A 57,089-nucleotide genomic window follows, 5' to 3' on the forward strand; every position below is an offset into this window, starting at 1 on the left:
CAGGCCCGCCGCGCAGCCGCTACGCCCGCCCTCCGCCAATCGCCCGGCGGCGGCCGTGGCCCCAGCGCCAGCCGAGTCGGCGCCGGTCCAGTCCGAGCGACCGCAACGTCCGGCCAGCGCCGACGAGCGCGCGAAGGACAGCGCGACCGGCCGCGCCGGCGACAACCTGCCACAGCGCGCGCGGGCGGACGACGGTCCGAGCGACAGCGCTCGCGGCAACTCGCAGCGCACGCAACGCCACGACGCGGTGCCGCCATGGGAAATGGCCGGCGGCAGCGACGTGCCGCCGTGGGAAGAGATGCCGGCCGACCTGCCGCTCATCGGGCCGTACGACAGCGACCCCGGCTATGACGCCAGCATGATGTTCGACGCGCAAGACCCCGCGCCGTCCGCCGCACCATCCAGCCGCGCGCCGCAGCCGCGTGGCGCGCAAGCCCGGCCCCAGCAGGCGGGCATCGGCACGCAAGGCCGGGGTCCTCACTCTGGCGGTGGATCGCAGGACGCCGCACCGGCACGCCCGGCCGCGCCGTCGCAACCGCAGGCACCGGCCGTGCGCCCAGCCCCGGTCCCGCCCGCTGCCGACGCCGACGGCACGCCGCCCGTGTTCACGGGCACCGCCGCCGACTGGCCCGCGCTGGCCGCCAGCCTGCCGTTACGCGGCCTGGCGCAGCAGCTGGCCTACCAAAGCGAACTGGCCCGCGTGGTGGGCCGTACCGTCTATCTGCGCGTGCCCGTGGCCGCCATCGCCGAGAACGGCGTGGCCGACCGCATGCAGCAGGTCCTGAGCGAACACTTCGGGGCCGACGTGCGCGTGCAATGCGAAATCGGCCCGGTGTTCGAAACCGCCGCGGCCGCCGATGCGCAGGCACGCGCCGAGCGCCAGCGCGAGGCCGAAGCGAACATCGAAGGCGACCCGTTCGTGCAGGGGCTGCTGCGCGAATTCGGCGGGCAGATCGTGCCGGGCTCGATCCAGCCGCGCGCCGCCTGACACCCCATACAACAGGGCAGCCGCAAGACACGCAGACGGCGGCCCATCGACACTCACACGATCTCACACGACTACAGGAGCAGCACCATGATGAAAGGTCAACTGGCCGGGCTGATGAAGCAAGCCCAGCAGATGCAGGAAAACATGAAGAAGATGCAGGACCAGCTCGCGCTGATCGAGGTCGAGGGCCAGTCCGGCGCCGGTCTCGTGAAGGTGGTGATGACCTGCAAGAACGACGTCAAGCGCGTGACGATCGATCCGAGCCTGCTGGCCGACGACAAGGACCTGCTGGAGGACCTCGTCGCCGCCGCGTTCAATGACGCCGTGCGCAAGGCCGAAGCCACCACGCAGGAAAAGATGGGTTCGATGACGGCCGGCATGCCGGGTCTGCCGCCCGGCTTCAAGCTTCCGTTCTAAGCATGAGGGCAGCGCCCCCGACCTCGCTGCAGGCGCTGATCGAGGCGCTCAAGGTATTGCCCGGCGTCGGGCCGAAATCGGCCCAGCGCATGGCGTACCACCTGCTCCAGCACGACCGCGACGGCGCGCGCAAGCTCGGCGACGCGCTGCGCGGCGCCGCGGATGGCATCCGCCATTGCCAGCGTTGCAACACGTTCACGGAGCAGGACCTCTGCGAGACCTGCCGCGACGAACACCGCGACGCGTCGCTGCTGTGCGTCGTGGAAACGCCCGCCGATCAGATCATGATCGAGCAGACGCTGACCTTCCGCGGCCAGTATTTCGTACTGATGGGACGGCTCTCTCCACTCGACGGCGTGGGGCCGAAGGAGATCCATCTGGATCGCCTGCTGGCGCGGGCCACCGAGCCCGAACTGGGCGGTCCGGTATCGGAGGTGATCGTCGCCACCAACTTCACGACGGAGGGCGAGGCCACCGCGCACTACATCGGCGAAATGCTGAAGTCGCGCGGGCTCAAGGTGTCGCGCCTCGCGCGCGGCGTGCCGGTGGGCGGCGAACTCGAGTACGTCGATGCGGGAACCATCGCGCGCGCCGTGATGGATCGCCGCAGCCTGTAGGCAGCGCCACTTTCCGTCCGCGATGAATCTCGCCCGCTTCGACCTCGTCACCCTCGGACTGTTCGTGGCCGTCGTGCGCCATGGCAGCATCTCTGCCGGAGCGCGCCAGTCGCATCTGGCCGTGGCCGCGGCCAGCAAGCGCATCTCGGACCTCGAGACTGCGGTCGGCGCGCCGCTGTTCTTCCGCCATGCGGCGGGCGTGCAGCTGACCGAAGCGGGACAGGCGTGCTACCACCATGCGCTGACCATCCTGCAGGACGTCGAACGCATGGCGGGCGTGATGTCGGACTATGCGTCGGGCGTGCGCGGGCAGGTGCGCGTATGCGCGAACACCTCGGCCATCACGCAGTTTCTCCCCGACGATCTGGCCGAATTCATGCGCCAGCATCCGACCATCCGCATCGAACTCGAGGAACAGAACAGCGCCGATATCGTCGCCGCGCTCGTCGAGAATCGCGCCGACGTGGGCATCTTCGCGGACCGCACGCCGTGCGCGGGTCTCGTGACGGTGGAGTACCGGCAGGATGAACTCGTCATCATCACGCCGCCCGGGCATCCGCTCTCCCAACGCGGACCCGTGCGTTATGCCGATACGCTGGACTACGACTTCGTGAGCCTGCCGCAGGTGACGTCGCTGGCCGCGCGGCTGCTGGAGGAGAGCAGCCGGCTCGAGCGGCCATTCCGCCTGCGCATCCAGGTGCGCAGCTTCGATGCGATGTGCCGCATGGTCATGGCGGGCCTCGGCGTCGGCGTGCTGCCGCGCATCGCGGCCGAACCGCACGTGAAGTCGATGGGCTTGTCGCTGGTTTCGCTGCAGGACCCATGGGCGCGCCGCTCGCTGCTGATCGGCATGCGCGATCCCGCCGCGCTTACCGTGTCCGCGCGGTTGCTGATCACCCACCTCTGCGGCGACCGCGCGCCGTTCTGAGCGCGCGCCGTACCGGCCACCTCCGCGTTTTCCCTAACCTTCGCGTTCCGTGAAAGCCCGCTTTCCGGATTGCCGATTCCGCCGCCCGTCCCCGCTGGGGCACACTCGCTCCCACATCAACGGAGACAACCGACATGGCGCGACAGATTCTCGAAGGCATCCGGGTCCTGGAACTGGGGCAACTGATCGCCGGCCCGTTCGCGGCCAAGACCCTTGCCGACTTCGGCGCGCAGATCATCAAGGTGGAGCCGCCGGGCCAGGGCGATCCGCTGCGCAAATGGCGCATGCTCCACGAAGACACCTCGGTGTGGTGGGAGGCGCAATCGCGCAACAAGCAGTCGATCTGCATCGACCTGCGCCAGAAGGAGGGCCAGGCCCTCGTGCGCAAGCTCGCCGCCGAGGCGGACATCCTGATCGAGAACTTCCGCCCGGGGACGATGGAAAAATGGGGCCTGGGCTGGGACGTGCTCCATGCCGACAACCCGAAGCTGATCATGGTCCGCGTGTCGGGCTATGGTCAGACCGGCCCTCGCAAGGACGAGCCCGGCTTCGCGGCCGTGGCCGAGGCGATGGGCGGCCTGCGTTACCTCACGGGCGAACCGGGCCGCGCCCCCGTGCGTGCCGGCCTCTCCCTCGGTGACACGATCGCGGGCCTGCATGGCGCGCTCGGCGTATTGCTCGCGCTATACGAACGCGATGCGCGCGGCGGGGAAGGGCAGGTCATCGACGTTGCACTGTATGAATCGCTGTTCAACCTCAGCGAAAGCCTGCTGCCCGAGTACTCGGCGTTCGGCGCCGTGCGTCAGCCCGCGGGGGGCGCGCTGCCCGGCATCGCGCCATCGAACGCGTATCCGTGCGGTTGCGGGGAATATGTGCTGATCGCCGCCAACGGCGATGCAATCTTCCGCCGGCTGATGCAGGCGATGGGACGTCCCGACCTCGGCGAAGATCCGTCGCTCGCGCAGAACGATGGCCGCGTGAAGCGCGTCGAGGAAATCGATGCAGCGATCGCCGCCTGGACGCGCACGCAGACCGTCGCTTCCGCGCTCGACATCCTGCGCGAGGCGCAGGTGCCATCGGGCCGCATCTATACGGTCAAGGACATCGCCGAGGATCCGCACTATCGCGCGCGTGGCGTGATCGAATCGGTGACCTCCGCCAAGGGCCTCACGGTCGAAGTCCCCGGCGTGATGCCGAAGCTGTCGGGCAATCCGGGCGCCATCCACGACCGCGCGCCGACGCTCGGCGAACATACCGATACGGTGCTGGAACAAGCCGGCTTCGACGCCGGGGCCATCGCCGACCTGCGTGCACGGGGAGTGATCGCATGAGTGCCAATTTCTCTCACAATCCCTACAAGCTCGCGGGGCCCGCCCGCGTCGAAATCAACGATGTCGCCCCGCGCGACGGCCTGCAGATCGAACCCGTGGTCGTGCCGACCCATGGCAAGGTCGCCTTCGTGAACGCACTGTCGCACTGCGGCTTCGCGCGTATCGAAGCCACGTCGTTCACGTCGGCCAAGGCGATTCCCGCGCTGGCCGACGCGGAAGCGGTCATGCATCAGATCGAACGCGTACCCGGCGTGCGGTACACAGTGCTGGTGCCGAACCTGCGCGGCCTCGAGCGCGCGCTGTCGTGCCATCCCGACGAGGTCAACCTCGTCATGTCGACGAGCGAGACGCACAACCGCGCCAACCTGCGCATGACGCGCGAGCAGTCGCGCGCCCAGCTGCTGGCGATGATCGCCGAAGCGGGCCGCGCGGGCGTGCCCGTCAACGTGTCGTTGTCCACGGTATTCGGCTGCCCGTTCGAGGGCGAGGTGAGCGTCGAGGACGTGATGGGCTTCGCGCAGACCTTCGCCGATGCCGGCGCGGCGGGCATCACGCTGTGCGACACCACGGGCATGGCCTATCCAAACCAGGTCGCCGCGCTGTGCGAGGACTTCCAGAAACGGCTGCCGGACACCGGGCTGACGATCCATCTGCACAACACGCGCGGCATGGGTCTCGCCAATGCGATGGCCGCATGGCAGACGGGCGTCACGCGCTTCGACGCGGCGGCAGGCGGTCTCGGCGGTTGCCCCTATGCGCCGGGCGCGAGCGGCAACGTCAGCACCGAAGAGCTCGTGCATATGTTTGCGTCGATGGGCGTGGAAACCGGCGTGGACCTTGGCGCGTTGCTCGACGTGGTGGCCAGCCTGCCCGCATTGGTCGAGCGCGACATTTCCAGTCAGTTGCTGCGCGCGGGGCCGCGTCTGCGCACGCATCAGCCGCCGGCCTGGATGGCCGAACATTTTCAGGGTCAGTAGTTCTTCCTCACAAACTTCGAACAAGACATACGGAGACAACATGCAACGCAATCTCACTCTCGTGGCGGCCTCGCTGCTCCTCGCGGCCGGTGCGGCCCACGCGCAGGATGGCGCCTATCCGAATCGCCCGATCACGCTGGTCGTCTCGGCCGCGGCGGGCGGCACGACCGACATCGCCGCGCGCATGATTTCCGAGCCGCTGTCGAAGGCGCTCGGCCAGCCCGTGGTCGTGGACAACCGTCCCGGCGGCAACGGTGGCATCGCCGCATCGGTGGTGCAGCGCTCGAAGGCCGACGGTTACACGCTGCTGCTGCAGTATTCGGGCTTCCACGTGATTACGCCGCTGCTGACCAAGACCTCGTGGGACCCCGTCAAGGACTTCATGCCCGTGGCCAACGTGCTGTCGGCGCCGCAGGTGCTCGTCGTGCGTCCGTCGCTGCCGGTGAAGTCGCTCAAGGAACTGGTGGCATATGCCAAGGCCAATCCGAACAAGCTGAATTACGCGTCGTCGGGTAACGGTTCGCTGCAGCACGTATCCACCGAGTTGCTGAACCAGATGGCGGGCATCCAGATCACGCACGTGCCGTACAAGGGCACGGGCCCGGCGATGACCGATCTGCTCGGCGGGTCGGTCGACCTCACGATCACCACGCCGCCGCCGCTGATGGGCCATATCGCCGCCGGCAAGCTGCGCCCGCTCGTGGTCACGAGCAAGGAGCGCCTGCCCAGCCTGAAGGACGTGCCGTCCGCGGCCGAAGCGGGCTATCCCGACCTCGATGTCTCGTCGTGGTTCGCGATGTACGCGCCGGCCGGCACGCCCAAGCCCGTCATCGACAAGCTGACCGGCGAGATCGACAAGATCATGAAGACCGAGGCGTTCCGCAAGAAGGCCGAGGAACTTGGCGCGGAGGCCAAATACATGAATCCGCAACAGCTCGACCAGTACCAGAAGGCGGAGCTGGCGCGCTGGGGCAAGGTCATCAAGTCGGCCGACATCCGCGCGGAGTGAGGATACGCAATAAGGTTACGTACTAAGCAAGCGCTTAAGTATTGATCCCGATGCGGAGAGGGCGCCACTCGCGTAGCATGCGAGGGCGCCCCTTTGCTTTCTGGCGACGTCTGGAGACATGACATGTACAACAAAAAATTCTGGAAGCAGCTGCTGATCGCCTTCGCGCTGTTCCTCGCCGGCTGGTTCACGTTTGGCTACGCACTGGCCCAGGGCAAGCCGGAAAAGCCCAAAGTCACGGTGGCGGTGGGCGGCAAGAACCTGTTCTATTACCTTCCGCTGACGATCGCCGAACGCCTCGGCTACTTCAAGGAAGAGGGCCTCGATGTCGAGATCGTCGACTTCGCGGGCGGCGCCAAGGCACTGCAGGCCGTCGTGGGCGGCAGCGCCGACGTCGTATCGGGTGCGTACGAGCACACGATCAACCTGCAGGCCAAGGGCCAGCAGTATCAGGAGTTCGTGCTGCAGGGCCGCGCGCCGCAGATCGTGCTCGTGGTCTCCAACAAGACCATGCCGAATTACAAGTCGATCGCCGACCTCAAGGGCAAGAAGATCGGCGTGACGGCGCCGGGCTCCTCGACGAACATGATGGCCAACTTCGTGCTGGCCAAGTCGGGGCTCAAGCCTTCGGACGTGTCGTTCATCGGCGTGGGCGCGAGCGCCGGTGCCGTGGCGGCGATGCGCTCGGGCCAGATCGACGCGATGGCGAACCTCGACCCCGTGATCTCGATGCTGACGCAGAAGAACGAGGTGAAGATCGCTTCCGACACGCGCACGCTCAAGGAAACCGAGGCGGTATTCGGCGGCAATATGCCGTCTGGCTGCCTGTATGCGTCCACCGCGTTCATCCAACAGAATCCGAACACCGTGCAGGCGATGACCAACGCGATGGTGCGGGCGCTCAAGTGGCTGCAGAAGGCGGGGCCGTCGGACATCGTCAAGACGGTGCCCGAGAGCTATCTGCTCGGCGATCGCGCGCTGTACCTCGCCGCATGGGAGAAAGTGCGCGAAGCGATCTCGCCGGACGGCGTGATGCCCGCCGATGGCCCGCGCACCGCGCTGAACACGCTGCAGCAGTTCGACCCCGAGCTCAAGGGCAAGCCGATCAAGCTCGAGAACACGTTCACGAACGCGTTCGTGCAGAAGGCCAACGCGAAGTACAAGTAAGCTCTCTCTCACGCGTCGCCCCATGACCACGCCAGCCTTGTCCCTCGATAACGTGACCTGCACGTTTGTCTCCCGCGAAGACCGCGGCCAGCGCTACACCGCCGTCCGCGATACGACGCTGACCATCGCGCCCGGGGAGTTCGTCTCCGTGGTCGGCCCCACGGGCTGCGGCAAGTCGACGCTGCTGAACGTCAGCGCCGGCCTGCTGTCGCCATCGAGCGGCACGGTCCGCGTGTTCGGCGAGCCGCTGGAAGGCATCAACGCGCGCGCGGGATACATGTTCCAGGCCGAGGCGCTGATGCCGTGGCGCAATGCGCTCGACAACGTCATCGCCGGCCTCGAGTTCCGTGGCGTGCCGCGCACGGACGCGGTGGCGCAGGGCGAGGAATGGCTGCGCCGTGTCGGTCTTGGCGGGTTTGGCGACCGCTATCCGCATCAGTTGTCCGGCGGCATGCGCAAGCGCGTGAGCCTCGCGCAGACGCTGGTGCTCGACCCCGACATCATCCTGATGGACGAACCGTTCTCCGCGCTCGACGTCCAGACGCGCCAGCTCATGGAGAACGAGGTGCTCGACCTGTGGGCCGCCCGGCGCAAGGCGGTGCTATTCATCACGCACGACCTCGACGAGGCCATCGCGATGAGCGACCGCGTCGTGGTGCTGTCGGCGGGGCCCGGCACGCATCCGATCGGCGAGTTCGCGATCGACCTGCCGCGTCCGCGCGACGTTGCCGAGGTCCGCAATCATCCACGCTTCGTGGAATTGCACGCGGCCATCTGGGATGTGCTGCGCGAGGAAGTCCTGAAGGGCTATGCGCAACAACGCAAGGTAGCCTGATCATGGCGATGCGACCCAACTCTCCCGCCATGCTGCGGGTCTGGCAACTGCTGGTCCTCGTCGTGATCCTGCTGGCGTGGCACCTCGCCACGCGCTCGCAGCAGGTGGCGTTCTTCTTTGGCGAACCCCTGATGGTGGCCCAGCGCATCTGGAGCTGGTTCATCACTGAAGGCGATATCTACAGGCACCTCGGCGTGACGCTGATCGAGACCGTGCTCGCGTTCGGCATCGGTACCGTGGCGGGTCTCGGCGTGGGACTGTGGCTCGCCCTGAGCCCGATGACGGCAGCCGTGCTGGATCCCTACGTCAAGGCGATGAACTCGATGCCGCGCGTGATCCTGGCGCCGATCTTCGCGGTCTGGTTCGGCCTCGGTATCTGGTCGAAGGTCGCGCTGGCCGTCACGCTGGTGTTCTTCATCGTGTTCTTCAACGTCTACCAGGGGGTCAAGGAAGTGAGCCCCGTGGTATTGGCCAACGCGCGCATGCTCGGCGCCAATCGCCAGCAACTGCTGCGCCACGTCTATCTGCCGAGCGCGACGAGCTGGGTATTCTCGTCGCTGCATACGTCGGTGGGCCTCGCGTTCGTGGGCGCGGTGGTCGGCGAGTATCTGGGTTCGGCCAGCGGCGTCGGCTATCTGATCCTGCAGGCGGAGGGGACGTTCGACATCAACACCGTGTTCGCGGGCATCGTCGTGCTGACCGCGTTCGCGCTGGTGCTGGACGGGATCGTCAGCCTGTTCGAGAAGCGGCTCATGAAGTGGCAGCCGCGGAGCGGGGAGACCGAAAAGCTCTGACCGGTCCCCTCGTCCTCCGTCACTGCGTTATTGCGTCGTTGGATAGATGCGTATTTATGACGGGATGATGACGATCTTGCCCGTCACCTTGCGCGCCTCCATGTCCTTGAGCGCCTGCGGGGCCTGCTCGAGCGGGTAGCGCGCCGAAATATGCGGGCGGATCTTGCCTTCCTTCATCCAGCCCAGCATCTGCGCCATATTGGCCTGATTGTGCTTCGGCTCGCGGCGCGCGAAGTCGCCCCAGAACACGCCCACGAGCGATGCGCCCTTGAGTAGCGCGAGATTCAGCGGCATCTTCGGAATCTCGCCATTGGCGAAGCCGACCACGAGGTAGCGGCCGCGCCAGGCGATGGACCGGAAGGCAGGCTCCGCGTAGACGCCGCCCACCGGATCGTAGATGACGTCCGGACCCTTGCCGTCGGTCAGCGCCTTGATGCGCTCGCGCAGATCTTCGGTCGTGTAGTTGATGACCGCATCGGCGCCATGTTCCTTGCAGACTGCGAGCTTCTCGTCCGTGGACGCCGCGGCGATCACGCGCGCGCCGATCGCCTTGCCGATCTCGATGGCCGCCAGTCCCACGCCGCCCGCCGCGCCAAGCACGAGCATCGTTTCGCCGGCCTTGAGTTCGCCGCGATCGACCACCGCGTGGTGCGACGTGCCGTACGTCAGCGTGAACGCGGCCGCGGTTTCGAAGTCGATGCCCGGCGGCATCGGCACCACGGACGCCGCCTTGGCGCGCGCCTGGGAGGCGAACGCGCCATTGCCGAGGTAAGCGATGACCGCATCGCCGGGCTTCACGTGCGTGACACCGGCGCCCACCGCATTGACCACGCCGGCGAGCTCGGAGCCCGGGGAGAAGGGCAGCTCGGGCTTGGCCTGGTACTTGTTCTGGATGATCAGCACGTCGGGGAAGTTCACGCCGGCCGCCTTCACGTCGATGATGACCTCGCCGTCGCCGGGCACGAAGTCCGGCAGCGTTTCGAGGACGAGCGAATCGGGCGGGCCCCAGGCCTTGCACAGTACGGCTTTCATGTTGTCTCCGGAGTGGTGGTGAGTCGTGTGCCGGTGCGGCGTGCGGGAAAGTGTAACGCAAAAAAGCACGGTCGTTCTGTTTGCCGATATGCCGCATTTTTGGGCCGCTTTGGGGCATGCCGCGCCGCTTCGCTCGGGTACAATCGCGGCCATGCATATCCTTCTCGCCAACGACGACGGTTACCTCGCGCCCGGCCTGGCGGCGCTGCACGCCGCATTGACGCCGCTCGCGCGCGTCACGGTCATCGCACCGGAACAGAACCACAGCGGCGCCTCGAATTCGCTGACCCTGCAGCGTCCACTGTCGGTGTTCGAGGCGCGCGAGGGCGTGCAAAAGGGCTTCCGTTTTCTCAATGGCACGCCGACGGACTGCGTACACGTCGCGCTCACTGGCCTGTTGGAAGACCGGCCGGACCTCGTGGTGTCGGGCATCAACCAGGGCCAGAACATGGGCGAGGACGTGCTGTACTCCGGCACGGTCGCCGCCGCCATCGAAGGGTATCTGTTCGGCATTCCGTCGATCGCGTTCTCGCAGGTCGACAAGGGCTGGGAACACCTCGATGCCGCCGCGCGTATCGCACGGGACGTCGTGGAGCATGTCATCTCTTCGCCGCCATCGTTTGCCGCGCCTGCGGGGGGATCGGCCTCGCCGTTCCTGTTGAACGTGAACATTCCGAATCTGCCGTACGAGCACCTGCGCGGCCTGCGCGCGACGCGCCTGGGCAAGCGGCATCCGTCGCAGCCCGTGATCACGCAAGTGAATCCGCGCGGCGATACGAACTATTGGATCGGTCCGGCCGGCGATGCGCTCGACGCCAGCGAGGGGACCGACTTCCACGCGGTCGCCGAGGGGTTCGTCTCCATCACGCCGCTGCAGCTCGATCTCACGCATCGCGCCCAGCTCGCGCAGCTCGGACAATGGCTGGAGCGCAATTGAGCCGCGCGCCTGTCCGGAGCGCGGTCGCATGACGACGCCGCGGCGAACCCGCTTTCCTCTTCCGCTCGACGCGGTGGTCGAGCGCAAGCCCGCGCCCGAGCGCACCGCGGGCATGCCGGCGATCGATGCCGCGCGCAAGGCCGCGGTGCCCATCGTGCCCGCGGCACAGACGCCGCCGAATGCGCTCAAGCCGCTCAGTTCCGCCATCACCGCCTCGGCGATGCAGCGCGGACGCAAGCCCGCGTTGTCATCCACGCCGCAGCCCGTTGCGCCGGGGAGTGCCGTCGAAGCGCGGACCTCGGCCGCGACGGCGGGCGGCGGGGGCATGGCCTCCGATCGCGCGCGCGGGGCGCTCACCGCGCGGCTGCGTGCCTCGGGTATCCGCGACGAGCGCGTGCTGCGCGCCATCGGCACCGTGCCGCGCCATCTGTTCATGGAGCCCGGTCTCGCCTCGCAGGCCTATGAGGATGCGGCGCTGCCGATCGGGCATCAGCAGACCATTTCCAAGCCTTCCGTGGTGGCCCGCATGATCGAGCTGCTGCGCGAAGGACTCCCGCCGGACCAGCCGCTCGCGCGCGTGCTGGAGATCGGCACCGGTTGCGGGTATCAGGCGGCCGTGCTGAGCCTCGCCGCCGAGGAAGTTTTCTCGATCGAACGCATTCGCCCGCTGCACGAGCAGGCCAAGGCGAACCTGCGGCCGCTACGCCTGCCTAACGTGCGGCTGCATTACGGCGACGGCATGCTGGGGTTGCCGCAGGCGGCGCCGTTCTCGTCGATCATTCTCGCGGCCGCGGGCATGGAGGTGCCCGAAGCCCTGCTGGAGCAGCTCGCGATCGGCGGCAGGCTGATCGCACCGGTGGCGGTGCCCGCGGGGGCGGGCGGCCAGGGCGGCGCGCAGCAGTTGCTGCTGATCGAGCGCCTCAACCGGCATCGCTTTCATCGAACCGCGCTTGAAGCTGTTTTCTTTGTGCCCTTAAAATCGGGCACCATCTGAGTCGAACTATGCACAACAACGTGAAATCGGAACATTTCGCTCGCGCAGGACAGGTTCTCGTCGTCACCGCCATGGCCGCGCTGCTCGGCGCATGCGCCAACTCGCCCATGCCTGGCCCCGCGCCGGTGGTCGATCGCACATCCACGTCGGGCGCGCCGGCCGCCGCCGCGGCGCTCGAACCGGCGCCGCCGGGGTACTATCGCGTGAAGCGCGGCGATACGCTCTATCGCATCGCGCTGGAGAACGGCCAGTCGTATCGCGATGTCGCGGGCTGGAACAATCTCGGCAACGTGAACCAGATCGAGGTGGGTCAACTGTTGCGCGTGGTGCCGCCGAGCGCGGATCCGAACGCGGCCGCTGGCGTGGCCACCGTGCCGATCAATTCGGGCAGCGTGCAGGCGCAGCCGATCGACGCCTCGCGTCCGGTCGGTACGCCGATGTCCGCGGCGTCGGCTGCGCCCGCGACGCCGGCCGCCGCGGCGGCATCGGCGCCTGCCGCGGCAGCGGCATCGGCGTCGTCAGCGGCGCCTTCATCGGCATCGTCGGCGGTTGCCGACGGATCGATCCGGATGGCATGGCCGGCGACGGGTCAGCTCATCGGAAAGTTCGATGAAAAGGGCAACAAGGGCATCGATATTGCTGGCAAGAAGGGTGATCCCGTACTCGCCGCGGAGGAAGGTAAGGTGATTCACGTAGGCCCCTTGCGCGGCTACGGGAATCTTGTCATCATCAAACACAACGAAACGTATCTCACCGCATACGGGCACAACGACAAGGTGCTGGTGGCAGAGCAATCAACGGTCCGCAAGGGCCAGAAGATTGCCGAAATGGGTAACAGCGATACTGACAGGGTCAAGCTGCACTTCGAGGTTCGAAAGAACGGAAAACCGGTCGATCCAATGCGGTATCTGCCGCCACAGTGAGGTTTCATGCCACGCCAGAAAACTGTTTCATCCGGAGTTGTCAGCAGGACCCGTCGTCCCAAGCAGCCGGACGGAAAGGCTGGCGTGGCGACGCAGGCTGACGACGCCGTCGGCGAAGGCGTAGTCGCCGCGATCGACCCTGAGATGTTCGACGGCGATCCTGCCGCCGAAATGGTGCCCGCGACCGACGAGCCGATTACCGCGGTAGCGCGCGCGGGCCTCCGTGAGGAGCCGGTGGCCGAAGAGGACGACGACGAGGACGAGGAAGACGAGGATGAAGAGGGCGGGGCCGAACCCGCCGCCGAACCCGACGACTTCAAGACGGTCCTGCATACCGAACTCGCCGCCGACACGGTCCAGCACTATCTCAATCGCATCAGCATCAAGCCGCTGCTCTCCGCACCGGAAGAGCTGCATTTCTCGACGCTCGCGAAGGAAGGCGACTTCTCCGCGCGCCAGGTCATGATCGAGCGCAACCTGCGTCTCGTGGTCAGCATCGCGAAGGGCTATCTCAATCGCGGTGTGCCGCTGCTCGACCTGATCGAGGAAGGCAACCTTGGCCTGATGCATGCGATCGAAAAATTCGATCCGTCGCGTGGCTTCCGTTTTTCGACGTATGCCACATGGTGGATCCGTCAGAGCATCGAGCGCGCCATCATGAACCAGGCGCGCACGGTCCGCCTGCCCGTGCACGTGATTCGCGAACTGAATCAGGTCCTGCGCGCCAAGCGCCACCTCGAGAAGGGTGGCACCGATGGCCGCGACGCGAGTCTCGAGGACATCGCGCATCTCCTCGGCAAGACGCCGGACGAGGTGCAGGACGTGCTGGCACTCAACGAACATACCACCTCGCTCGATACGCCGTTCGATCTCGACCCGGGCTCGAGCCTGCTGGACTTCCTCTCCGACGAGCACAATGCCGCGCCGGATCAGGAGGTCGCTCACCGCGAGCTGGAAAACCTGATGAAGCTCTGGCTGGCCCGTCTGTCGGAGAAGCATCGCTATGTGGTGGAGCGCCGTTTCGGCCTCAACCACATCGAGCCGGCCACGCTCGAAGAGCTGGCCGAGGAAATGGGTCTGACGCGCGAACGCGTGCGCCAGATCCAGCAGGAAGCGCTGGTCAAGCTCAAGCGGCATTTCGCCTCGCAAGGTGTACGCAAGGACGCCGTTTTATGACCCCTGTGCTGGTATTCGACATCGAGACCATTCCCGATGTCGCCGGCCTGCGCCGTTTGCATGACCATCCCGCATCGATGAGCGACGCCGAAGTCGCCGAGCATGCGTTTGCCGCCCGCCGGGAGAAGACCGGCGCCGACTTCCTGCCGCATCATTTGCAGCGCGTCGCCGCGATTTCCTGCGTGCTGCGCCGCACGCAGCGTGACGGCTCGGCAAGCTTCCACGTGGGCTCGCTCGGTACGGTCGCGGACACCGAAGCCACGCTGATCCAGAAGTTCTACGAACTCATTGCGCGCTACAGCCCGCAGCTCGTGTCGTGGAACGGTGGCGGTTTCGATCTGCCCGTGCTGCACTATCGCGGCCTCGTCAACGGCGTGGCCGCCCCGCGCTATTGGGAGATGGGCGAAGGCCGCGACGACGATAGCCGCGACTTCAAGTGGAACAACTACATCAGCCGCTATCACATGCGGCATCTGGACCTGATGGATCTGCTGGCGATGTATCAGCCGCGCGCGAGCGCGCCGCTGGACGACCTCGCCAAGCTGTGCGGTTTCCCGGGCAAGCTCGGCATGGACGGCAGCAAGGTGTGGGAGGCCTATCAGGGCGGCCAGCTCGACGCGATTCGCGCGTACTGCGAGACGGACGTCGTCAACACCTACCTCGTGTATTGCCGCTTCCAGCTGATGCGCGGCGGCCTGTCCCCGCGCGAGTTCGACCGCGAAGTCGCCTTCGTGCAGGAGTCGCTCGCGGAGCTGCCGGGCGAGCAGTGGATGGAATACCTCCGCGCGTTCCAGCTGCGTCCGCTGACCGAAGAGGCCGAGGACGAAGATTCGTTCTGACCGTCTATCGCTGGATATCCACGCTCAGGTGAATCGGCTGATGGTCCGAGTTTGGCGTATCGCCATTCACCTCGCAACGCCTCACCGCATCCCGCAGATCTTCTGTCACGAACACGAAGTCGCATGCGAAAGGCGGTTCGTTCCATTGCTCGCGATCGTATAGCGCGCAGGTCGGCGCATGCGGCTGACCCGGATGCGCATGCACCCAGGCATCGACCCAGTTCGTCGCGCCATTGGCGTCGTTGTCGTCCGCATAGGGCTCGAGCATGCGGCGGTAGGCCACATCATCCACCTTGCTGTTGAAGTCTCCGCAGAGAATCGCCCGCGTGGGGCGCGGCTCGGGCATGAACGGCCCCGGTCCTTTCTCGTTGCGGCCGGGCTGCCGCGCATGCGCGCACGCTTCCGCATGCCACCCGCGCAGCGCCTCGGCCTGCGCCGCGCGCTGCAAGGCCGAGTAGTACTCGAGGTGAGTCGTGATGACGCGCACAGGATAGGGCGCGTTCGGCAAGCCCGCCTCGACCGTGACCTCGAGCGCGACGCGCGGCATCGACGGCACGCCTGGGTCCGCGGGCCACGGCAGCGCGTGCCGGAAGACCTCGCGCACGGGCAGTCGCGTGGCGATGACATTGCCGAACTGCCGCGGCGCGCCATCGTTGCCAAAGCGGTCCACGCCCGGCGCGAACAGGATGCGATAGCCGGGCAGCAGCGCGGCGAGTTCCGCCACCTGATCGGGCTGCGGTCCACCGGCCATGTCGGTGAACCCGCGCGTGATTTCCTGCAGGCAGATCACGTCGGCATCGGCCATCTCGCGCAGCGTGGCCACCGTGCGCGCCAGATCGACCCTGCCATCCGCGCCGCGGCCCCATTGCACGTTCCAATTCAGTAGTTCCATCCCGCCATCTCCCTCCAATGCCTCGTCCAGTGTCGTTCGCGCGCCGCGACTGGACTACAATCGCGCTTTCGCAAAACAATACGCCAGGTCCCCGCAGGTGTCCCAATCCGTGTCCGTCCAGCCCGAACAGGTCCAGCCGGCCGACAACGCGCCGTCAGGTGCCGCGTCCGCCGCATCCCCATCCGCAACCCCCGCCGCCAGGGGCAACCAGAACGTTGCCCCACGGAGCGAGCCCGTGGTGGTGATCGACAGCCTCGACATGGAAGCGCGCGGCGTGGGCCGCCTCGTCAACGAGGATGGCACCCCCGGCAAAGTCATCTTTGTCGAAGGCGCGCTGCCCGGCGAAACGGTGAGCTACCGCAGCTTCAAGCGCAAGCCGAGCTACGAGCAGGCCTCGCTCGTCGAGATCAGGCAGCCGTCCGTGATGCGTGTCACGCCGGGCTGCAAGCATTTCGGCGTGTGCGGCGGCTGCTCGATGCAGCATCTGGACTCGCGCGCGCAGATCGCGATCAAGCAGCGGATTCTCGAAGACAACCTGTGGCACCTGTCCAAGGTGCGCGCCGACGTCGTGTTCCGCCCGATTGCTGGCCCCGATTGGGGCTATCGCTATCGCGCGCGCCTGACGGTGCGGTATGTGGCCAAGAAGGGCGGGGTGCTCGTTGGTTTCCATGAGCGCAAGAGCAGCTACGTAGCGGACATGTCGTCCTGCGAAGTATTGCCGCCGCATGTGTCAGCATTGTTGATGCCGCTGCGCGATCTCGTGTCCGCGCTCTCGATTCGCGATCGCATGCCGCAGATCGAACTGGCCGTGGGTCAGGACGTGACCGCGCTCGTGCTGCGGATCCTCGAACCGCTGACCGATGCGGACAAGGACCTGCTGCGCGCCTTCGCGGACCGGCACAACGTGCAGTTCTGGCTTCAGCCGAAGGGCCCGGACACGGTGCATGTGTTTCACCCGACGGACCGCGAGCTCGCCTACACGCTGCCCGAGTTCGGCATCCGTATGCCGTTCAAGCCGACGGACTTCACGCAGGTCAACCATCAGATCAACCGCGTGCTGATCGGCCGCGCGCTGCGCCTGCTCGATGCGCAGCCCTCCGATCGCCTGCTGGATCTGTTCTGCGGCATCGGCAACTTCACGCTGCCGCTGGCCACGCAGGGCACGTCCGTCATGGGCATCGAGGGCAGCGAGGCGCTGACCACGCGCGCGCTGGCCAATGCGGAGTACAACGGACTCGCGCACAAGACGTCGTTCGCGTGCCGGAACCTGTTCGAGGTCACCGCGGAAGATATCGCCCAGCTGGGCCGCTTCGACCGCTGGCTCGTGGATCCCCCGCGCGAAGGGGCGCTGGCGGTGAGCAAGGCGCTGGCCGAACTGCATCAGCAGGGCAGCGACGTGCTGCCGAAGCGCATCGTGTATGTGTCGTGCAATCCGGCCACGCTGGCGCGCGATGCCGGGCTGCTTGTGCACGAGGCGGGCTACACGTTGAGCGGAGCGGGGGTGGTGAACATGTTCCCGCATACCTCGCACGTGGAGTCGATCGCGGTTTTCGATCGCGCATAAAAAAAACCGGCCCGAAGGCCGGTTTTTTTTGACGCCGAAGCGTCGTCAGTCGCGGTTGCCGCCGAAGATGCCCAGCAGGGCCAGCAGGTTCACGAACACGTTGTACACGTCGAGGTAGATCGCGAGCGTGGCCGTCACGTAGTTCGTTTCGCCGCCGTTCACGACGCGCTGGACGTCGATCAGGATGAACGCCGAGAAGATCGCGATCGCGATCAGCGACACGGTGATCATCAGCGCCGGCAGGTGCAGCCAGATGTTCGCGATGGAGGCGAGGATCAGCATGATCACGCCGACCATCAGGAACTTGGTCATGCCCGAAAAATCGCGCTTGCTGGTCGTGGCGATCGTGGCCATCGTCGCGAAGACCGCGGCGGTGCCGCCGAACGCGTACATGATCAGCGCGGGACCGTTCGAGAATCGCAGCGTCACGCCGATCAGGTTGGACAGCCACAGGCCCATCACGAATGTGAAGGCGAGCAGCAGTACCACGCCCATGCCGCTGTTCTTCGTCTTTTCGATGGCGAAGAAGAAGCCGAACATCACGGCGATGAACAGGATGGCGGAGATGCCCGGGCTGCCCGCGATCAGCGTGAAACCGCCCATCGCGACGCCCAGCCAGGCGCCGAGCACTGTCGGTACCATCGACAATGCAAGCAGCCAGTAAGTATTGCGCAGGACCCGGTTGCGCGCGACCGCGGCATTGGCGCCCGAGGCGCTGTTGCCGAAGCTATAAGTATCGAGCCTTTCGTTCATGGTGACTCCTGTCTGAATGGTGTGGCCGGGTGGCCCCGGCGCGGCACAGGTTGAATGTCGCACCGCGTCAGTTGAATTGCAAGGGCCGGCCGCCAAGTATTACGCCAATGTAATGTTCGCGTTCTTCTGGTGTTCTTTTGCGCCCGAATTGTGCTTTTTATATCACACTTTGGGGCGCGGAAAGGATGACACGCGGTCACAGTGCAACCCCGGTTGCCCCCGCTCGAATCCGTCATTGTCTCGTGCTAGAATTGCACGTTTATTCCTTTAGTAACCCCTTCATTTTTCGGAGTTTTTCATGGCGATCGAACGCACCCTGTCGATTATCAAGCCGGATGCCGTGGCCAAGAACGTTATCGGCCAGATCTACGCCCGTTTCGAGGCCGCCGGCCTCAAGATCGTTGCCGCCAAGCTGGTTCAGCTGTCCCGCGCCGAAGCCGAGCAGTTCTACGCTGTGCACAAGGAGCGCCCGTTCTTCAAGGACCTCGTGGACTTCATGGTCTCGGGCCCGGTCATGATCCAGGCACTGGAAGGCGAGAACGCAATCGCCAAGAACCGTGAGCTGATGGGCGCCACGGACCCGAAGAAGGCCGACAAGGGCACGATCCGCGCCGACTTCGCCGACAGCATCGACGCGAACGCCGTGCACGGTTCGGACGGTGCGGAAACCGCAGCCGTCGAAGTGGCATTCTTCTTCGCTGGCCTGAACGTTTACAGCCGCTGATTGTCACTGCTGACATCGCGCTGAACCCACGCTGGAACTGAAGTCATGAACGATCTCGTCAATCTGCTCGATCTGGATGCGGACGCGCTCACCGCTTATTGCGGCGAGCTCGGCGAGAAGCCGTTCCGTGCGCGCCAGTTGCAGCGCTGGATCCACCAGTTCGGTGCCAGCCGCTTCGACACCATGTCGGATCTCGCCAAGTCGCTGCGCGAAAAGCTCGCGACGCGGGCCGAGATCCGGGCGCCCTCCATCATCGCCGACAACGTGTCGACCGACGGTACGCGCAAGTGGCTCGTCGATGTCGGCGCCGGCAACGCGGTGGAAACCGTGTATATCCCCGAGGAAACGCGCGGTACGCTGTGCATCTCCTCGCAGGCGGGCTGCGCGGTGAATTGCCGTTTTTGCTCGACGGGCAAGCAGGGGTTCTCGCGGAACCTCACTACCGGCGAGATCATCGGCCAGCTCTGGATGGCCGAATTCGCGATGCGCGAGCACCTGGGCCGTGGTCCCAAGGATGACCGCGTGATCTCGAATGTCGTGATGATGGGCATGGGCGAACCGCTACTCAATTACGACCAGGTCGTGCCGGCCCTGCGGCTGATGCTCGACGACAACGCGTACGGCCTCTCGCGCCGCCGCGTGACGGTGTCCACGTCCGGCGTCGTGCCGATGATGGACCGGCTGTCGAAGGATCTTCCCGTGGCGCTCGCGGTGTCGCTGCACGCCTCGAACGATCCGCTGCGCGACATGCTCGTGCCGCTGAACAAGAAGTACCCGCTGGCCGAGCTGATGGCGGCATGCCGCCGCTACCTCGAGTTCGCGCCGCGCGATTTCATTACCTTCGAATACTGCATGCTCGATGGCGTCAACGATGGCGTCGAGCATGCGCGGGAACTGCTGAAGCTTGTGGCCGACGTGCCGTGCAAGTTCAACCTGATTCCGTTCAACCCGTTCCCGGAATCGGGGCTGAAGCGCTCGAACAACGAGCAGATCCGCCGCTTCGCCCAGGTGCTGATGGACGCGGGGATCGTCACAACGATCCGCAAGACCCGTGGCGACGACATCGACGCCGCGTGCGGCCAGCTGGCCGGCGAGGTCATGGATCGTACCCGTCTGGCCGAGCGCGGCAAGTTCGGCAAGATCGTGCCATTGGTGCCGGTCACGGCGGCCGGCAAAGCTCGGGAGGCTCGCCCCGCATGATGCGTCTGATTGTCGCGGCCCTGTTCGGGCTGGTGATGTTGTCCGCCTGCACGCTGCCGAAGCAGCCGCCGCAGGGCATCCCGACCGCCTCCGACCAGACCGACGTCAGTCGCCGGGCCATGATCCGCCTGCAACTGGCGATGGGCTACCTCGAGGCCGGGCAATATTCCGTCGCGCTCGACGAAAGCAAGCAGGCGATCTCGATCGATCCGACGATGGTCGACGCGTACCACATGCGCGCGCTGGCCTATCAGGGCATGAACGAGCGCGCGCTGGCCGAGGACAGCTTCCGTACCGCGCTCTCGATGCGTCCGAACGACGCCGACGTGCTGAACAACTACGGCTGGTTCCTGTGCCAGAACAACCGGTCGGGCGAGGGTCTGCCGATCCTGCGCCGCGCGGTCGAGGCCCCGTCGGTGACCGGACCCGTCAAGCCGCTGATCAGCCTCGGTGTGTGCGAACTCCGCACCGGCGACAGCGAGGCCGCCGAGAAGACGCTGCTGCGCGCGCTCGGCTACGACCGCAACAACCAGGCGGCAATCACCAATCTGGCGCTGGTTTATTACCGCCGGGGTGACCTTGTCCAGGCCCAACAATATATCGGGCGTGTCAACAACGGCCGGACGCCGAGCGCGCAATCGCTGTGGCTCGGCTTGCGCATTGCACACCGGCGCGGCGATGCCTCGACGCAGAGCGCGCTCGTGGCGCAATTGCGCAGCCGGTTTCCGGAATCGCGAGAGCTGACCGCCTTCGAACAAGGAGCATGGGATGAGTGAACAGGAGCGTGCCGAGAGCCAGGCTGCTTCGGGCGTGGTGGAGACCGATCGTGACGCGGTGGCGCGCCAGATCGGCGCACAGCTCAAGGAGGGTCGGGAGGCGCAGCGCTTGTCGCTCGAGGACGTGAGCGCGCGGCTCAAGGTGGCGGCGCCGAAGCTCGCGGCGATCGAGTCGGGTAACGTGTCCAGCCTGCCGGACGTGACATTCGCCAAGGGCGTGATGCGCGCGTATGCCCGGACGCTCCATATCGATATCGACCCGCTGCTGGGCCGTTATCACGCCCAGGCGCAGGCCGCGCCCGTGGCGGAGATCACGCGCCGGCACGAGGGCTCGCTGAACCAGACGTTCGACGACCGCAATCGTTTCGGCTCGGGCAGCCGCTTCGGTTCGGGCAGCTCGACGGGGAACGGCGGCCGCTGGATCTGGCTGTTCTTCGTCGTCGCCGTGCTCGGCGCGGGCGGGTGGTTCGGCTTCGATCATTTCAAGGCGTGGATCGAGGCGCGCGCGCAGCACAGCGAGCATGCCGCCGAGACCGCCGCCGCTGACGATGCCGCGCAGCAGACGAGCAGCGACGGCACCGTGACGGCGACGCTGCCGCCCGTGATGACGGGCAACGATTCGCCGGCGCCTTCGGAGGCGCCCGCGGGCACGGCGCCGGCAACGAACGCCGCAACGACCGCATCGAATGCGACGACCGCCAGCGGCATGCCCCTGGCGACCGGCGGCGCGCTCACGCCGGGTGCGACCGAGGCGCCCGCCGCGCCCGCGGCGGCGGTGCCCGGTGCACCGGCAGCAACCGCGGCGAGCGCGGCCGCCGGTGGCGACGTCGAACTGCGTTTCTCTGCCGATACCTGGTACGAGGTCCGCGATCGCAATGGCAAGGTGGTGCTGGGTGGCACCGCCAAGGCTGGCGACGTGGTGACCGGCGGCGGTGCCGCGCCGTACAAGGTCGTGATCGGCAACGTGAAGGGTGTCGAATCGCTGCGCCGTAACGGCGCACCCGTGGATTTCAAGAGCGCGGATCGCAACAACGTGGCGCGGCTGACGTTACCGTAAGCACGGCCACAACAAGCGCGGTCCCTGCAAACCGTCAAGCATGCAAGGTGGTAATGCAATGAATCAAGAGGCTTTCCAGCCCGTCCTGCCGGGCCCGTTGCCGCGCCGGCAGTCGCGTCAGGCGCGCGTCGTGTGGGGCGATAATGTCGTGCTGATCGGCGGCGGCGCACCCGTGCGCATCCAGTCGATGACCAATACCGACACGGTCGACACGATTGGCACGGCCATCCAGATCAAGGAACTCGCGCGCGCGGGTTCCGAGATCGTCCGCATCACGGTGAACACGCCCGAGGCCGCGGCGGCGGTGCCGGCCATCCGCGAGCAGCTCGACCGCATGGGCGTCGACGTGCCGCTGGTCGGGGACTTCCACTACAACGGCCATACGCTGCTGCACGACTATCCCGCGTGCGCGGAGGCGCTGTCCAAGTACCGCATCAACCCCGGCAACGTGGGCAAGGGCGCCAAGCGCGACACGCAGTTCGCGCAGATGATCGAGATGGCGTGCCGCTACAACAAGCCGGTGCGTATCGGCGTGAACTGGGGCAGCCTGGACCAGGACCTGCTCGCGCGCATCATGGACGAGAACGCGCAACGCGCGCAGCCGTGGGCCGCGCAGAGCGTGATGGTGGAAGCGCTGATCACGTCCGCGATCGAGTCCGCGCGCAAGGCCGAGGAAATCGGCCTGCCGGGCAACCAGATCATCCTGTCGTGCAAGGTCTCGCAGGTGCAGGAGCTGATCGCGGTGTACCGCGAACTCGCGCGCCGCTGCGAGTACGCGCTGCATCTGGGCCTGACCGAAGCGGGCATGGGCAGCAAGGGCATCGTGGCCTCGACGGCCGCGCTGTCGGTGCTGCTGCAGGAGGGCATCGGCGACACGATCCGTATCTCGCTGACGCCGGAACCCGGCGCGCCGCGCGAGAAGGAAGTCTACGTGGGGCAGGAAATCCTGCAGACCATGGGCCTCCGTAATTTCACGCCGATGGTGATCGCATGCCCCGGCTGCGGCCGCACGACGAGCACGACGTTCCAGGAACTGGCGGCGAGCATCCAGTCGTATCTGCGCGAGCAGATGCCCGTGTGGAAGACCGAGTTCCCCGGCGTGGAAGAGATGGACGTGGCCGTGATGGGCTGCATCGTCAACGGTCCCGGCGAGAGCAAGCATGCCAATATCGGTATCTCGCTGCCGGGCTCGGGCGAGTCGCCGGCGGCGCCGGTGTTCGTGGACGGCGTCAAGGTGAAGACGCTGCGCGGCGAGCGCATCGCCGAGGAATTCCAGGCGATCGTGGATGAATACGTGCGCACGCATTACGGCCCGAACGCCGTGCGTGCCGCCATTGCATAAAGAAGAAATGACCGAGAAGTCCGAGAAGGTAGAGAAGACCGAGAAGGCCGAGAAGGTGCGGGCGCTGCAGGGCGTCAAGGGCATGAACGACATGTTGCCCGCCGACGCGCCGCTCTGGGAGCTGTTCGAGAATACCGCGCGCTCGATGCTGCGCGCGTATGGCTACGAGCAGATCCGCACGCCGATCGTCGAGCACACGCAGCTGTTCGTGCGCGGCATCGGCGAGGTCACGGACATCGTCGAGAAGGAAATGTATTCGTTCACCGATTCGCTGAACGGTGAGCAACTGACGCTGCGTCCGGAAGGCACGGCGGCGGCGGTGCGCGCGACCATCGAACACAACCTGCTGTACGACGGCCCCAAGCGCCTGTGGTACACGGGCCCGATGTTCCGCCACGAGCGTCCGCAGCGCGGCCGTTATCGGCAGTTCCATCAGCTGGGCGCGGAAGCGCTCGGCTTTGCCGGTCCGGACGTCGACGCCGAGATCATCCTGATGTGCCAGCGCCTGTGGGACGACCTCGGGCTGACGAATGTGCGCCTCGAGCTCAATTCGCTCGGTCAGGCGCACGAGCGTGCCGCGCATCGTCAGGAACTGATCAAGTATCTGGAAGGCTTTCAGGACATCCTCGACGAGGATGGCAAGCGCCGCCTGTACACGAACCCGCTGCGCGTGCTCGACACGAAGAATCCCGCGCTGCAGGAGATGGCATCCAACGCGCCGAAGCTCATCGACTTCCTCGGTGAAGAGTCGCTGGCGCACTTCGACGGCGTGCAGCGCCTGCTGAAGGCGAACAACATTCCGTTCAAGATCAATCCGCGTCTCGTGCGGGGTCTGGATTATTACAATCTGACCGTGTTCGAATGGGTGACGGATAAGCTGGGCGCGCAGGGCACGATCGCCGGCGGCGGCCGCTACGATCCGCTGATCGCGCAGATGGGCGGCAAGTCCGCGCCCGCGTGCGGCTGGGCCATGGGCATCGAGCGGATCATCGAACTGATGCGCGAGGAGAAGCTCGTGCCGGACGTCGAGGGCTGCGACGTGTACGTCGTGCACTCGGGCACGGCGGCAGCCGAGCAGGCGATGATTGCGGCGGAGCGCCTGCGCGATGCGGGCCTCAATGTGGTGCTGCATGCCACGCCCGACGGCAAGAGCGGCAGCTTCAAGTCGCAGATGAAGCGCGCGGACGGCAGTGGCGCATCGTTCGCGGTGATCATTGGCGACGACGAAGTCGCCAATGGCGTGGTGCAGGTGAAGGAACTGCGCGGCGCGGGTGCGGAGGGCACCGGCGGCGCGCAGGAATCCGTGCCGGCAGAGGGTCTCGTGGAATTCGTGATCGATCGGATGGTCAATGCCATCGAGAGCGATGACGAAGATGAAGACGACGAACAGTAACGACAACGCGGGTGATGCCTCGACATGGCTTACGATCTAGAAGAACAGGAACAGCTTGAGAGCCTCAAGGCCTGGTGGAACCAGTACGGCAATATCGTTACGTGGATCCTCATCGCGGGCCTGCTCGCGTTCGCGGCATGGGGCGGCTGGAACTACTGGCAGCGTTCGCAGGCACGCGATGCGGCGTTGCTGTACGAGCAGGTGACCAAGGCCGCCGAGGCGCGCGACGCCGATCGCGTGAAGCGCGCCGCCACGGACCTCGAGTCGAAGTTCGGCCGCACCGCCTATGGCCAGATGAGCGCGATGGTCGCGGCGAAGACGCTGTACGACGCGGGCGATCTGGCGGGCGCGAAGGCGCAGCTGCAATGGGCGATCGATCATGGCGACGGCGACTATGCGCACCTCGCGCGCGTGCGCCTGGCCGGTGTGCTGCTCGACGAGAAGGCCTACGACCAGGGCCTCGCGCTGCTGAAGACGGACCCGCCGGGTCCGTTCGAGGCGTTGTACGCGGACCGCCGCGGCGACCTGTTCGCCGCGCAGGACAAGCGTGACGAGGCGCGTACCGCGTATCGCCGCGCGCTGGACAAGCTGGGCGCCGGCGATGCCGGCATGCGCCAGGTCATCCAGTTCAAGCTTGACGCGCTGGGCACCGCGTAACGCGCTGCCAGCAGACTGAATTCATCCGGGCCAACCGAGCCGCACGGGCCAACCGAGTCAAACAAGGGAAGGGATCGCATTCTCATGATGTCATTGCAACAAGCCGCCGCGCAACGTTCGACCCGCCGTGTGTCCCGCCATGTCGCGCGTGCGCTGACAGCCGGGGCCTGCCTGGGCGTCCTGGCCGGCTGCTCGCTGTTCGGCAAGGAGAACAAGCATCCGCCGACCGAGCTGAAGCCAGTGGCCGCGACGCTGTCCGTCAAGCAGGCGTGGACCGCGGACGTGGGCAAGAGCGGTCCTTACGTGATGTCGCCCGTGGTGTCGGGCAACAACGTCTACGTGTCGTCGCGCAGCGGTAACGTGATGGCGATCGATGGCGCATCCGGCCGCACGGTGTGGAAGGCCAGGACCGATGTCGACCTGACCTCGGGTCCCGGCTCGGACGGCAACGTCACCGCCGTGGCGGGCGAGAAGGGCGTCGTCTACGCGTTCGACGCGAGCGGCAAGCAGGTATGGAAGAAGCAGGTCAACGGCGAGGTCCTGTCCGCGCCGCTGGTCGGCAACGGCCTCGTGATCGTCCGTACCACGGATACGCGCGTGCTCGGCCTCGATGCGCAGACCGGCGAGCGCCGCTGGATCTACCAGCGTTCGCAGACGCCGCTCAACCTGCGCGCCGCCATGGGCATGACCTTTGCCGGCGACGGCGTGGTGATGGGCTTCCCGGGCGGCAAGCTTGGCGTGCTCGCGCCGGGCAACGGCGTGCTGCGCTGGGAATCGGCGGTGTCGTATCCGAAGGGCGTGTCCGAAATCGAACGCCTGAACGACGTGACGGGCCAGCCGGCCGTCAATGGCCGTCAGGTGTGCGCCACCACGTTCCAGGGGCGGATTGCCTGCCTCGAACTGGCGAATGGCCAGCCGCAGTGGGGCAAGGATTTCTCGTCGCCAACCGGGCTGGCCCAGGATGACACGACGCTGTTCGCCAGCGACGAGTCGTCCACGGTGTACGCCTTCGACCGCCAGAACGGCAACGAGCGCTGGAAGAACGACCAGCTGCGCTATCGCACGCTGGGCGCGCCGACCGCGCTGGGCCGCTCCGTCGTCGTGGGCGACTACGACGGTTATGTTCACTTCCTCTCACGCGAGGATGGCCAGATCGTGGCCCGCATGAAGACCGATGGCAGCGCGATCAGCGCCGCGCCGGTGGTGGCCGGGCAGACGCTGGTGGTACAGACGCGCGACGGCGACGTCTACGGCTTCGTCCCGAACTGACATCGAAGCCAACGCCGTAGCCGGGGCCATCCCCGGTCGCGGCCATGGGATCTCGCCCATGCCCGTCCATGCTCCTGTCGCATGGACGGGCTCATTTCCGGTAGCATGATTCCGGTCGTGCCCGCCTTTGCGGTTTGGACCGTGGCGCCCCGCATCGTCTGACCGGGTGCGCCCGACAGGAAACCTGCCTGCCATGCCCAATATCGGCGCATGGCGGGATGTCGGATCAACATGACTCCGGAGTCGGGACGGCGTGTGCCGGCCCATTTTCCGTTTATTGCATGAAACCAGTGATCGCACTCGTCGGCCGCCCGAATGTGGGCAAGTCGACGCTATTCAATCGGATGACGCGCTCGCGCGACGCGCTCGTCGCCGACCTGCCGGGCCTGACACGGGACCGCCATTACGGCGAGGGCCGCGTCGGCGACCGTCCGTTCATCGTCATCGACACCGGCGGCTTCGAGCCCGTGGCCAAGGAAGGCATCGTGGCCGAGATGGCCAAGCAGACGCGGCAGGCCGTGGTCGAGGCGGACGTCGTGATCTTCCTCGTGGACGGCCGGCTCGGCCTCGCGCCGCAGGATCGCGTCATCGCCGACTACCTGCGCAAGACGGGCCGCCGCATCATGCTGGCCGTGAACAAGGCCGAAGGCATGAAGTACACGTCCGTCGCGGCGGACTTCTACGAGCTCGGCATGGGCGACCCGTACGCGATCTCGTCGACACACGGCGATGGCGTGCGCGAGCTCGTCGACGAGGCGCTCGACATCGCGGTACAGGAGCGCCCGGAGCTCGCCGAGCCCGATGACGCCAGCCAGCGCGGCGTGAAGATCGCCATCGTGGGGCGGCCGAACGTGGGCAAGTCCACGCTCGTGAATACGCTGATCGGCGAAGAGCGCGTGATTGCGTTCGACATGCCAGGCACCACGCGCGATGCCATCTACGTGGAATTCGAGCGCGGCGGCAAGCCCTACACGCTGATCGACACCGCGGGCCTGCGCAAGCGCGGCAAGGTGTTCGAGGCGATCGAGAAGTTCTCGGTGGTCAAGACGCTGCAGTCGATCGCCGATGCCAACGTGGTGGTGCTGCTGCTCGACGCGCAGCAGGACATCTCCGAGCAGGACGCGCATATCGCCGGCTTCATCGTCGAGTCCGGCCGCGCGCTGGTCGTGGGCGTGAACAAGTGGGACGGCCTGGACGGGCATGCGCGTGACCGCATCAAGCACGATCTGGAGCGGAAGCTGCAATTCCTGAGCTTCGCCAATTTTCATTTCGTGTCGGCAAAGGAGCGGACGGGGATCGGCGCGCTGCTGCGTTCGGTCGATGATGCTTATGCGGCGGCGATGGTCAAGCTGCCGACGCCGCAACTGACGCGCGTGCTGGAGGAGGCGGTGGAGTTCCAGCAGCCGAAGCGTGTGGGCACTTCACGGCCGAAACTCCGTTACGCGCACCAGGGCGGGTCCAACCCGCCGATCATCGTGGTGCACGGCAATGCGCTGTCGGGCGTTGCCGAAACCTATCGCCGTTACCTTGAAAACCGGTTCCGCGCCGCATTCAAGCTCAAAGGCACCCCGCTTCGAATCGAATTCCGCACGAACAAAAACCCGTACGTCGACTCGAAGGAATGAGCCTCGATGGTGCCTGGGGCTCGGCTTTCTCTGCGTGGGCAAGATTCGTTTGCGTTCGTTTGGAACTGCGGCTAAATTCACGGATAGCAGGGGGTTCGCCCCCTGCGTGTGTTGAGGCCAAGCTGGTACCGTTTTCATCTTTGCTTTGATCTTTTTTTGGCGCGATCTTGTGCCGATGACTTGAACCGGGGGCTTCCGTCCCCATGATCCATCACTAAATCTATAAATTTGGAGTGTGCCATGAGCAACAAAGGGCAATTGCTACAAGACCCGTTCCTGAACGCGCTGCGCAAAGAGCACGTGCCGGTTTCCATCTACCTCGTCAATGGCATCAAGCTGCAAGGCAATATCGAGTCGTTTGACCAGTACGTCGTCCTGCTGCGCAATACGGTGACGCAGATGGTGTACAAGCATGCGATCTCCACCGTGGTTCCGGCCCGTGCGGTCAATTTCCGCGTGGATGACGCTTCCGAGGGTTAATCCCGACGATTCTGTCCGTTGCGGCCGCATTCCGGTGCGGTCGCATGGCCTTGGCCGAAAGCCCGAGCCTTGTCGCAAGCTCGAGCCAGGTGGCAAGCCCGAGCCAGGTCGCACGCTCGACTGTGCCCGAAAGCTTCTGTTCCGCGCTGTCTATCTCCGACTGTCGCCTCCCCGGCGGTCATCTCTCCTCTAGACGCCTCGCGTCCATCCCGTTTGCAACCCAAAGCTACCTCCAATACCGAGCCGTCGCGCGCCATCCTGGTCGGCGTGGATTTCGGCAAGCATGATTTCCAGGAAAGTCTCTCCGAACTCGCGCTGCTGGTGACGACCGCCGGCTCCGTGCCCGTTCACACGCTCACGGGCAAGCGTCCGCGCCCCGATCCGTCGCTGTTCATCGGATCCGGCAAGGCGGAAGAACTGCGCGAGGCCGCGGACGCGCTGGACGCGGACGTGATCGTGTTCAACCACGCGCTGAGCCCCGCGCAGCAGCGGAACCTCGAGCGTTTCCTGAACCGGCACGTGATCGACCGCACGGGCCTGATCCTCGATATCTTCGCGCAGCGCGCGCAGAGCCATGTGGGCAAGGTGCAGGTGGAACTCGCGCAGGTCCAGTACCAGGCCTCGCGCCTGGTCCGCGCGTGGAGCCACCTGGAACGGCAGAAGGGCGGTATCGGGATGCGCGGCGGCCCGGGCGAGCGGCAGCTCGAACTCGACCGCCGGATGCTCGACGACCGCGCCAAGCGGCTCAAGACGGATCTCGCGCGGCTGCGCCGTCAGCACAGTACGCAACGCCGCGCCCGCGCCCGCAACGAGACGCTGAGCATTTCGCTGGTCGGCTATACGAACGCGGGCAAGTCCACGCTGTTCAACGCGCTGACCAAGGCGCGCGCCTATGCGGCCGACCAGTTGTTCGCGACGCTCGATACGACGTCGCGCCGGCTGTTCCTCGAAGGGCTGGGTAATGTGGTGCTGTCCGATACCGTCGGATTCATTCGCGATTTGCCGACACAGCTCGTGGAAGCGTTTCGCGCCACGCTCGACGAAACCGTGCACGCCGATCTGCTGCTCCATGTCGTCGATGCATCGAGCGGCGTGCGGCACGAGCAGATCGAGCAGGTGAACCGCGTGCTCGCGGAAATCGACGCATCGGACATCCCGCAGATCATCGTCATGAACAAGATCGACGCGGCCCCTGAACTGCTCGAGGCCGGCCCGCGCATCGAACGGGACGAGGAGGGCGTGCCCACGCGCGTGTTCCTGTCCGCGCGGGAAGGCATGGGCCTCGACGGCCTGCGGGAAGCCGTGGTCGAGGTGGCCCAGTGGCTCGCTTCGCGCCCGCCGATGCCGCCGGAATACGACCCGCGACTCGACGAACTTTCCGGCGACATCCCTGTCGACGGCGAAGATCATGGCGATATTGCGTAAATGTGATCAAGATGGCTGCTAGAATCCCCCTGTTCACAACTTCCCGGACCCGTGCACTTCATGCCCCAGTTCTCCCGGAATCCTGACTCGCGCTACGCGCCCGGCGCCAGGCAGCCCCACGCGCCGCTGCGCGCGGGCTGGCAACGCTTGCGTGCCATCTTCTCGCTGAACGACCCCCGCTGGGGCCGCAACGGTCAGGACGACGAAGACAAGGACAAGGACAACAATCGCCAGCAGAACCAGCGTCCGCAGGACGGCCCGCCGGATCTCGACGAGCTCTGGCGCGACTTCAACCGCCGCCTGAACGGCCTGCTGGGCCGCAAGGACAATGGCGGCGGCGGCAACCAGAACTTCGGCGGCCCGCGCGCCCCGGGCAAGGGTTCGGGCATCGGCGTGGGCGTGCTGATCGCCGCGATCGCCGGTATCTGGCTGGCGAGCGGGTTCTTCATGGTGCAGGAAGGCCAGACCGCGGTGATCCTGCAGTTCGGCAAGTACAAGTACAGCGCGGGCCCCGGTATCAACTGGCGCTGGCCGTGGCCGATCCAGTCGGCCGAGGTGGTCAACCTGTCGGCCGTGCGTTCGGTCGAGGTCGGCCGCGCGACGTCGATCAAGGACACGAACCTCAAGGACTCGTCGATGCTCACGCAGGACGAGAACATCATCGATGTCCGGTTCACGGTCCAGTACGACATTCAGGACGCGAGCGAATACCTGTTTTTCAACAAGACCGACCGCGGTGGCGATGAAGAGCTGGTGACGCAGGCCGCCGAGACGTCGGTGCGCGAGATCGTGGGCCGCAACCGCATGGATTCGGTGCTGTACGAGAACCGCGAGCAGATCGCGCAGGGTCTCGCCAAGTCGATCCAGGCGATTCTCACCGCGTACAAGACGGGTATCCGCGTGATCTCCGTCAACGTGCAGAGCGTGCAGCCGCCCGAGCAGGTGCAGGCCGCGTTCGATGACGTGAACAAGGCGAGCCAGGATCGCGAGCGCGCGATCAGCGAAGGCCAGGCCTATGCGAACGACATCATCCCGCGCGCCAAAGGTACCGCCGCGCGCCTGAAGGAAGAGGCGGAGGGTTACCGTTCGCGCGTAGTCGCGCAGGCCGAGGGCGATGCCTCGCGCTTCCGCTCCGTGCAGGCCGAATACGCGAAGGCACCGCAGGTGACGCGCGATCGTATCTATCTGGAGACCATGCAGCAGATCTACTCCAACACGAGCAAGGTGCTCGTGGACGTGCGTCAGGGCAGCAACCTGCTGTACCTCCCGCTCGACAAGCTCGTGTCGCAGACGCAGGGCGCCACCGTGCCGTCGTCGCCGGCAGCGGCTTCGGGTTCGGCGGCACCGGCGGTGCCCGATACGTCGTCGGATATCCGGTCGCGCGAAGCGCTGCGCAACCGCGACCGCGATTCGCGTTAAGAAGGAGACGTCATGAACCGACTGATTTCCTTCGCGATTGGTATCTTTATCGTGCTGGCCGTGGCGTCGTCGATGCTGTTCGTCGTCGATCAGCGCCAGTACGCCGTGGTCTTCGCCTTCGGCGAGATCAAGCAGGTCGTGCGCGAGCCGGGCCTGCACTTCAAGCTGCCGCCGCCGCTGCAGAACGTGGTCTTCATGGACCGCCGCCTGCAGACCATCGATGTCGCCGCCAACGAGCGCTTTCTGACCGCCGAGAAGAAGAGCATGGTGGTGGACTGGTTCGTCAAATGGCGCATCGTCGATCCGCGCAAGTTCTTCGTCGCCTTCGGCGGCAACGTGCGCGGCGCGCAGGATCGCATGACGCAGCGGATCGACTCCGTGGCGCGCGAGGAGTTCGGCAAGCGCACCGTCGCCGATGTGGTGGCGGGCGAGCGTGACAAGGTCATGCAGAATATCCGCACCGGCATGGCCGAGTATGCGCAGAGCGTAGGCGTCGAGATTCTCGACGTTCGCCTGAAGCGCGTGGATCTGCTGCCCGCGATCAGCGAATCGGTGTATCGCCGCATGGAGGCCGAGCGCAAGCGCGTGGCCAACGAGCTGCGGTCGACCGGCGCCGCGGAGGGCGAAAAGATCCGCGCCGATGCCGATCGTCAGCGCGAGGTCGTGCTGGCAGAGGCCTATCGCGACGCGCAGGTCATCAAGGGCGATGGCGATGCAAAGTCCTCGCAGATCTATGCCGACGCCTTTGGCCGCGATCCGAACTTCGCGCAGTTCTGGCGCAGCATGGAAGCCTACCGCAGCACGTTCCGCGACAAGCGCGACCTGATCGTGCTGGAACCGAACTCCGACTTCTTCCGCTACATGCGGTCGTCCGGCGGCAGCAGTGCCCCGGCGCCCGCGCCAGCCAAGAAGTAGGGTAGCCGGCAGTTCCCGGCCATCGACTACGAAACCCCGGCTTGCCGGGGTTTTGTACGCTACCGGTGTACCATTCGCCCGGCACCGTCTGATAGTTATGAGAAGCACCATGTCCAACCACTGGCTCCTGCCTGAAAACATCGCCGACGTCCTGCCGTCGGAAGCGCGCAAGATCGAAGAACTGCGCCGCCGCATGCTCGATCTGTTCCGCACCTACGGCTACGAGCTGGTCATGCCTCCGATGCTCGAGTACCTCGAGTCGCTGCTGACCGGGACCGGCCACGATCTGGACCTCCGCACGCTGAAGCTCGTCGACCAGCTTTCCGGCCGCACGCTGGGCCTGCGCGCCGACATCACGCCACAGGTCGCGCGGATCGACGCGCATCTGCTGAATCGTCCGGGCGTCACGCGCCTGTGCTATGCGGGCAACGTGCTGCATGCGCGCCCGGCCGGCTTCCATGCCACGCGCGAGCCGATCCAGCTCGGCGCCGAGATCTATGGGCACGCGGGCCTCGAGGCGGACGTCGAGATTCAGGAGCTGATGCTGGCCGCGCTGCAGGTGGCGGGCCTGACCGACGTGCGTCTGGACCTGTGCCATGCGGGCATTCTCGGCGCCGTGCTGGAAGGGCTGCCGTCGATCCGCAAGATCGAGGACGCGCTGTTCGCGGCGCTGGAAACGAAGGACGTGTCCGCGTTGCGCGCGCTGACCGCGGGCATGCCCGAGACCGAGCGCGACGCGCTGCTGGCCCTGCCGACGCTGTACGGCGGCGTGGACGTGATCGAACGCGCGCGCGCTACGCTGCCGTCGAGCCCGACCATCGGCCGCGCGCTGGATGAACTCGCCGCGCTGGCCGCGCGCGTGAGTGGCGCGAGCGTCAATATCGACCTGGCCGACCTGCGCGGGTATCACTACCACAGCGGTGTGATGTTCACGGCCTATGTCGCGGGCCTGCCGAACTACGTGGCGCGCGGCGGCCGGTATGACAAGGTGGGCGAGGCCTTCGGGCGCGCCCGTCCGGCGACGGGGTTCTCCCTCGACCTGCGCGAAGTAGCGGCCCTGTCGCCGGTGCAGGTGCGGGCGCTTGCCATCTTCGCGCCGTGGGATGCCGACCCGGCATTGCGCGCCGCCATCGCGGCCCTGCGCGGCAATGGCGAGATCGTGATCCAGTCGCTGCCGGGCCATACGCACGAGCTCGACGAGTTCAATTGCGACCGCCAGTTGGTACGCCAGGGCAACGCCTGGGTCGTCGTACCGCGCTGAATTTCCCCTGAGGATCGCTCCGGGAACGGCCTCCGCGCCGGGCCCGGATTTGTCTCGAATGGAGCAGACTCGCGCCCAAAGAACGGGCACTGTTCCGCAACGAGAGTAGAATACGTTTTTAACCTTCTGACCAATTCAACATGTCCGCATCCGCAGTAAGCCAGGGACGCAACGTCGTCGTGATCGGCACCCAGTGGGGTGACGAAGGCAAAGGGAAGATCGTCGATTGGCTTACCGACCAGGCAAAGGGCGTGGTGCGGTTCCAGGGTGGTCACAATGCAGGCCACACGCTGATCATCGGCGGCAAGAAGACCATTCTTCGACTGATTCCGTCGGGCATCATGCGCGACGGCACGGTCTGCTACATCGGCAATGGCGTCGTGCTGTCGCCCGAAGCGCTGTTCCGCGAGATCGAGGAGCTCGAGGCCGCCGGCCTGCAGGTGCAGAACCGCCTGCGTATCTCCGAAGCCACCACGCTGATCCTGCCGTACCACGTCGCCATCGACAAGGCGCGTGAAGCGCGCCGTGGCGCCGCGAAGATCGGCACGACCGGCCGCGGCATCGGTCCGGCCTACGAAGACAAGGTCGCGCGCCGCGCGTTACGCGTGCAGGATCTGTTCGACCCGAAGGCCTTCGCCGAGCGTCTGCGCGAGAACCTCGACTTCCACAACTTCATGCTGACGCAGTACCTCGGCGCCGAGGCGCTGGACTTCCAGCAGATCCTCGACGAGACGCTGGCCTACGCGCCGCGCCTGAAGCCTATGGTCGCGGACGTGTCGGCCGAGCTGTACGCGGTGAACGCCGCGGGCGGCAACCTCATGTTCGAGGGCGCGCAGGGCACGCTGCTGGACGTGGACCACGGTACGTACCCGTACGTGACGTCGAGCAACTGCGTGGCCGGTGCGGCCGCCGCGGGCGCGGGCGTGGGTCCGGGCCGCCTGAACTACATCCTCGGTATCACGAAGGCGTACTGCACGCGCGTGGGCTCGGGTCCGTTCCCGAGCGAGCTGTACGACAACGACAACCCGTCGCGTCAGGATCCGGTAGGCGTGCGCCTGGCCAACGTGGGCAAGGAATTCGGCTCGGTGACCGGCCGTCCGCGCCGCACGGGCTGGCTCGACGCCGCCGCGCTCAAGCGTTCGGTGCAGATCAACGGCGTGTCGGGCCTGTGCATGACCAAGCTCGACGTGCTCGACGGTCTCGAGACGCTCAAGCTGTGCGTCGGCTACGAGCTCGACGGCAAGACCGTGGACATCCTGCCGCGCGGCTCCGATGCGGTGGCCGCCTGCGTGCCGGTGTATGAGGAATTCCCGGGCTGGAACGAATCGACGTTTGGCGTGAAGAGCTGGGATGCGCTGCCGGAAGCGGCGCGCACCTACCTGAAGCGCGTCGAGGAAGTGGTTGGCATTCCGATCGACATGATCTCGACGGGTCCCGACCGCGACGAGACTATTCTGCTGCGTCACCCGTATCAAACGGCGTAATCGCGCAACAGGCGTCATGGCGGTGACGGCCACGGTGATACCCTCACGCGGCCGAAAAATAAAATGACCGCGGCGACACGAGCGTCGCGGCAATTCCCTCGGCCCGCAATCGCGGGCCGAAAGCTTTATCGGTCGACCACGACTGAATAAAAAGAGCACAGCACAACATGAACCTCCCTACCAACGACGACGAGAACCTGTGGGTCTCGTGGGACGAATACCATCGGCTGATCGCGCGCCTCTCGCTGAACGTGCACGAATCGGGCTGGAAATTCGACAAGATCCTTTGCCTGGCACGTGGCGGCCTGCGTGTGGGCGACCAGATGTCGCGCATCTTCGACGTGCCGCTCGCGATCCTGGCGACAAGCAGCTATCGCGAGGCCGCGGGCACGCAGCAGGGCGAACTCGATATCGCGCAATACATCACGATGACGCGCGGCGAGCTGTCGGGCAGGATCCTGCTGGTCGATGACCTCGTCGACTCCGGCGTGACGCTCGAGCGCGTGGGCAAGCACCTCAAGGAGCGGTACCCGGCCGTGACCGACGTGCGCTCGGCGGTGATCTGGTACAAGGCCTGCTCGAAGGTCGAGCCCGACTACCACGTGACGTTCCTCCCCTCGAACCCATGGATTCACCAGCCGTTCGAGGAGTACGACACGCTGCGGCCGCACAACCTCGCGGCCTGGCTCAAGCGCGGCAAGCGCGCGAGTCTGCTGGACGACGACAGCGCGGCCTGAGCGCGGCCTGAGCGCGCGCGTCAGTAGCCGACCGTGAAACGCCGCCGCGTATGCCGCGGCGTTTCCACTTCATCGAGCATCGCGACCGCGTAGTCCTCGATCGAAATCGCGCTCTTGCCCGCGGCGTCGACGAGCAGGTCATCCTGTCCCAGACGGAACTTGCCCGTGCGCTCGCCGGGCAGCAGCAGCGCGGACGGCGACAGAAACGTCCAATCGAGCGTGGAGTCCGCGGGCTCTGCCTCGAGCGTGTTCAGGAATTGGCGGCCCGCGAGCGCTTCCGCCTTGTATGCCTCCGGAAAATCGGGCGTATCGACGATCTGCACGCCCGGTGCGCCGAACAGGCTGCCCGCGCCACCCACCACCAGCAGACGCGGGGCGTTGTCGCCCACGCGCTTTACCGCGTCGACGATGAGGCGGGGATCGGTGCCCAGAAACTTCAGCGAACTGATGACGGCGTCGTGGCCGGCGAACGCCTGCGAGAGCGCATCGGCATGGCTCACGTCGATGTTTTTCGCAGTGAGGCCGGCGCGTGCGGGCAGGCTTTCGGCGCTGCGCGCGAGCGCGGTGACCTGATGGCCGCGTTGCAGGGCTTCATTCACGAGGCGCGTGCCGACGTTGCCGGTGGCGCCGAGGATGGCGATCTTCATGGTGCTCCTTGTTAAAGATAAAGTCTGGATATGAAACTACGTCAGTTACATATCGAGGCAAAAAAATTCAGCGCTTTCGGCGCTGACCGGCGCGCTCGACATCGGCGAGCATGCCGGCGATCGTGACATCCGCGAGCGCCGCGTCCATGGCCGCCTGCGCGCGGTCTGCGACGTTGCGCAGGGCGCCCGTGATCTCGCGGCCGACGAGGCACGCCGGGTTCGGCGCGCTCTGATGCAGCGTGATCAGCGCGCTGGTCTCAACCGCCCGGAATACCTCGAGCAGCGTGATGGCGTCCGCGGGACGCGCCAGCATCGCGCCGCCGGTGCTGCCCATCGTGGTCGAGACGAAACCGGCGTCGGTCAGCGCGCCGATCATGCGGCGGATCAGCGCGGGATTCGTGCCGACACTGCCCGCGATCCACGACGAGGACAGCGGTTCCTTCGCCTGCGCAAGCAGGGTAAGGATATGGACGGCGACGGCGAATCGGCTGCTGGTGCTCATGCTGGAAGTCTTGATGTGAAACCATCATAGTTACAGATGGCGGGACATGTCAAGATAATGCCGGAATCGCCACTGATTGCTGATACACTCATTCACGGTGCATTCAGGTGTCATTCGCCAGGGAAACCTGCTCAGGGAACTTGAATGCGGACCGATATAAGAAGGAAGGGGAGTTTCGATTGAATAGGAATGACAGGGATAACCGCGGAGACAACAAAAAACCCGCAAGCTCGAAAGCGTTGCGGGTTCTCTGCAGGAATATCCTTGGTGCCCAGGAGAGGACTCGAACCTCCACAGTGTTGCCACCGCTAGGACCTGAACCTAGTGCGTCTACCAATTCCGCCACCTGGGCAGGTGTCGAAACAACCGAAGCGGCCATTATAGCGACCGTATAACGTTTGTCAAATAGTTTCCAAAATTGAATCAGAACAACTATCCGATCCCAAGCCGGGAAGAAATCCTCGGCGTGCTCAGAACTTCGGGGTCGCCGCAGTCGGCCGGCGATATCGCCAAGGCTCTCTCCGTCACGCGCAAGGAGCATGACGGCTTTCAGAAGCGCCTCGCCGCCATGGAGCGCGACGGTCAGATCGAACTGAACCGCAAGGGCCGCTACGAACTCGCGCACCAGCCGAACTTCGTGCTGGGCCGCGTGCAGGGTCACCGCGATGGCTTCGGCTTCCTGATCCGCGATGACGGCGAGGACGATATCTTCCTGCCCGAGCGTGAACTGCAGAAAGCCATGCACAACGACCGCGCGCAGGTGCGCGTGATCGGTTACGACCGCCGTGGACGTCCGGAAGGGCAGATCGTCGAGATCGTCGAACGTGCCAACCGCTATGTGATCGGCCGCCTGTTATCGGAAAACGGCGTGCTCGTCGTGGCGCCGGAAGACAAGCGCATTGGCCAGGACATCCTCATTCCGCCGAAGTCGCAAGGCAAGGCGCGCGTAGGCCAGGTCGTGAGCGTGGAGCTCGTCGAATGGCCGGACCGTTACGTGCAGCCGGTCGGCCGCGTGGTGGAAGTGCTCGGCGATATCGACGATCCGGGCATGGAGATCGAGATCGCGGTACGCAAGTATGGCGTGCCGCATCAGTTCTCCGCCGCCGCGGCCAAGGAAGCGCAGGCGCTGCCCGATGTGGTGCGCCAGCAGGACCTCGATCATCGCATCGACCTGCGCGATGTGCCGCTGGTCACGATCGACGGCGAAGACGCGCGCGACTTCGACGATGCCGTGTATTGCGAGCCCGTGAAGATCGGCCGCACGAAGGGCTGGCGCCTGATCGTCGCCATCGCGGACGTGTCGCACTACGTGCGTCCCGGATCGCCGCTCGACGCCGATGCGCTCGACCGCGCGACGTCCGTCTACTTCCCACGCCGCGTGATTCCGATGCTTCCGGAGAAGCTGTCGAACGGGCTGTGCTCGCTCAACCCGCAGGTGGACCGTCTGTGCATGGTCTGCGATGCGGTGATCACGAGCAAGGGCGAGATCAAGGGTTACCAGTTCTATCCGGCGGTGATGCACTCGGCCGCACGCCTGACCTACAACGAGGTCTGGGCCGTGCTGTCGAACACGAAGGGCCCCGAGGCCCACAAGCGTGGCGAGCTGGTGCCGCATCTGCAGAACCTGTACGAACTGTTCCAGGTCCTGCTCAAGGCGCGCCGCGAACGCGGCGCGATCGACTTCGATACGACCGAGACGTACATCGTGTGCAATGCGCAGGGCAAGATCGAGCAGATCCTGCCACGCACGCGCAACGACGCGCACCGGCTCATCGAGGAGTGCATGCTGACCGCCAACGTGTGCGCGGCGGACTTCCTCGAGCGCTTCAAGCACCCGACGCTGTACCGCATCCACGCGGGCCCCGGTGAAGAGAAGCTGAAGAACCTGCGCGAGTTCCTGAAGACCGCGGGCCTGTCGCTCGGCGGCGGCGACAAGCCGCAGGCGTCCGACTACGCGGAGGTCATGGACAAGATCAAGTCGCGTCCCGATGCGCCGATGCTGCAGACCATGCTGCTGCGCTCGATGCAGCAGGCCGTCTACAGCCCCGACAATATCGGCCACTTCGGCCTGGCCTACGAGGCCTACGCGCACTTCACCAGCCCGATCCGGCGTTATCCCGATCTGCTCGTGCATCGCGCGATCAAGGCGGTGCTCGCGCATACGAAGTACCAGCCGGCGTTCGCGCCGGGCACCGAGTTCAATACGTCGATCTCGCCCAAGGCCCGCCGCATGCAGGCCAAGGATGCCGAGCAGCGCGCGGAGGCCACGGCCGCGCGCGCGCGCCGCAACGAAGCGATCTGGGACGAGCTCGGCCTGCATTGCTCGGCCAACGAGCGCCGTGCCGACGAGGCGTCGCGCGATGTGGAGGCCTGGCTCAAGTGCTACTTCATGCGCGACAAGCTAGGCAGCGATTTCGCGGGCACCGTCAGCGCGGTCACGTCGTTCGGCATCTTCGTGCAGCTCGACGAGCTGTATGTCGAGGGCCTCGTGCATGTGACCGAGCTCGGCAGCGACTACTTCCAGTTCGACGAGGCGCGCAACGAGCTGCGCGGCGAGCGTACGGGTATCCGTTACCGCCTGACCGATCGCGTGCGCGTGCAGGTATCGCGCGTGGACCTCGACGCGCGGAAGATCGACTTCCGACTCGTGCAGGAGCCGTCGGCCAAGTCGCTCCGCGCGCGCGTCGCGGGCCCCGAGGCGCAGCCGCGCGTACCGGCCGCCCATGCCGTGCCCGCGCGCAAGAAGGGCCGCCAGCTGGCGGCGCTGCTGGGCGGTACGTCCAAGCCCGAGGAGTCGTTCGACGAGACGCTCGATCGCGTGATCGAGGAGCAGCCGGTGTTCGAGGCGGTGATCACGCCGATGAAACCGAACCTGGCGAACGTTGGCCATAGTGGCCACGCCACGCACAAGACGCCCGGCGGCAAGCCGGCGAAGCGTGCGGCCAAGCCGAAGCCCGCGCATCTGGAAAAGACGCGCAAGCCCGCGAGCAAGGCGCGCGGCGCCAAGACGGCCAGCAAGGGTCCGCGCGCCGCTCGCAAGCGATAACGCGGATAGAAGCGCCAAGCGCTAAGCTGCGCGTCCTCTTCCGGGCACGGGGGAGGACGCGTTTTTTCTTGCGCGGCGGGATATCCCCTACAATCCCGCCATGGCCAAGCAAAAACTCCTGATCGGCTTTCATGCCGTCACTGCACGCCTTCGCCAGGACGCGAAGGGTGTATCCGATGTCTATATCGAAGCCTCGCGCCGCGACCGGCGCATGCAGGACTTCGTCAAACTCGCCGAAAGCCTCGGCGTCCGGCTGCATCCCGTGGATGCGGACCGCCTGCGCGGCATGGCGGGCACCGACCGCCACCAGGGCGTGGTCGCGCGCGCGGAGGAAGTTTCGCTCGCGCTGAACCTCGATGAGCTGCTCGACGGCATCGAGGGGACGCCGCTGCTGCTGATTCTCGATGGCGTGACCGATCCCCATAACCTCGGTGCCTGCCTCCGCGTGGCGGATGGTGCGGGTGCGCACGCGGTCATCGCGCCGAAGGACCGCAGCGTCGGCCTCAACGCGACCGTGGCCAAGGTGGCCAGCGGTGCCGCGGAAACCGTCCCCTACATCACCGTGACCAACCTGGCGCGCACGCTCCGCGAGCTGCAGGAGCGCGGTATCTGGGTGGTTGGCACGGCCGATGGCACGGACAAGTCGCTGTACGACGTCGACCTCAAGGGGCCGATGGCCATCGTAATGGGCGCGGAAGGGGAGGGCATGCGCCGCCTGACGCGCGAGACCTGCGACGAGCTGGTCGGCATTCCGATGGCGGGCGGCGTCGAAAGCCTCAACGTCTCCGTCGCGAGCGGCGTCTGTCTGTATGAGGCGGTGCGTCAGCGGCGCCTGCCGAAGTAAGCGTCGGGCAAGCGATGGATGCCAACGCGCTGGCCGAGGCGCGCGCGCGGATCGGGCAGGCGCGCAACGTCTTCGTCCTGACCGGGGCGGGAATTTCCGCCGAGTCCGGCGTACCGACGTTTCGCGACGCGCTCACGGGGTTGTGGGCGCGATTCGATCCGGAAGAACTCGCGACCGAGGCCGCGTACCGCCGCCAGCCGACGCTGGTATGGCAGTGGTACGCGCATCGTCGCGCGCTCGTCGCCGCCACGCATCCGAATCCGGCACACCATGCGCTGGTGCGACTGGCCGCACGCAAGCCGGTGACGCTCGTCACGCAGAACGTTGACGGCCTGCATCAGCGCGCGGGCAGCGAGCATGTGGTGGAGCTGCACGGCAACCTGTTCGCGCACAAGTGGCTCGATACCTGCGGCAAGTGCGATACGGTGCCGCCAATTCCCGGCGAGCCGCCGCGGTGCGCGCTGTGCGGCGCGCTGATGCGGCCCGGCGTGGTGTGGTTCGGCGAAGATCTGCCGCGCGTGGCGCGCTATCGCGCCGAATATGCGGCGGAGCACAGCGATGTGTGCCTCGTGGTGGGGACGTCGGGGATGGTGTATCCGGCCGCGGCGCTGCCGGGGGTGGCGAAGGATAACGGTGCGACCGTGATCGTCGTCAATCCGCAGCCGTCGGCGCTCGATGCCACGGCCGATATCGCGCTGAGCGGCGCGGCAGGGGAAACCCTGCCGCTGCTGTGGGACTGATCTCTTTTTTTACTTCCGCGTGAGCTCGCCGATCAGGGCTTCGAGCTTGACCGCATCGGCCGCAAACAGGCGGATGCCATCGGCGAGCTTCTCGGTGGCCATCGCGTCTTCATTGAGCTGCCAGCGGAACGCGGGCTCGTCGGCGGCGATCCGCGCAATATTCGCGGCCTGCGCCTGATCGACGGAGAGCTTGCGCTCGACGGTCGCGCCGTCCACGTTCAACTGTTCGAGGAGCTCGGGGCTGATGGTCAGCAGGTCGCTGCCCGCGAGCGACAGGATCTGCGCGGTGCTGCGGAAGCTCGCGCCCATCACCTCGGTCTCGTGGCCGAACTTCTTGTAGTACTCGTAGATCTGGCGCACGGAACGCACGCCCGGATCGTTGTCGCCGGCATTGGCCGCGACATCCCACTTGTCGCCGGCCTTGGCCTTGTACCAGTCGAGGATCCGGCCGACGAACGGCGAGATCAGTTGCGCGCCTGCCTCCGCGCAGGCCACCGCCTGCACGAGCGAGAACAGCAGCGTCATGTTGCAGCGGATGCCGTCGCGCTGAAGCTGTTCGGCCGCGCGAATGCCTTCCCACGTCGATGCGATCTTGATCAGCACGCGTTCGCGCGCGATGCCGCGCTGCTCGTACAGCGCGATCAGATGACGCGCCTTCTCCACGGTGGCGGCGGTGTCAAAGGACAGCCGCGCATCGACTTCGGTGGAGACGCGGCCCGGCACGATTGCCAGGATCTCGAGGCCGAACGCGATGAGCAACTGGTCCATCACGGCGTCCTTACCCGCGCTGCCGTGGTCGCGCACCGCGGCTTCCAGCAGCGGGCGGTACTCGGGCTTCTGCACTGCCTTCAGGATCAGCGACGGATTGGTCGTCGCGTCCTGCGGCTTGTATTGCTTCATCAGCTGGAAGTCGCCGGTGTCGGCCACCACCGTCGTGAACTGCCTCAGTTGTTCGAGCTGGGTCATGATCGTGCGGGATGAACTGGATGGGAACGGGCCATTGTACCGTCGCGTGACCTCCGTCCAACAGGGGGCGTCGTCCGACAGCGGGCGTGCCGCCTCAATCCGCTACACTACGCGTTTTCCCTCAAGCGACCGGCAGTTGTCGGCAGGTGTCATGAATCAGGACGAACTCAAGGCGCTGGTGGCCCAGGCCGCCGCGGATTATGTGAAGCAGGAAGTGCCCGAGGGCGCGGTGCTCGGCGTCGGCACGGGTTCCACCGCGAACCTGTTCATCGATGCCGTGGCGGCCTTCAAGGAGCGTTTTTCGGGCGCAGTGTCGAGCTCGGAAGCGTCCACGCGGCGCCTGCAGCAGCATGGCTTCGAGGTGCTGGACCTCAATGAAGTCGACGAGATTCCCGTCTACGTCGATGGCGCCGATGAAATCGATGCCAGCGGCGCGATGATCAAGGGCGGCGGTGGCGCGCTCACGCGCGAGAAGATCGTGGCCTCGGTGGCCGCGCGCTTCGTGTGCATCGCCGACGGCAGCAAGCTCGTCGAGACGATGGGTACGTTCCCGCTGCCCGTGGAAGTGGTGCCGATGGCACGCGCGGCCGTTGCCCGCAAGCTCGCGGCGCTCGGCGGACAGCCGCGTCTGCGCATGACCAGGGAAGGCGGCATCTACAAGACGGACAACGGCAACGTGATTCTCGACGTGTCAGGCCTCAAGATCGCGGAGCCCAAGGCACTCGAGCAGCAGATCAACCAGTTCCCCGGTGTGGTGACGGTTGGCCTGTTCGCGCTCCGCGGCGCCGATGTGCTGCTGCTCGGCACCACGGACGGCGTGCGCCGGACCGATTACTGAGTCTTTCCCTGCGCGGGCGTCTGTCTCGACGCCCACTTCGTACCGGTGGCGGCCGCTGATATCGCTGTCTTCATATCCGCCTTCATACCCGCCTTCTTACCGGTCTTCGCGTTCGTCCTCCTGGCGCGTGTCGCGGCCACCTGCTGGCGGTGGCAGACGCCCATCTGATCGAGCGGCGACGCCGGCACGGTCGATTGCAGCAGGTACGTCATCGTGTTGGCGTCCAGCGGCAGGAATGCCTGATGCCGCTGCGGCGTCCAACTCACCCAGTACAACCCCTGTGCCTCCGGTGCCGTGCCTTCGGGCACTGACTGGCGCTCGGGATTTCGCGCGCTCTCTCGCCCCATCGCCCCGCGCGACGGATCGAGGCGCCATACCACCGGACGCTGCAGATTCCGGTTGCGTACAGATGGGCCCGACATCTCCAGCGTTTCCGTCTGTAGCGTGCCGCGGTACGCATGGATGCCGGTCTGCGCGTCGACCCGCGTCGTCGGATGCTGGCAGCGCCAGCGGCCCGATGGCACGGCCGACGGGACCTGCGCGGCGGTACGCATGACGGCGCTGCCGATGCCCCCGCCAATGCCCCCACCGCCGTCGTCACGGTGGGCCACGTACAGGATGTGATCGCCGGGCTGGCCCGCGACGTAGAGCCGGCCGCCGGGCTTGCCGTCCGTCGTGATCGCGAACGCGCCGGGCCAGCGCGTCTGGTCAGCCGGTTCCAGTTTGTGGACGGGCGCGCCGTTCGCGGGCGACAGGCAGTCCGCCCCCTGGCACGGCCACATGGTGCCGGCGCGGTCGACGCGGAACTGGCCGCTGTCGATGCCGGGCTTCGCGGGCTGGGGCTCGGCGGCTGTCATGCTCTGCGACACGGACGGCGCGGGCGCCGACTGTTGCCGCACGTAGGTGTAGACGCCCGCGATGGAGGCGAGGGCGGGCAGAGTGGTGGCGGCGGATGCATGCACCACGCCCGCGAGCCGCGCATTGCGAGCGGTCACCGCCGGATTCGGCAGGCCGGAGATGCCGCCGCTAAGCCGCTCGTCCTGACGCGTGAACCGGAGGCCGACACCGCGCAGCCTTGTAGCCAGCGCCTCGGGCGGCGGCTCCGCCGTGTCCGAGGAGAATTTCCGAACCGTATATTCGCCATGGCGCACTGTGTAGCTGCCGACGATCGTGCCTTGCAGCCCGAGCGGGGAGTCGTCGAAACGCACCTGCACCTTGCCGGCGCTGGGGGCATCCACGGTGATGGCGACGGTGCCACCGAACGACAGGGGGCCGCGGTACGTGGTGGGTGTGGCGGCCCCGGTTTGCGCCATCGCGGCGCTCGCCGTGGTGGCCACCGACAGCACGCCAAGGGCCAGCTTTCGCACTAACGTCATGACTCGCACTCCTTCGTGGTGAAAGAGGCCGCAGCGTAGCGACGATCAAATGCTTCCGGCTTTGACGTTTCTCAAGAAGTGCAAAGGGTGGGCGCGGGCGAGGCGCGCTTTCGGAAAAGGATGACGTAATCGATGCGTGACGACGAAGTTTCCGCATCGTGGATTGGCGAGCGCGGGACAAAAAAAGGTGCCCGGAGGCACCTCTCTGTCGTGTACGGCGTCTGGTGTGCTCAGGCGGACGGCGGCGGCACGTAACCAACGGCCTGATCCGCGCCGTCGCCGAAGAAATACTTCTCGGTCTGCTTGAGCAGATATTGGCGCGCGCGCGCGTCCGCCATGTTCAGGCGGTTTTCGTTGATCAGCATCGTCTGATGCTTGAGCCAGCCGGCCCAGGCTTCCTTCGATACGCCTTGCCAGATCTTCTTGCCGAGTTCGCCCGGCAGCGGCGGGAAGTCGAGGCCTTCGGCTTCCTTGTTCAGCTTGATGCAATGGACCATGCGGGCCATGAGGGACTCCTGTTTTGTTTGTCCGTATTGTAGCGAAGGCGGGTGCCGGGTGGCCTTGTCCCTTCACCCCTTACAGTTTCTTCATCAGCACCATCGACTTGCGCTGCCAGTTGTACAGCTTGCGCTTGTCTTCGGGCAGGTCGTCCACGGTGGCGTGGACGAAGCCGCGTTTGAGGAACCAGTGCTCCGTGCGCGTCGTGAGCACGAACAGGCGCTCGAGGCCCAGCGCGCGGGCGCGGCGCTCGATGCGCTTGAGCAGGCGTTCGCCGTCGCCAGTGCCCTGGGCTTCCGACGATACCGTCAGGCATGCCATCTCGCCCATGTTCTCGCGCGGGAATTCGTACAGCGCCGCGCAGCCGAACAGCACGCCATCGTGCTCGATCACCGAGAAGTTGCCGATATCGCGCTCGATCAGGTGGCGGCCGCGCGGGACCAGTGTGCCGTCCGCTTCCAGCGGCGCGATCAGTTGCAGGATGCCGCCGACGTCGTCGAGGGTGGCTTCGCGCAGGCTTTCGAGGTCGGAGTCGGAGATCATGGTGCCGACACCGTCGTGCAGGAACAGTTCGAGCAGCACGGAGCCGTCCTGCGCGAACGGAATCAGGTGCGCGCGCGGCACGCCGCCCTTGAGCGCCTTGACCAGATGCTGGAGGTAATAGGCGACGTCGGGCGGAAGATGGTTGTTGTGCAGGCGCTCCGCGGCCGTGCGCAGGGACATCTCGGTCATCAGTTTGCCGACGGGGTCGGGGACGCCGGGGACCTCCGTGATGAAGATGAGCTTGTCGGCGCGCAGGGCGCTGGCGGTGGCGCTGGCGACGTCTTCCATCGACAGGTTGAACGCCTGACCGGTGGGCGAGAAGCCCAGCGGGGAGAGCAGGACGACCTTGCCGTGGGACAGCGACATGCGCATGGACTCGCCGTCTACCTTGCGGACGAGTCCGGTGTGCTGGTAGTCGACGCCGTTGACGATGCCCACCGGGCGGGCGGTGATGAAGTTGCCGGAGATGACCGACAGCTGCGCGCCAGCCATGGGTGTGTTGGGCAGGCCCTGGCTGAACGCGGCCTCGATGTCGAGGCGCAGTTCGCCGGCGGCTTCCTTCGCGCATTCGAGCGCGGCGTTGTCGGTGATGCGCACGCCGTCGGCGTAGCGCGATTCGACGTGGCGCAGCGCGAGTTGTTCTTCCACCTGCGGGCGCGACCCGAACACGAGCACGATCTGCATGCCCATGGCATGCAGCAGCGCGACGTCGTTGACGAGGGCATTGAGCACGCCGGCCTTGACCAGTTCGCCGCTGAAGGCGATGACGAAGGTCTTGCCGCGGAAGGCGTGGATGTAGGGGGCGACGGCGCGGAGCCAGTCGACGAACTGCTGGCGATCGGGGCCGGCGGCATCGGCGTCGGCGCTGGCGGCCGAAGACGGGATCGGCGTGGCGGGCGCGGAGACGGGGGACAATGCCGTGGGGGGCAGCGCGGGGGCAGCGGCGGGGGGCTCCGCGGGCTCTGGGGGTGTGTCGGTTCGTGCGTTCATGCGGCGGATTATAATCCCCGGCAATGTCAGCACAACGTCCCGCCCAGCCACCCGGCAAGCCATCGCAGCCGGCAGGCACGCCTACCCCCGCATCCAACGCCCAGCGCCCGCCCGCGCAAGGCCGTCCCGCCGGTCCGCCCCCCCGCGATACCGCCGCCGGCGACCGCCCCGCAGGCCCGCCGTCCGGCACCGCACGCCCACCGCGCCCACCGCTTCCACCGCGCCCACCGCGTGAGCCCCGCGAGGGGCAATCCGCCCGCGACGCGCAGAGCGGCCGCGTAGCACCTCCCGCGCGAGAGGGCCAGCCACGCGGTGGACAGGGCGGAGGCGATCAGCGTCCACGGCGAGACGGTCAGCCGCCGCGCGACGCGCAGGGCGGCCGCGAAGCACGCCCGCCGCGTGAGCCGCGGTTGGCGCATCGGTTGGCCAATCCTCTTCCGCCGATCACCTTCCCCGAGGCGTTGCCGGTGTCCGCGCGCCGGGATGAGATTGCGGCGGCGTTGCGCGCCAATCAAGTCGTCATCGTGGCCGGTGAGACCGGTTCCGGCAAGACGACGCAGTTGCCGAAGATCTGCCTGTCGATCGGCCGTGGCCCGTTGCGCGCGGGCGAGCCGCCCGGCCGGAGCGGTGGCCTGATCGGGCACACGCAGCCCCGGCGGATCGCGGCAACGTCCACGGCCAAGCGCATCGCGCAGGAACTCGGTTCGCCCGTTGGCGAGCATGTTGGCTATCAGGTGCGCTTCAACGACACGATGTCCCCCGGCGCGTCGATCAAGCTGATGACCGACGGCATCCTGCTCGCCGAGACGCAGAACGACCCGCTGCTGCGCGCCTACGACACGATCATCATCGACGAGGCGCACGAACGCAGCCTCAACATCGACTTCCTGATCGGCTACCTGCGGCAGATCCTGCCCCGGCGTCCGGACCTGAAGATCATCATCACGTCGGCCACGATCGACGCAAAGCGGTTCGCCGAGCATTTCGCGCACAACGGCAAGCCCGCTCCCGTCATCGAAGTGAGCGGCCGGCTGTATCCGGTGGAAGTGCGTTACCGCCCGATCCGGGAAGACGTCGCGCCCAACGCCGCCAATGCCGCAACAACGCCCTCGCCGAAGTCCGCGCAGGCGAAGGAACGCGACCTCTACGACGGCATCGTGGACGCGGTTGACGAGCTCTGCCGCCTCGGCCCCGGCGACGTCCTCGTGTTTCTGCCCGGCGAACGGGAAATCCGCGAAACGGCCGAGGCGCTGCGCAAGCACCATCCGCCGCACACGGAAATCCTGCCGCTATTCGCGAGGCTCTCCGTGCAGGAGCAGGAGCGCGTCTTCAAGCCCTCCGGCGCCCGCCGCATCGTGCTGGCCACGAACGTGGCGGAAACCTCGCTGACGGTCCCCGGCATCCGCTACGTGGTGGACACGGGCCTCGCGCGCGTCAAGCGGTACTCGTACCGCAACAAGGTCGAGCAGCTCCAGATCGAAGCCGTCTCGCAGGCCGCCGCCAACCAGCGCGCGGGCCGCTGCGGCCGCGTGGCGGACGGCGTCTGCATTCGCCTGTACGAGGAGAGCGACTTCGCGAGCCGCCCGCGCTTCACGGATCCGGAAATCCTGCGCTCGTCGCTGGCGGCCGTCATCCTGCGCATGAAGGCGCTGCGGCTCACGGACATCGAGCAGTTTCCGTTCATCGAGCCGCCGCTGGGCCGCGCGGTCGCGGACGGCTATCAGCTGCTTCAGGAGCTTGGCGCCGTCGACGATGCCAATCAGCTGACGCCCATGGGCCGCCAGGTGGCCAAGTTGCCGCTCGACCCGCGCGTGGCGCGCATGATCCTCGCCGCGCGCGAGCAGCATTGCCTGCGCGAAGTGCTCATCATCGCGAGCGCGCTGTCCGTGCAGGACCCGCGAGACCGTCCGCAGGAGGCGCAGGAGGCCGCCGACCAGGCGCACCGCAGGTTCTTCGACGACAAGTCGGACCTGCCTTCCGAGTTTCTTGGCTGGGTCCGCTTGTGGAAGTGGTTCGAGGACGCCGTCGCGCACAAGAAGAGCAACAAGCAGTTGCAGGACCAGTGCCGCGCCAACTTCCTGTCGCATCTGCGCCTGCGCGAATGGCGCGACGTCCATTCGCAACTGCTGACCACGGTTACGGAGCAGGGCTGGCGCCTGAACGACAGCGAGCCGACGTACGAACAGGTCCACAAGGCTCTGCTGACGGGCCTGCTCGGCAATATCGGCTGCAAGATCGACGATGGCGAAAAAGGACGCGACTCGCGCGGACGCGAGTACCTCGGCGCGCGCGGCATCAAGTTCCATCTGTGGCCGGGCTCCCTGATCGCGAAGAAGGTGGGCCGCTGGATCATCGCGGCCGAACTCGTCGAGACGAGCCGCCTGTTCGCCCGCACGCTCGCGCGCATCGAACCCGAATGGCTGGAGCAGGTCGGCCGGCATCTGCTGAAGATCAGCTGGAGCGATCCGCACTGGGAAAAGAAGGCAGGGCAGGTGCTCGCGCTCGAACGCGCGACGCTGTACGGACTCGTGGTCTACCAGCACCGGCGCATCCACTATGGGCCGATGAATCCCGTGGAGGCACGCGAGCTGTTCATCCGCCGTGCGCTGGTGGAAGGGGAGTTCGAGACGCGACTGCCGTTCTTCGCGCACAACCAGCGCCTCGTGCGGGAGATCGAGAACCTCGAGCACAAGTCGCGCCGGCAGGACGTGCTCGTCGATGACGAACTGATCTACGCGTTCTACGATCGCGCGATTCCGGCCGACATCTACAACCAGGTGTCGTTCGAGAAGTGGTATCGGGAAACATCCGAGTCCGTGAAGGGCGGCAAGCTGCTGTACCTCAATCGCGACGAACTGATGCGGCACGAGGCGGCCGGCATCACGACGGACCTGTTCCCCAAGACCATGACGATCGCCGGCGTCGACATGGGTCTCACGTACCATTTCGAGCCCGGCAGCCATCGCGACGGGGTCACCCTGACCGTGCCGCTTTACGCGCTGAACCAGGTGCGCCCCGAGCGCGCGGACTGGCTCGTGCCCGGCATGATCAAGGAGAAGGTGCATCTGCTGCTGAAGTCCCTGCCGCAGAAGCTGCGCCGCCATTGCGTGCCGCTGCCCGACTACGCGGCGGGCTTCGTCGATCGCCATGCGTTTGGCGAGGGCGACCTGATCGACGTGCTGATCGCCGATATCCGCGAGCAGACGGGGACCATGATCAAGCGCGCGGACTTCAAGCTTGAGACGCTGCCCGCGCACCATGCGATGAATTTCAAGGTCATCGACGAACATGGGCGCCAGCTCGACATGGGCCGCAATCTCGCGCAACTGCGCGCGGAGCTCGGCGGGCAGGCGCAGCAGTCGTTCCAGAGCATCGCGGCGCGGGACGTGCCGGCCGCCGAGGCGGGCCAGTACGAGAACCTCACGTCATGGTCCTTCGGTGAACTGCCGGAACTGCTCGAGATCCGCAAGGGCAACCAGACCCTGTTCGGCTATCCCGCGCTTGTCGATCGCGGCGATCATTGCGATGTCGAGGTCTTCGACGATCCGCAGGAGGCCGCGCGCGTGCACCATGCGGGCCTGCGCCGGCTGTTCGCGCTGCAGCTGCGCGAACAGGTGAAGTTCATCGAGAAGAACGTGCCGAACCTGCAGCAGATGGCGATGCAGTACATGACGCTGGGCACGCAGGAGCAACTGCGCGAACAGATCGTGCAGGTGGCGCTTGACCGCGCGTGCCTGCAGGCGCCGCTGCCGCGCAACGAGGCCGAGTTCAACACGCGCAAGGACGAGGGTCGCGCGCGGCTGTCGTTGCTCGCGCAGGAAATCGCGCGGCTGGTCGGCAGCATCCTGGCGGAATACGCGGGCCTGCCACGCAAGCTGCTGCAGGCCAAGCCGTACGGCACGACCTATCAGGACATGGAGGCGCAACTCGGCCGATTGATGCACAAGTCGTTCATCGCCGATACGCCCTATACGCAGCTCGTGCACTATCCGCGCTACCTGAAGGGCATGGCGATGCGGGTGGACAAGCTCAAGGGCGATGCCCCGCGCGACGCCCAGCGGCTGCAGGAGATGACGCCGCTGATCCAGCAGTGGCAGCGCGCCGAAAAGCAGCTGCGCACGCAGGGCCGGGGCGCGGCCGATGCCCGGCTCGACGAGTTCCGGTGGATGCTGGAGGAGCTGCGAGTCGCACTTTTCGCGCAGGAATTGCGAACCCCTGTGCCCATGTCGGTCAAACGTCTCCAGAAGGTCTGGGAATCGATGCAACGGTGACCGGTCCCGTGTGATCGTAAGAAATTATGTAGCGTCAGCGTAAAGTGGCGCTCAAACGTTAGAATGCGCGATTCGTCATCAGTGAACGGTCTTATGCTCGTCGGAATGCGTCGTGTGGCTCACCTGAGTCGTGGAATGGCTGGCGCTGTCGCCGCGGTGGCCATGGGTTTGGTTCTGGCCGCGCCCGCGCGGGCGGAAGTCGTCGTGGTCCTCAATTCGGGTGATGCGACCGTCACGCTGGTCGACAAGGACACGCAAAAGGTGCTGGAGACCTTTCCGGTCGGCAAGGAACCTCACCATCTGATTGCCACGCCCGACGACAAGTCGCTGATCGTGGCCAATGCGGTCGGCAACGATCTCGTGTTCGTCGATCCCGTCACGGGCAAGGTGCAGCAGCGCGTGCCCAACATCGACGACCCGTACCAGATCGGCTTCTCCCCGGACCAGAAATGGTTCGTCGCCACGGGCAACCGGCTCGATCGCGTGGACGTGTACCGCTGGGACGGTCATGCGCTCAAGATCGCCAAACAGTTCCCGCTCGGCCGCACGCCGAGCCATATCGCGTTCACGTCCGACAGCAAGATCGCGTTCGTCACGCTGCAGGACTCCAATCAGGTGGCCGCGATCGACCTGACCACGCTGACGGTCATGTGGGTCATGGAAGCCGGTTCCGCGCCCGCGGGCGTCTGGGTGACGCCGGACCAGAAGTACCTGCTCGTCGGCATGACGGGAGCGGACTATGTGGCGGTGATCGACTGGCACACGCGCACGGTGGTCAAGCAGATCCAGACGGGCAAGGGCGCGCACAACTTCCGCGCCGTGGGCGACCGCCGCCATCTGTTCCTGACCAATCGCGTGTCGGGCACCATCAGCATCATCGACCAGCAGACGCTGTCGAAGGTGGGGGACATCACCGGCCTGCCGCCCGGCCCCGACGACATGGAGCTGACCGCCGACGGCAAGACGCTGTGGGTGTCGTGCCGCTGGGCGCGCTCGGTGGCGCTGGTCGACGTGGCCACGCGCAAGGTGGTGAAGACGATCCGCGTCGGCAAGTCCCCGCACGGCATCTATTTCCGCACGCGCGCGCCGCTTTACTGACCGACCGACACTGACCGACCGACACTGAGCGAGCCATCATGCGCAAGATCCTGACGGGGCTGGCTGCGGCCATGGCATCCGCCGCGGCGGTCGCGGCCATGGTGCTGGCCGCGCCGGCACAGGCCGCTGCCGCCGACGCGGCATGCCGCGCGGGCACGCTGTACCTGACGTTCGACACCGGCAGCATGAGCCAGGCCGAGCTGATCGCGCGTACGCTGCGCAAACACCATATCCGCGCGACGTTCTTCCTGGCCAACGAGCCGACCGTCAATCACGACAGTTCCCTCGACCCGTCGTGGGCGCCATACTGGAAGTCGCTGGCGGCCGATGGACATGTATTCGGCACGCACACGTTCGATCATGTCTACTTCCGGTCGGTGCGCGACGGCAAGGTGATCATGCGCCCGCAGTTCGGTGCCGACGGCGGCAAGGACGTGGCGATGACGCCCGAAGCGTTCTGCACGGAACTGCGCCGCAGCGCGCAGGCTTTGCACGCGATGACGGGCCAGCGGATGGCGCCGATCTGGCGCGCGCCGGGCGGCCGCACGTCGCCGCAGACGCTGCAGTGGGCCGAGCAATGCGGCTTCCGGCACGTGGCATGGGCGTCGGCCGGTTTTCTCGGTGACGAGCTGTCGTCGGAAAAATTTCCGAACGACAAGCTGCTGGCCCGCGCGCTGCGGGACCTGCGCGATGGCGACATCACGATGGCGCACCTCGGCATCTGGTCGCGCAAGGATCCGTGGGCGCCCGCGGTACTGGAGCCGCTGATCGCGGGGCTGGAGCAGAAGGGGTTCTGCTTTGCGACGCTGCGCGAGCATCCGGCGTACAAGGCGTGGTTCGAGGCACAGCAGAAGAAGGAGGGCGCACGCTGATGTGGGACGCGTTCACCAACTGGATGTCGGGCTGGATCGGCCAGATCGAGGGCAGCGTCTTTCAGAACGTGGTGCTGCCCGTGGTCTATGACCTCGGATTCGGCGGCTATGCCGAGGAGGCGTTCACGGGCACCGAATGGCTGCTCGCGGGCATCGTGCAGATCGTCGTGATGATCCTGATCCTCGGTCCGCTGGAAAAGCTGCGGCCCGTGGAGCCGGTGACTGACCGCCGCGCGGTCCGCGTGGACATCCTCTACACGATGATCCATCGCCTCGGCCTGTTCCGGCTCGCGATGTTCTTCGTGCTCGACCCCCTTAGCGACCTGATCGAAGGCCATCTGCGGCTGCTGGGCTGGCAGCGCATCAACGTCGAGGACTGGTGGCCGGCGGTCACGTCGTCGCCGATCGTCAGCTTCCTGATCTACCTCGTCCTGTTCGACCTCGTTGACTATTGGTACCACCGCTTCTCGCATACCTACCGCTGGTGGTGGAGCCTGCATGCGCTGCACCACAGCCAGCGGCAGATGACGCTGTGGAGCGACAACCGCAACCACCTGCTCGACGACATCCTGCGCGATACCGTGTTCGCTGTCATCGCGCTCGCGGTGGGCGTGGAGCCTTCGCAGTACATCCTGCTGGTGGCGCTGTCCCAGCTGTTGCAAAGCCTGCAGCATGCGAACCTGCGCGTGCACTTCGGCGCGCTCGGCGAGCGGCTGCTGGTCTCGCCGCGGTTCCATCGCACGCATCACGCCGTGGGCCTGGGCCACGAGACGCCGGGCAGGCGCGGCAAGCCCATGCGCCTCGGGGGCTGCAACTTCGGCGTGCTGTTCCCGTGGTGGGACATGCTGTTCGGCACGGCCGTGTTCACGGACCAGTATTACCCCACCGGTGTGCGCGATCAGATGCCCCCGCCGGCGGGCAAGAACCGCGACTATGGCCGCGGCTTCTTCGCGCAGCAGTGGTACGGCGTCAAGCGCCTGTTGCGTATCGGCTGACGCGCGGGCTGTGCTAGGCTCTTGGCGCATCGGATTCAATCGACTTTCTTCATGAACGATATCCTTCGCGCCTTCGGGCGTGCCCTCGTCAGTCAGTTCCATCCCCGCATGCTGATGCTGACCGTGCTGCCGTTCGTGCTGGCCACGGTGCTGTGGGGCGGCCTGCTGTGGTGGGGCTGGGAGCCGATCATGAACACCACGCGCATGCTGCTGGAAGGCTCGGTGTTCACGAGCTGGATCTATGGCGCGCTCGAATGGATGAATCTGCAATCGCTGCGCTCGGTGGTCGCGCCGCTGTTCGTGCTGACGATCGCCGTGCCGCTCGTCATTGCATCGATGCTCGTGTTCATCAGCCTGTGCTCGGTGCCGGCCGTGGTGCGGCATCTCGAGCGCGCCTATCCCGATCTCGCCAAGTCGCACGGCGGCAGCGTGCTGGGCAGCGTGGTGGCATCGTTCGGCAATACCTTCGTATTCCTGCTGCTGGTCATCGTCACGCTGCCGCTGTGGCTCATTCCGCCGTTCTTCGCGCTGATTCCGCCGGTGTTGTGGGGCTGGCTGACTTATCGCGTGATGACCTATGACGCGCTGGCCGAGCATGCGACGGCCGAGGAGCGCAAGACGCTGATGAAGCGCCATCGCGGATCGTTGCTGATGATCGGCATCGCGGTGGGCCTGCTGGGTTCCGCGCCCACGCTGTTGTGGGTCTGGTCGGCGATGATCATCTTCCTGTTTCCGGTCGTGCTCGTGGGGACGTTATGGCTCTACGTGCTGATCTTCATCTTCTCGGCATTGTGGTTCGGGCACTTCTGCCTGCGCGCGCTGGCGCAACTGCGCGCGGAGCGGATGAGCGCGGCGCCACCGCCGCCGCCGGGCGGCGACATCATCGAACTTGCGCCGTCCGATATCCGGCGCATTGAACCATCCTGAAGCGGGGGCAAACATGGGTTTCGGCCTGATCGTCATCGGTGACGAGATTCTGTCGGGGCGGCGCGAGGACAAGCACATGCGCCGCGCCATCGAGCTGCTGGGCGCGCGCGGCATCGCGCTGGACTGGGCGGAGTACATTGGGGACGACCGCGTGCGCATCACCAGCACGCTGCGCCGCACGCTGGCGGGCAGCGACATCGTGTTCTGCACGGGTGGCATCGGCGCGACGCCGGACGACCACACGCGCCAGTGCGCGGCCGCGGCGCTTGGCGTGCCGCTCGAACTCCATCCGGAAGCGCGCGAGCTGATCGCGCAGCGGATCGTCGAGACCGCCAACGGCGATCCGGTCAAGGCCAACCTCGACCTGCCCGAGAACCAGCACCGGTTCAAGATGGGCGAGTTTCCGGCGGGCGCGCGGATCATCCCGAACAGCTACAACCGCATTCCGGGGTTCTCGGTGGCGGACCACCATTTCATGCCGGGCTTTCCGGTGATGGCATGGCCGATGATGGAGTGGGTGCTCGACCACTACTATCCGCACCTGTTCCACCTCGCGCGCGAGCAGTCGCGTGCGTTCTACGTGTTCGAGGCGCCGGAGTCGACGCTCACGCCGCTCATGGAGCAGGTAGAGTCGGCCTTCGAGGGGATCCGCGTGTTCAGCCTGCCGTCGGTCGGCGACGTCAGCCGCGGCGACCGCTTTGCGCGGCGCCATATCGACCTCGGCGTGAAGGGGCCCGAGGAGCTTGTGGGCCCGGCCTACGCGATGCTGCTCGACGGTGTGCGCGCCATGGGCTTCGAGATCGTCGAGCAGGGCTGAGTACGCCTGGGGGACGTACCCCTCAGGCGCCGTGCCACGGCAGGCCACGGAAGCACCAGCCTTCCACGGTCTTGCGGTGATGCTGGTCGTCGCGCGGGCCTTCGAATCCTTCCAGCACGTCCATCGCGTACTTGAAACCGGCCTCCGTGGCCACGCGCGCGGCGTGCTTCGAGCGCGCGGCGCTGCGGCACAGGAACAGCACGGGCGTGTCTTCCCCCACGCGCGCGCGCAGCTCCGCTACGAAATCCGGATTCTGCGTGCCGCCCGGATACGTGGACCATTCGACATGCGCGAACTGTTCGTCCGGGAGGTCCACGCCGCCGACCCAGTCCAGTTCCGCCTGCGTCCGGACGTCGACGAGTACGGCCTTCGAATCGGCCTGCAGCAGCGCGTAGGATTCCTCGGGGGTCAGGGCGCCGAAGTAGGCGAGCTGGTTCTGCTGCTGGCGAGCCTGCGCGGCCTGAAGGAGTTCGTCTCGTGTGGTCATGGTTGTTCGCGTATGCGGGATGAAAGGAACCGGCGCTATTCTAGCGCTCCGGCCGGCCGGATTTCCCTGAATGCATCGTTACGGTGCCAAGGCACCAAATAAGTGCGATTGGTTGCGTTGTGCACCATGTTGGTGTTTGATGGGAAGGCGGCTGGCGCGCCGGCTGGCGGTGCAGACATCGCGCTTCCGGCACTTTGTGGATTGCATGCAATCCGGCATGGCGCGTCGCGGTGCGGGATGCCGCGCAGGTGCACATTTTTCGGGATGCGCAGGTGCAAAGTTGGTTTTTGTTGGCATGCTTTCTGCTAACATTCCTCGTCCCTTTTGGGGCGGTTTCCGCAGGGCCCAGGCCCGGACACCAGGGAGCCGTTCCGAGAATGGCTTTCCCAGATTGCTGCTCAGATTCAGCCGAATTTCCAGGAGATAGGCATGGCCCAAAGCGTTGCAGATGTAATGAAGCTCGTGAAGGAAAACGACGTCAAGTTCGTCGATTTCCGTTTCACGGATACCAAAGGCAAGGAACAGCACGTCTCGGTGCCGACGTCGCATTTCGATGAAGACAAGTTCGAAAGCGGTCATGCATTCGACGGCTCGTCCATCGCCGGCTGGAAGGGTATCGAAGCTTCGGACATGCTGCTGATGCCGGATTCGAACACCGCTCACATCGATCCGTTCTATGAAGAGCCGACGCTGGT

At 66.2% G+C, this 57,089-nt stretch carries 52 protein-coding genes, 1 tRNA gene and 1 pseudogene (1 of these 54 running past the window's edge); 43 read left to right on the forward strand and 11 right to left on the reverse strand.

Translation table 11 applies throughout. From position 1 onward, the window contains the following. The 10 genes and pseudogenes from KHP16_RS25160 to KHP16_RS25205 form a co-directional block, all read left to right on the forward strand. Window positions 1-988: pseudogene (locus tag KHP16_RS25160) on the forward strand (DNA polymerase III subunit gamma/tau); the annotation flags it as partial. Between the two features lie 87 nt (window positions 989-1,075). Beyond that, window positions 1,076-1,405 (forward strand): YbaB/EbfC family nucleoid-associated protein, encoded by a 330-nt coding sequence (locus KHP16_RS25165; protein ID WP_109580705.1) that lies wholly within the window; start codon window positions 1,076-1,078, stop codon window positions 1,403-1,405. Window positions 1,406-1,407: 2 nt separating this feature from the next. Next, a complete protein-coding gene (gene recR, locus KHP16_RS25170) occupies window positions 1,408-2,022 on the forward strand; it encodes a recombination mediator RecR (protein WP_121490724.1) in 615 nt (204 codons plus the stop codon). Between the two features lie 22 nt (window positions 2,023-2,044). Next, entirely contained in the window at window positions 2,045-2,950 is a 906-nt protein-coding gene (locus KHP16_RS25175) for a LysR family transcriptional regulator (RefSeq protein WP_109580707.1), read from the forward strand. 134 nt (window positions 2,951-3,084) lie between these two features. Further along, window positions 3,085-4,281 (forward strand): CaiB/BaiF CoA transferase family protein, encoded by a 1,197-nt coding sequence (locus KHP16_RS25180; protein WP_211961372.1) that lies wholly within the window; start codon window positions 3,085-3,087, stop codon window positions 4,279-4,281. After that, window positions 4,278-5,258, forward strand: a complete 981-nt coding sequence (locus tag KHP16_RS25185; RefSeq protein ID WP_109580709.1) for a hydroxymethylglutaryl-CoA lyase — start codon at window positions 4,278-4,280, stop codon at window positions 5,256-5,258. Before KHP16_RS25180 ends, KHP16_RS25185 begins: the two co-directional genes overlap by 4 nt. Window positions 5,259-5,298: 40 nt before the next feature. Then, entirely contained in the window at window positions 5,299-6,267 is a 969-nt protein-coding gene (locus KHP16_RS25190) for a Bug family tripartite tricarboxylate transporter substrate binding protein (protein ID WP_121490725.1), read from the forward strand. A 123-nt stretch (window positions 6,268-6,390) separates the two neighbouring features. After that, complete coding sequence (locus KHP16_RS25195) at window positions 6,391-7,434, forward strand: ABC transporter substrate-binding protein (RefSeq protein ID WP_211961373.1); 1,044 nt, start codon at window positions 6,391-6,393, stop codon at window positions 7,432-7,434. Window positions 7,435-7,456: 22 nt separating this feature from the next. Next, window positions 7,457-8,269 (forward strand): ABC transporter ATP-binding protein, encoded by an 813-nt coding sequence (locus KHP16_RS25200; protein WP_115952499.1) that lies wholly within the window; start codon window positions 7,457-7,459, stop codon window positions 8,267-8,269. Window positions 8,270-8,271: 2 nt separating this feature from the next. Then, window positions 8,272-9,063, forward strand: coding sequence for an ABC transporter permease (locus KHP16_RS25205; protein WP_109580713.1), 792 nt, complete (start codon window positions 8,272-8,274; stop codon window positions 9,061-9,063). A 54-nt stretch (window positions 9,064-9,117) separates the two neighbouring features. Here the strand turns inward: KHP16_RS25205 and KHP16_RS25210 are convergent, their stop codons facing one another. Further along, entirely contained in the window at window positions 9,118-10,095 is a 978-nt protein-coding gene (locus tag KHP16_RS25210) for an NADPH:quinone oxidoreductase family protein (RefSeq protein WP_109580714.1), read from the reverse strand. 151 nt (window positions 10,096-10,246) lie between these two features. Here KHP16_RS25210 and surE point away from each other — a divergent pair, with 151 nt between their 5' ends. Genes surE through KHP16_RS25235 form a run of 5 tightly spaced genes read left to right on the forward strand, consistent with a single transcriptional unit; the run spans window position 10,247 to window position 14,964 of the window. Further along, a complete protein-coding gene (surE, locus tag KHP16_RS25215; RefSeq protein WP_109582619.1) occupies window positions 10,247-11,032 on the forward strand; it encodes a 5'/3'-nucleotidase SurE in 786 nt (261 codons plus the stop codon). A 28-nt stretch (window positions 11,033-11,060) separates the two neighbouring features. Next, complete coding sequence (locus KHP16_RS25220; RefSeq protein WP_109580715.1) at window positions 11,061-12,026, forward strand: protein-L-isoaspartate(D-aspartate) O-methyltransferase; 966 nt, start codon at window positions 11,061-11,063, stop codon at window positions 12,024-12,026. A gap of 8 nt (window positions 12,027-12,034) precedes the next feature. Next, on the forward strand, window positions 12,035-12,949 hold the full coding sequence (locus KHP16_RS25225; RefSeq protein ID WP_115952498.1) for a peptidoglycan DD-metalloendopeptidase family protein: 915 nt from the start codon (window positions 12,035-12,037) through the stop codon (window positions 12,947-12,949). A 6-nt stretch (window positions 12,950-12,955) separates the two neighbouring features. Further along, window positions 12,956-14,125, forward strand: a complete 1,170-nt coding sequence (rpoS, locus tag KHP16_RS25230) for an RNA polymerase sigma factor RpoS (protein WP_109580717.1) — start codon at window positions 12,956-12,958, stop codon at window positions 14,123-14,125. After that, on the forward strand, window positions 14,122-14,964 hold the full coding sequence (locus tag KHP16_RS25235) for a 3'-5' exonuclease (RefSeq protein WP_211961374.1): 843 nt from the start codon (window positions 14,122-14,124) through the stop codon (window positions 14,962-14,964). Before rpoS ends, KHP16_RS25235 begins: the two co-directional genes overlap by 4 nt. A 4-nt stretch (window positions 14,965-14,968) precedes the next feature. Here the strand turns inward: KHP16_RS25235 and KHP16_RS25240 are convergent, their stop codons facing one another. Next, the gene (locus KHP16_RS25240) at window positions 14,969-15,856 is read right to left on the reverse strand and encodes an endonuclease/exonuclease/phosphatase family protein (RefSeq protein WP_211961375.1); all 888 of its coding nucleotides are present in this window, start codon (window positions 15,854-15,856) and stop codon (window positions 14,969-14,971) included. A gap of 235 nt (window positions 15,857-16,091) precedes the next feature. On the opposite strand from KHP16_RS25240, the gene rlmD reads away from it, so the two are divergent. Next, window positions 16,092-17,420 (forward strand): 23S rRNA (uracil(1939)-C(5))-methyltransferase RlmD, encoded by a 1,329-nt coding sequence (gene rlmD, locus KHP16_RS25245; RefSeq protein WP_430392556.1) that lies wholly within the window; start codon window positions 16,092-16,094, stop codon window positions 17,418-17,420. Between the two features lie 45 nt (window positions 17,421-17,465). On the opposite strand, the gene KHP16_RS25250 is transcribed toward rlmD, so the two are convergent. Further along, window positions 17,466-18,173, reverse strand: coding sequence for a Bax inhibitor-1/YccA family protein (locus tag KHP16_RS25250; protein WP_109580721.1), 708 nt, complete (start codon window positions 18,171-18,173; stop codon window positions 17,466-17,468). Window positions 18,174-18,471: 298 nt separating this feature from the next. On the opposite strand from KHP16_RS25250, the gene ndk reads away from it, so the two are divergent. The 16 genes from ndk to KHP16_RS25330 all read left to right on the forward strand — a co-directional run bounded on the left by ndk (window position 18,472) and on the right by KHP16_RS25330 (window position 35,937). Continuing rightward, window positions 18,472-18,897, forward strand: coding sequence for a nucleoside-diphosphate kinase (gene ndk / locus KHP16_RS25255; RefSeq protein WP_109580722.1), 426 nt, complete (start codon window positions 18,472-18,474; stop codon window positions 18,895-18,897). Window positions 18,898-18,942: 45 nt separating this feature from the next. After that, window positions 18,943-20,097: a dual-specificity RNA methyltransferase RlmN gene (gene rlmN / locus KHP16_RS25260; protein ID WP_211961377.1), complete on the forward strand. Its 1,155-nt coding sequence runs from the start codon at window positions 18,943-18,945 to the stop codon at window positions 20,095-20,097. Continuing rightward, complete coding sequence (gene pilW, locus KHP16_RS25265; RefSeq protein ID WP_109580724.1) at window positions 20,094-20,873, forward strand: type IV pilus biogenesis/stability protein PilW; 780 nt, start codon at window positions 20,094-20,096, stop codon at window positions 20,871-20,873. The genes rlmN and pilW overlap by 4 nt, the downstream gene beginning before the upstream one ends. Further along, a complete protein-coding gene (locus KHP16_RS25270) occupies window positions 20,866-21,930 on the forward strand; it encodes a helix-turn-helix domain-containing protein (RefSeq protein ID WP_121490731.1) in 1,065 nt (354 codons plus the stop codon). Before pilW ends, KHP16_RS25270 begins: the two co-directional genes overlap by 8 nt. A gap of 58 nt (window positions 21,931-21,988) precedes the next feature. Beyond that, entirely contained in the window at window positions 21,989-23,272 is a 1,284-nt protein-coding gene (ispG, locus tag KHP16_RS25275; RefSeq protein ID WP_109580726.1) for a flavodoxin-dependent (E)-4-hydroxy-3-methylbut-2-enyl-diphosphate synthase, read from the forward strand. Window positions 23,273-23,279: 7 nt separating this feature from the next. Next, window positions 23,280-24,665 (forward strand): histidine--tRNA ligase, encoded by a 1,386-nt coding sequence (gene hisS / locus KHP16_RS25280; RefSeq protein WP_115952493.1) that lies wholly within the window; start codon window positions 23,280-23,282, stop codon window positions 24,663-24,665. Between the two features lie 24 nt (window positions 24,666-24,689). Then, the gene (locus KHP16_RS25285; RefSeq protein WP_109580728.1) at window positions 24,690-25,322 is read left to right on the forward strand and encodes a YfgM family protein; all 633 of its coding nucleotides are present in this window, start codon (window positions 24,690-24,692) and stop codon (window positions 25,320-25,322) included. Window positions 25,323-25,409: 87 nt separating this feature from the next. Then, window positions 25,410-26,591: an outer membrane protein assembly factor BamB gene (bamB, locus tag KHP16_RS25290; protein ID WP_109582620.1), complete on the forward strand. Its 1,182-nt coding sequence runs from the start codon at window positions 25,410-25,412 to the stop codon at window positions 26,589-26,591. A 281-nt stretch (window positions 26,592-26,872) separates the two neighbouring features. Then, a complete protein-coding gene (gene der / locus KHP16_RS25295; protein WP_109580729.1) occupies window positions 26,873-28,216 on the forward strand; it encodes a ribosome biogenesis GTPase Der in 1,344 nt (447 codons plus the stop codon). Between the two features lie 240 nt (window positions 28,217-28,456). Further along, on the forward strand, window positions 28,457-28,696 hold the full coding sequence (gene hfq / locus KHP16_RS25300) for an RNA chaperone Hfq (protein ID WP_109580730.1): 240 nt from the start codon (window positions 28,457-28,459) through the stop codon (window positions 28,694-28,696). A gap of 213 nt (window positions 28,697-28,909) precedes the next feature. Further along, a complete protein-coding gene (gene hflX / locus KHP16_RS25305) occupies window positions 28,910-30,121 on the forward strand; it encodes a GTPase HflX (RefSeq protein WP_109580731.1) in 1,212 nt (403 codons plus the stop codon). Window positions 30,122-30,181: 60 nt separating this feature from the next. Beyond that, window positions 30,182-31,540, forward strand: coding sequence for an FtsH protease activity modulator HflK (hflK, locus tag KHP16_RS25310; RefSeq protein ID WP_109580732.1), 1,359 nt, complete (start codon window positions 30,182-30,184; stop codon window positions 31,538-31,540). Between the two features lie 12 nt (window positions 31,541-31,552). Further along, window positions 31,553-32,455, forward strand: a complete 903-nt coding sequence (hflC, locus tag KHP16_RS25315) for a protease modulator HflC (protein ID WP_109580733.1) — start codon at window positions 31,553-31,555, stop codon at window positions 32,453-32,455. 109 nt (window positions 32,456-32,564) lie between these two features. Beyond that, window positions 32,565-33,716 (forward strand): ATP phosphoribosyltransferase regulatory subunit, encoded by a 1,152-nt coding sequence (locus KHP16_RS25320; RefSeq protein WP_121490732.1) that lies wholly within the window; start codon window positions 32,565-32,567, stop codon window positions 33,714-33,716. A 140-nt stretch (window positions 33,717-33,856) separates the two neighbouring features. Continuing rightward, window positions 33,857-35,200, forward strand: a complete 1,344-nt coding sequence (locus KHP16_RS25325; RefSeq protein ID WP_109580735.1) for an adenylosuccinate synthase — start codon at window positions 33,857-33,859, stop codon at window positions 35,198-35,200. 167 nt (window positions 35,201-35,367) lie between these two features. After that, window positions 35,368-35,937, forward strand: coding sequence for a phosphoribosyltransferase (locus KHP16_RS25330; RefSeq protein ID WP_109580736.1), 570 nt, complete (start codon window positions 35,368-35,370; stop codon window positions 35,935-35,937). Between the two features lie 20 nt (window positions 35,938-35,957). Here KHP16_RS25330 and KHP16_RS25335 read toward each other — a convergent pair whose 3' ends face one another. The 3 genes from KHP16_RS25335 to KHP16_RS25345 all read right to left on the reverse strand — a co-directional run bounded on the left by KHP16_RS25335 (window position 35,958) and on the right by KHP16_RS25345 (window position 37,438). Continuing rightward, a complete protein-coding gene (locus tag KHP16_RS25335; protein ID WP_211961378.1) occupies window positions 35,958-36,584 on the reverse strand; it encodes an NAD(P)-dependent oxidoreductase in 627 nt (208 codons plus the stop codon). A gap of 67 nt (window positions 36,585-36,651) precedes the next feature. After that, window positions 36,652-37,086 (reverse strand): Rrf2 family transcriptional regulator, encoded by a 435-nt coding sequence (locus KHP16_RS25340; RefSeq protein WP_109580738.1) that lies wholly within the window; start codon window positions 37,084-37,086, stop codon window positions 36,652-36,654. 265 nt (window positions 37,087-37,351) lie between these two features. Next, window positions 37,352-37,438, reverse strand: a tRNA-Leu gene (locus tag KHP16_RS25345). A 66-nt stretch (window positions 37,439-37,504) separates the two neighbouring features. Here KHP16_RS25345 and rnr point away from each other — a divergent pair. From rnr to KHP16_RS25360, 3 genes are all read left to right on the forward strand, one after another. Continuing rightward, a complete protein-coding gene (gene rnr / locus KHP16_RS25350; RefSeq protein ID WP_109580739.1) occupies window positions 37,505-40,132 on the forward strand; it encodes a ribonuclease R in 2,628 nt (875 codons plus the stop codon). Between the two features lie 100 nt (window positions 40,133-40,232). Further along, window positions 40,233-40,976 carry a 23S rRNA (guanosine(2251)-2'-O)-methyltransferase RlmB gene (rlmB, locus tag KHP16_RS25355; protein WP_109580740.1) on the forward strand — a complete coding sequence of 248 codons (744 nt, stop codon included), beginning with the start codon at window positions 40,233-40,235 and terminating at the stop codon, window positions 40,974-40,976. A gap of 14 nt (window positions 40,977-40,990) precedes the next feature. Further along, window positions 40,991-41,716 carry an SIR2 family NAD-dependent protein deacylase gene (locus KHP16_RS25360; RefSeq protein WP_115952490.1) on the forward strand — a complete coding sequence of 242 codons (726 nt, stop codon included), beginning with the start codon at window positions 40,991-40,993 and terminating at the stop codon, window positions 41,714-41,716. 9 nt (window positions 41,717-41,725) lie between these two features. Here KHP16_RS25360 and tal read toward each other — a convergent pair whose 3' ends face one another. Next, a complete protein-coding gene (gene tal / locus KHP16_RS25365) occupies window positions 41,726-42,682 on the reverse strand; it encodes a transaldolase (protein WP_211961379.1) in 957 nt (318 codons plus the stop codon). 151 nt (window positions 42,683-42,833) lie between these two features. On the opposite strand from tal, the gene rpiA reads away from it, so the two are divergent. Beyond that, window positions 42,834-43,520, forward strand: a complete 687-nt coding sequence (rpiA, locus tag KHP16_RS25370) for a ribose-5-phosphate isomerase RpiA (protein WP_109580743.1) — start codon at window positions 42,834-42,836, stop codon at window positions 43,518-43,520. Here the strand turns inward: rpiA and KHP16_RS25375 are convergent. From KHP16_RS25375 to argA, 3 genes are all read right to left on the reverse strand, one after another. Further along, the gene (locus KHP16_RS25375) at window positions 43,514-44,896 is read right to left on the reverse strand and encodes a hypothetical protein (protein ID WP_211961380.1); all 1,383 of its coding nucleotides are present in this window, start codon (window positions 44,894-44,896) and stop codon (window positions 43,514-43,516) included. The genes rpiA and KHP16_RS25375 overlap by 7 nt on opposite strands. 230 nt (window positions 44,897-45,126) lie before the next feature. Further along, window positions 45,127-45,402 carry an oxidative damage protection protein gene (locus tag KHP16_RS25380; protein ID WP_109580745.1) on the reverse strand — a complete coding sequence of 92 codons (276 nt, stop codon included), beginning with the start codon at window positions 45,400-45,402 and terminating at the stop codon, window positions 45,127-45,129. A gap of 70 nt (window positions 45,403-45,472) precedes the next feature. Next, window positions 45,473-46,927, reverse strand: a complete 1,455-nt coding sequence (gene argA, locus KHP16_RS25385; protein ID WP_109580746.1) for an amino-acid N-acetyltransferase — start codon at window positions 46,925-46,927, stop codon at window positions 45,473-45,475. A gap of 23 nt (window positions 46,928-46,950) precedes the next feature. On the opposite strand from argA, the gene hrpA reads away from it, so the two are divergent. The 6 genes from hrpA (at window position 46,951) to KHP16_RS25415 (ending at window position 55,907) form a co-directional block, all read left to right on the forward strand. Further along, window positions 46,951-51,198: an ATP-dependent RNA helicase HrpA gene (hrpA, locus tag KHP16_RS25390; RefSeq protein ID WP_415926789.1), complete on the forward strand. Its 4,248-nt coding sequence runs from the start codon at window positions 46,951-46,953 to the stop codon at window positions 51,196-51,198. Between the two features lie 135 nt (window positions 51,199-51,333). Continuing rightward, complete coding sequence (locus KHP16_RS25395; RefSeq protein WP_109580749.1) at window positions 51,334-52,296, forward strand: YVTN family beta-propeller repeat protein; 963 nt, start codon at window positions 51,334-51,336, stop codon at window positions 52,294-52,296. A 38-nt stretch (window positions 52,297-52,334) separates the two neighbouring features. Continuing rightward, on the forward strand, window positions 52,335-53,168 hold the full coding sequence (locus KHP16_RS25400; protein WP_211961382.1) for a polysaccharide deacetylase family protein: 834 nt from the start codon (window positions 52,335-52,337) through the stop codon (window positions 53,166-53,168). After that, window positions 53,168-54,163, forward strand: coding sequence for a sterol desaturase family protein (locus KHP16_RS25405; protein WP_109580750.1), 996 nt, complete (start codon window positions 53,168-53,170; stop codon window positions 54,161-54,163). Before KHP16_RS25400 ends, KHP16_RS25405 begins: the two co-directional genes overlap by 1 nt. A 51-nt stretch (window positions 54,164-54,214) precedes the next feature. Continuing rightward, on the forward strand, window positions 54,215-55,090 hold the full coding sequence (locus tag KHP16_RS25410; protein ID WP_109580751.1) for an EI24 domain-containing protein: 876 nt from the start codon (window positions 54,215-54,217) through the stop codon (window positions 55,088-55,090). Between the two features lie 13 nt (window positions 55,091-55,103). Further along, complete coding sequence (locus KHP16_RS25415; RefSeq protein WP_109580752.1) at window positions 55,104-55,907, forward strand: competence/damage-inducible protein A; 804 nt, start codon at window positions 55,104-55,106, stop codon at window positions 55,905-55,907. Between the two features lie 22 nt (window positions 55,908-55,929). Here the strand turns inward: KHP16_RS25415 and KHP16_RS25420 are convergent, their stop codons facing one another. Continuing rightward, the gene (locus KHP16_RS25420; protein WP_211961383.1) at window positions 55,930-56,394 is read right to left on the reverse strand and encodes a rhodanese-like domain-containing protein; all 465 of its coding nucleotides are present in this window, start codon (window positions 56,392-56,394) and stop codon (window positions 55,930-55,932) included. 429 nt (window positions 56,395-56,823) lie between these two features. On the opposite strand from KHP16_RS25420, the gene KHP16_RS25425 reads away from it, so the two are divergent. After that, window positions 56,824-57,089, forward strand: partial view of a 3-hydroxylaminophenol mutase gene (locus KHP16_RS25425; protein ID WP_109580754.1) — the 5' portion only. The gene runs 1,150 nt beyond the window's last position; the window shows 266 of its 1,416 coding nt (coding positions 1-266); its start codon is at window positions 56,824-56,826; its stop codon lies beyond the right edge, outside the window.

Source organism: Cupriavidus plantarum (genome assembly GCF_905397285.1).
Taxonomy (GTDB): domain Bacteria; phylum Pseudomonadota; class Gammaproteobacteria; order Burkholderiales; family Burkholderiaceae; genus Cupriavidus; species Cupriavidus plantarum.

Coding starts and splice junctions, on each gene's coding strand:
- KHP16_RS25340 (WP_109580738.1), bottom strand. CDS start 37,086: ATGAGCACCAGCAGCCGATTCGCCGTCGCCGTCCATATCCTTACCCTG.
- hrpA (WP_415926789.1), top strand. CDS start 46,951: ATGTCAGCACAACGTCCCGCCCAGCCACCCGGCAAGCCATCGCAGCCG.
- KHP16_RS25200 (WP_115952499.1), top strand. CDS start 7,457: ATGACCACGCCAGCCTTGTCCCTCGATAACGTGACCTGCACGTTTGTC.
- KHP16_RS25415 (WP_109580752.1), top strand. CDS start 55,104: ATGGGTTTCGGCCTGATCGTCATCGGTGACGAGATTCTGTCGGGGCGG.
- KHP16_RS25250 (WP_109580721.1), bottom strand. CDS start 18,173: ATGAACGAAAGGCTCGATACTTATAGCTTCGGCAACAGCGCCTCGGGC.
- KHP16_RS25320 (WP_121490732.1), top strand. CDS start 32,565: ATGTCCAACCACTGGCTCCTGCCTGAAAACATCGCCGACGTCCTGCCG.
- KHP16_RS25270 (WP_121490731.1), top strand. CDS start 20,866: ATGAGTGAACAGGAGCGTGCCGAGAGCCAGGCTGCTTCGGGCGTGGTG.
- hflK (WP_109580732.1), top strand. CDS start 30,182: ATGCCCCAGTTCTCCCGGAATCCTGACTCGCGCTACGCGCCCGGCGCC.
- KHP16_RS25210 (WP_109580714.1), bottom strand. CDS start 10,095: ATGAAAGCCGTACTGTGCAAGGCCTGGGGCCCGCCCGATTCGCTCGTC.
- KHP16_RS25175 (WP_109580707.1), top strand. CDS start 2,045: ATGAATCTCGCCCGCTTCGACCTCGTCACCCTCGGACTGTTCGTGGCC.
- rpiA (WP_109580743.1), top strand. CDS start 42,834: ATGAATCAGGACGAACTCAAGGCGCTGGTGGCCCAGGCCGCCGCGGAT.
- KHP16_RS25395 (WP_109580749.1), top strand. CDS start 51,334: ATGGCTGGCGCTGTCGCCGCGGTGGCCATGGGTTTGGTTCTGGCCGCG.
- KHP16_RS25325 (WP_109580735.1), top strand. CDS start 33,857: ATGTCCGCATCCGCAGTAAGCCAGGGACGCAACGTCGTCGTGATCGGC.
- rlmN (WP_211961377.1), top strand. CDS start 18,943: ATGAACGATCTCGTCAATCTGCTCGATCTGGATGCGGACGCGCTCACC.
- KHP16_RS25225 (WP_115952498.1), top strand. CDS start 12,035: ATGCACAACAACGTGAAATCGGAACATTTCGCTCGCGCAGGACAGGTT.
- KHP16_RS25380 (WP_109580745.1), bottom strand. CDS start 45,402: ATGGCCCGCATGGTCCATTGCATCAAGCTGAACAAGGAAGCCGAAGGC.
- KHP16_RS25360 (WP_115952490.1), top strand. CDS start 40,991: ATGGATGCCAACGCGCTGGCCGAGGCGCGCGCGCGGATCGGGCAGGCG.
- tal (WP_211961379.1), bottom strand. CDS start 42,682: ATGACCCAGCTCGAACAACTGAGGCAGTTCACGACGGTGGTGGCCGAC.
- KHP16_RS25400 (WP_211961382.1), top strand. CDS start 52,335: ATGCGCAAGATCCTGACGGGGCTGGCTGCGGCCATGGCATCCGCCGCG.
- KHP16_RS25405 (WP_109580750.1), top strand. CDS start 53,168: ATGTGGGACGCGTTCACCAACTGGATGTCGGGCTGGATCGGCCAGATC.
- KHP16_RS25240 (WP_211961375.1), bottom strand. CDS start 15,856: ATGGAACTACTGAATTGGAACGTGCAATGGGGCCGCGGCGCGGATGGC.
- KHP16_RS25375 (WP_211961380.1), bottom strand. CDS start 44,896: ATGACGTTAGTGCGAAAGCTGGCCCTTGGCGTGCTGTCGGTGGCCACC.
- KHP16_RS25180 (WP_211961372.1), top strand. CDS start 3,085: ATGGCGCGACAGATTCTCGAAGGCATCCGGGTCCTGGAACTGGGGCAA.
- recR (WP_121490724.1), top strand. CDS start 1,408: ATGAGGGCAGCGCCCCCGACCTCGCTGCAGGCGCTGATCGAGGCGCTC.
- KHP16_RS25220 (WP_109580715.1), top strand. CDS start 11,061: ATGACGACGCCGCGGCGAACCCGCTTTCCTCTTCCGCTCGACGCGGTG.
- KHP16_RS25185 (WP_109580709.1), top strand. CDS start 4,278: ATGAGTGCCAATTTCTCTCACAATCCCTACAAGCTCGCGGGGCCCGCC.
- argA (WP_109580746.1), bottom strand. CDS start 46,927: ATGAACGCACGAACCGACACACCCCCAGAGCCCGCGGAGCCCCCCGCC.
- hflC (WP_109580733.1), top strand. CDS start 31,553: ATGAACCGACTGATTTCCTTCGCGATTGGTATCTTTATCGTGCTGGCC.
- KHP16_RS25165 (WP_109580705.1), top strand. CDS start 1,076: ATGATGAAAGGTCAACTGGCCGGGCTGATGAAGCAAGCCCAGCAGATG.
- bamB (WP_109582620.1), top strand. CDS start 25,410: ATGTCATTGCAACAAGCCGCCGCGCAACGTTCGACCCGCCGTGTGTCC.
- KHP16_RS25335 (WP_211961378.1), bottom strand. CDS start 36,584: ATGAAGATCGCCATCCTCGGCGCCACCGGCAACGTCGGCACGCGCCTC.
- hisS (WP_115952493.1), top strand. CDS start 23,280: ATGACCGAGAAGTCCGAGAAGGTAGAGAAGACCGAGAAGGCCGAGAAG.
- KHP16_RS25235 (WP_211961374.1), top strand. CDS start 14,122: ATGACCCCTGTGCTGGTATTCGACATCGAGACCATTCCCGATGTCGCC.
- KHP16_RS25410 (WP_109580751.1), top strand. CDS start 54,215: ATGAACGATATCCTTCGCGCCTTCGGGCGTGCCCTCGTCAGTCAGTTC.
- rpoS (WP_109580717.1), top strand. CDS start 12,956: ATGCCACGCCAGAAAACTGTTTCATCCGGAGTTGTCAGCAGGACCCGT.
- rlmB (WP_109580740.1), top strand. CDS start 40,233: ATGGCCAAGCAAAAACTCCTGATCGGCTTTCATGCCGTCACTGCACGC.
- KHP16_RS25205 (WP_109580713.1), top strand. CDS start 8,272: ATGGCGATGCGACCCAACTCTCCCGCCATGCTGCGGGTCTGGCAACTG.
- ispG (WP_109580726.1), top strand. CDS start 21,989: ATGAATCAAGAGGCTTTCCAGCCCGTCCTGCCGGGCCCGTTGCCGCGC.
- KHP16_RS25420 (WP_211961383.1), bottom strand. CDS start 56,394: ATGACCACACGAGACGAACTCCTTCAGGCCGCGCAGGCTCGCCAGCAG.
- KHP16_RS25195 (WP_211961373.1), top strand. CDS start 6,391: ATGTACAACAAAAAATTCTGGAAGCAGCTGCTGATCGCCTTCGCGCTG.
- hfq (WP_109580730.1), top strand. CDS start 28,457: ATGAGCAACAAAGGGCAATTGCTACAAGACCCGTTCCTGAACGCGCTG.
- KHP16_RS25330 (WP_109580736.1), top strand. CDS start 35,368: ATGAACCTCCCTACCAACGACGACGAGAACCTGTGGGTCTCGTGGGAC.
- pilW (WP_109580724.1), top strand. CDS start 20,094: ATGATGCGTCTGATTGTCGCGGCCCTGTTCGGGCTGGTGATGTTGTCC.
- ndk (WP_109580722.1), top strand. CDS start 18,472: ATGGCGATCGAACGCACCCTGTCGATTATCAAGCCGGATGCCGTGGCC.
- der (WP_109580729.1), top strand. CDS start 26,873: ATGAAACCAGTGATCGCACTCGTCGGCCGCCCGAATGTGGGCAAGTCG.
- KHP16_RS25190 (WP_121490725.1), top strand. CDS start 5,299: ATGCAACGCAATCTCACTCTCGTGGCGGCCTCGCTGCTCCTCGCGGCC.
- surE (WP_109582619.1), top strand. CDS start 10,247: ATGCATATCCTTCTCGCCAACGACGACGGTTACCTCGCGCCCGGCCTG.
- KHP16_RS25285 (WP_109580728.1), top strand. CDS start 24,690: ATGGCTTACGATCTAGAAGAACAGGAACAGCTTGAGAGCCTCAAGGCC.